Below are 55,890 nucleotides of genomic sequence, written 5' to 3'. Positions count from 1 at the left end.
AGCACCAGCATGACGTCGATCAGCGGGACCATGTTGATTTCGCTTTGCAGGGGACGGCTGTCCCCGTTGTTGAAGCCGCCGAATGCCATTTACGCTGCTCCGTTGGCCGGCGTGGCGCTCGCCGCCGGAGCCGTCGAGCGATCCTTGGCGGTATGGGCCACGCTCACCGGGGCGATGCGGGCGCCGGTCGAGAACCAGGCCTGCAGGTCGTGGGCGAAGGCATCGAGTTCGGACAGTTCGACGCGGTTGGCGCGGGTGACGGCGTTGTAGGCCAGCACTGCCGGGATTGCGACGAAGAGGCCGAAGGCGGTCATGATCAGCGCTTCGCCGACCGGACCGGCAACCTTGTCCAGCGTCGCCATGCCCGAGGCGCTGATGTTGACCAGCGCATGGTAGATGCCCCACACGGTGCCGAACAGGCCGACGAAAGGCGCGGTGGAGCCGATCGAGGCCAGCACGGTCATGCCCGACTCCAGGCCGGCGGTCGACAATGCGATCGATTTGCGCAGGGAACGGGTCAGGACTTCGTCGGCATCGAGCTTGCTGCCCAGCGTGTCGTTGCCGGCATGGCGGCGGATGTGCTGTGCTGCGGCCGCGCCCTGCTGGGCGAGGGCTTCGAAGGACGAATCGGGGGCCAGTTCGCTGAGCCGCTTCAGGCCGGCGTCGAGGTTCGGGGCAGCCCAGAAGGCTTCGATTGCGCCCACCTGGCGGCGGGCGCGCAACTGGCGCAGGCCGCGCACCAGAATCAGATACCAACTCGCGATCGACATCAGCATCAGGATCACAGCGATGCCACGGATTACGAGGTCGGACTGCTCCCACAGATGAGCGATGCCGAAGGCTTGCGTTGCTTCCATTGTTTCAGTTTCCAGTAAGTTTGAAGACGATCGGTACCAGCACCCAGGCCTCGACCGGTGTGTCGCCGCGTTTGGCGGGCACGAAGCGCCAGCGGCTCACGGCCTGCTCGGCGGCGCGATCGAGGCGTTCGGAGCCCGAGCTGGTGCGCACTTCGATGCGGCTCGGCATGCCGTCGACCGAGACCAGCACGCGCAGCATGACCTGGCCTTCCTCGCGCAGCCGGCGCGACAGCGGCGGGTAAGACGGTTTCGGGTTGTTGAGGTAGTCGGCGTCGAAACGCGCGCCGGTGACCGGCCCGCCGGTGGGAGGGCCAGGCGGCGCCGGACTCACCGGCACGGCCGCGACTGGTGCGCTCGGTGCAGCGTCGGGGACTGCGGTGGTTTCGGGCGGACTGGGTTCGGGCGGTGCTTCTTCCTGGGTCACCGCAGTGGGCGATTCCGTCACCTTGGGCACCGGTTTGGGCTTGGGCTTGGGCTTGGGTTTCGGCTTGGGTTTGGGAATTTCCTTCGGCGGCGGAGGCGGCTTGACCTCCGGTTTCACCGGCTCGGGCGGAGGCGGCGTCTCGACCGGCGCCGGGGCGGTCTGTTCGATGGCCGGCTCGGCGGGGATCAGCGCGACGGCGATGCTGGTGAGTTCGGGTACGTCGACGGGACGGTTCGCCAGGTGCGCGATGCCCGCCATGCCGGCCAGGTGGGCGATGACGACCAGGCTCGCCAGACCGATGCGCTGGACGCTGCTGCCGTATGAGACGTGGGGTGTGGCCAATGAGGATCCCGCCGGCGTATCAGCGGCTTCTTGTCGAAGCGTGAGCGGATCGGGAGGCGGGTAGAGTGGCAACGTGAGAGCTGGGGCAGCGGAAGTCATCAGTAGGAAAAAATGCGCCCCGCAGGGCGCATGCCGTCAGGCGAATTCAGTCTTGGGGCTCAGGATGCCTGCGGCTCCATCTGCGATTGCAGGTAGTTCTGCAGACCCACGCTGTCGACCAGGCCGAGTTGGGTTTCCAGGTAGTCGATGTGTTCTTCTGTGTCGTCGAGGATGTGTTCGAACAGCTCGCGCGACACGTAGTCCTTACAGGACTCGCAGTACTGGATGGCTTCGATGAGGTTGGCACGGCCGCCGAGCTCGAGAGTGAGGTCGCCCTGCAGGCATTCGGGCACGTTCTCGCCGATCAGCAACTTGTCGAGGTTCTGCAGGTTGGGCAGGCCTTCGAGGAAAAGCACGCGCTCGATGAGCATGTCGGCGTGCTTCATTTCTTCGATGGATTCGTCGTACTCGTGCTTTCCGAGCCGGCCGAAGCCCCAATTCTTGTACATGCGGGCATGCAGGAAGTACTGGTTGATCGCGGTCAGTTCGATGGTGAGTTGACGGTTGAGGTACTGAATGACTTTCTTGTCGCCTTTCATACGGCCTCCAGGGCAAGCGGGAACATGGGCCGGGCGAACATGGGGGTGCTCGCTTCGGACGTACTGTTGTGTTCCGCCAGCGCCGAACGCAGACAATCGTGCGCGCAGCGTGCACAGCGTCCGCATTCGGCCGTCACGCCCAGATCCCGGCGCAGATGGCGCAGGGTCGTTGCACCCTCGCGCACGGCGGCGACGATGTGGCGTTCGGTGACGGCGTTACACACACAGACGTACATATTCTAGCCTCGCTGCTCGATTCCGCCTGAAGGTCGGCGATTCATTTGGTGAGGATCAGCTTCCCGGAACGTGTTGCGCGCAGCACGTAATGCACGCCCAGATGCACGATGGTCACCGCGTTCCGTCCGGCAAGCAGTACATCGGACGGCAGGGGCGTGCCGGCGGATTGCGGCCAGGCTGACACGCGCGCTGGATCGCCGGGCTGGAACCGATCGGCTGGCGCCGGACCCTCATCCTGTCGGGAATGCATTTTGTGCTTGCATCAATAATAACGATTCGCATTACATCACGCATTGCTGGGGAGAGTCAATCCTGTCGATGAAGGCGGTGCCGAAGGGCAGCGGAAAAGCGGTTTGCGGCGCTGCGCGAAGCTGCAGAAAAGGGGCTTCGAGAGGTGGGAGATCGCGCGAATCGATGCCGCGCAGAGGGGTGGAACTGGCCGGCTGCGAAGGCAGGGAAGCCGTTCTGCGCGGCGGCGATCGCCGCGCAGCGGGGCTATGCGCCGGTGCTGCTGACCGTGTTGGCGACGACGGCCTCGGTCAGTTCAGGCGAGCACAGCTCGATGAAGCGATAGGCGAAGCCGCGCAGGTAGTGGCCGCGGCGGACCGCGATGCGGGTGATGTTCTCGGCGAACAGCCCGTCGCTGTCGAGCTTGCGCAGGCCGGGGTCGCGTTCCGGGCTGAAGGCCATCGAGGCCAGGATGCCCACGCCCAGCCCGAGTTCGACGTAGGTCTTGATCACGTCGGCGTCGAGCGCGGACATCACCACTTCGGGTTTCAGCCCGGCACCGGTGAAAGTCTTGTCGATGCGGGTGCGGCCGGTGAAGCCTTCGTGGTAGGTGATGACCGGGTATCCGGCGATCGCCTCCAGCGTCAGCGGCCGGACGGCTTCGAGGGGATGGCCCGCCGGCACCACCACCGCGTGCTGCCAGCCGTAATACGGGAAGGTGGCGAGTTCCGGCACCTCGGCGAGTGCTTCGGTGGCGACGCCGACGTCGGCTTCGCCGTCGAGCAGCATCTGTACGATCTCGTCCGGACTGCCCTGGTGCAGCCGCAAATGGACCTTGGGAAAAGCCTGCTTGAAGGCGGCGACGATCTTCGGCAGCGCATAGCGTGCCTGGGTGTGGGTGGTGGCGACCGTCAACTGGCCTTCATCGACGTTGCTGTACTGCTCGGCCAGGCGCTTGATGTTGGCGGCGTCGAGCAGCATGCGCTCGACCACCACCACCAGCTCCTTGCCCGGCGCGGTGAGGCCGAGCAGGCGCTTGCCCTTGCGGGTGAACAGCTCGACACCGAGCTCGTCCTCCAGGTCCTTGATGTGTTTCGACACGCCCGACTGCGAGGTGAACAGCGCGTTCGCCACCTCGGTCAGGTTGAAACCGCGCCTCACCGTCTCGCGGATGATGCGCAACTGCTGGAAGTTCATTTCCGGGCTCCCGCCGCCGCGGCATTCGCCGCATGCCCTTGTTCGAAGATGCTGAGGCGGGAGGGTAGCAGGCGGACGGCCTGTCCTTCTTCCAGCGCGAGCTCGGCGGCGCGCTCGCGGGTGAGCTCGACCTCGAAATGCTGGCCGGTGGCGCCGTTCAGGCCGTCGAGCTCGACGCGCGCGGTGACGCCGAAGGACAGCACGCGGCTGACCCGGGCGGGGATGCCCTGGTTCGCGTCGGCGCCGACGGCGATGTCCAGCTCGTGTGGTCGGGCGAAGGCGATCACTTCCGCGCCCTGGCCGAAATCGTCCGCGGCATGGAGCAGGTGATCGTCGCCGACGCGCAGGCCCTCGCCTTCAACGCGGCCGTGGAAGAAGTTGACCGCACCGAGGAAGCCATAGACGAAGGGCGTGGCCGGGTGGCGGTAGACCTCCTCCGGGGTGCCGATCTGTTCGACGTGGCCGTGGTTCATCAGCACCACGCGGTCGGCGACTTCCAGCGCCTCTTCCTGGTCGTGGGTGACGAAGATCGAGGTGATGTGCAGGTCGTCGTGCAGCTTGCGCAGCCAGCGCCGCAGTTCCTTGCGCACCTTGGCGTCGAGCGCGCCGAAAGGCTCGTCGAGCAGCAGCACCCGCGGCTCGACCGCCAGCGCGCGGGCCAGCGCGATGCGCTGGCGCTGGCCGCCGGACAGCTGCGACGGGAAGCGGTCGGCCAGCCAGTCGAGCTGCACCAGGTTCAGCAGCTCGTGCACCTTGTCGGCGATCTGCTTCTCGGACGGCCGCTCGCGGCGCGGCTTCATGCGGATGCCGAAGGCGACGTTGTCGAACACCGTCATGTGGCGGAACAGCGCGTAGTGCTGGAACACGAAGCCGACCTGGCGGTCGCGCACGTGGGTGTCCGAGGCGTCCTCGCCATCGAGCAGCACCTGGCCGCCGTCGGCCTGTTCGAGGCCGGCGATGATGCGCAGCAGCGTGGTCTTGCCGCAGCCCGAGGGGCCGAGCAGGGCGACCAGTTCGCCGGTCGGGAAGTCGAGCGAGATGTCGTCCAGCGCGGTGAAGGCGCCGAACTGCTTGCGGATGTTGCGTACCTGGATGCTCATGATGCGTCGTCCTGTGAATTGCGCCAGGCTGCGGCGGCGCGGTGTTCGACCCAGGTCTTGATGCCCAGGGTCACCAGCGCCAGCAGGGCCAGCAGCGAGGCCACCGCGAAGGCGGCGGCGAACTGGTATTCGTTGTAGAGAATCTCGACGTGCAGCGGCAGGGTGTTGGTCTCGCCGCGGATGTGGCCGGACACCACCGACACCGCGCCGAACTCGCCCATCGCCCGCGCGTTGGTCAGGATCACGCCGTACAGCAAGCCCCACTTGATGTTGGGCAGGGTCACGTGCCAGAAGGTCTGCAGGCCGTTGGCGCCGAGCACGATCGCCGCTTCCTCCTCTTCCTTGCCCTGCGCCTGCATCAGCGGAATCAGCTCGCGGGCGATGAAGGGGAAGGTGACGAACACGGTGGCGAGCACGATGCCCGGCACGGCGAAGATGATCTTGATGTCGTGCTCCGACAGCCACGGCCCGAACCAGCCCTGGGCGCCGAACACCAGCACGTAGATCAGGCCGGCGATGACCGGCGACACCGAGAACGGCAGGTCGATCAGCGTGATCAGGAAGTGCTTGCCGCGGAACTCGAACTTGGCGATCGCCCAGGCCGCGCTGACGCCGAACACCAGGTTCAGCGGCAGCGCGATGGCGGCCGCGAGCAGGGTCAGGCGCAGGGCCGACAGCGCGTCCGGATCGACCAGCGCGGTGGCGTAGGTTTCCCAGCCCTTGCGCAGCGCCTCGACGAACACCGCGATCAGCGGCATCAGCAGGAACACGGCGAAGAAGCTCAGCGCGGTGCCCAGGATCAGCCATTTCACCAGCGGCGTCTCGCGCGTGGCGGCGCGGCTCTCGAAGCGGGCGGCCTGGTCGCCGCCCAGGTGCATCGTGGTGGCGGCGGCCATCAGCGGTCCCTCCCGGTACGTTTCGCCGTCCATGCCTGCAGGCCGTTGATGACGAGCAGCAGGATGAAGGACAGGATCAGCATCACGGTGGCGATGGCCGTGGCGCCGGTGTAGTCGTATTGCTCCAGCTTGGTGATGATCATCAGCGGAGTGATCTCGGACACCATCGGGATGTTGCCGGCGATGAAGATCACCGAGCCGTATTCACCCACCGCGCGGGCGAAGGCGAGGGCGAAGCCGGTCATCAGCGCCGGCAGCAGGATCGGCAGGATGACGTGGCGGAAGGTCTGCCAGCGCCGGGCGCCGAGGCTGGTGGCGGCTTCTTCCAGTTCGGTGTCGAGGTCTTCGAGGATCGGCTGCACGGTGCGCACGACGAAGGGCAGGCCGATGAACACCAGCGCCACCAGTACGCCCAGCGGTTTGAAGGCCACCTGGATGCCGAGCACGTCGAGGTACTGGCCGAGCCAGCCGTTCTTGGCATACAGCGCGGTCAGTGAGATGCCGGCCACCGCGGTGGGCAGGGCGAAAGGCAGGTCCACCAGGGCGTCGATCAGCTTCTTGCCGGGGAAGGTGTAGCGCACCAGCGCCCAGGCCAGCATCAGCCCGAACACCGCGTTGATCGCGGCGGCGAGCAGCGACATGCCGAAGGACAGCTTGTACGAAGCGACGACGCGCGGCGCGGTGACGACGTTCCAGAATTCGCCGAAGCTCAGCTCGGCGGTCTTCAGGAACACTGCGGCGAGCGGAATCAGCACGATCAGCGACAGGTAGCCGAGGGTGTAGCCGAGCGTCAGGTTGAAGCCCGGCAGCACGCGAAAGGTCTTGGCGGCGGACATCAGCGTGCCGCCACGAGCGTGTGGGGACTTCGGCCGGCGCTGGAGGCGGAGCGGCCGGTGGATTCACCGGGCAATCCGGTAGCCGGGCCGACGGTGGGCGGGGAAGAAGGGGGAAGGCCCGTGGCGGCCCTGCCGGAAAGGCTCGGCAGGGGCCGGGAAAAAGCCGGGAACGGCATGATGATGACTCCAGCAAGTAATGGCTGGGGAGTCTACAAGTGCCGTAATCGGGCAAAAAATAATAAAAACCGAATTCGATATGAAGATTTGTGCTTTACGAAAGCACGGCCCCCTTGGCCGAGGGCCGTGCCATCGCAAGGATCAGAAGGCCGGCACGACCGCGCCCTGGTACTTGTCGGCGATGAACTGCCTGACTTCGGGCGAGGTCAGCGCCGCCGCCAGCTTCTTCATCGCCGGGCTGCCGGCATTGTCCTCGCGGCCCACCAGCAGGTTGGCGTAGGGCGAGCTGGCGTCCTCGATGAACAGCGAATCGGTGATCGGGTTCAGCTTGGCCTGCATCGCGTAGTTGGTGTTGATCAGCGCCAGGTCGACCTGATTGAGGATGCGCGGCAGCGTGGCGGCTTCCAGTTCGCGGAACTTGAGCTTCTTCGGATTGCTGGTGATGTCGCGGGTGGTGGCGACGACGTTGCTCGGGTCCTTCAGCGTGATCAGGCCCTGCCTGGCCAGCAGCAGCAGGGCACGGCCGGAGTTGGAAGGGTCGTTCGGCAGCGCGACGGTGCCGCCTTCGGGCAGGTCGGCGATGGTCTTGTGCTTGGACGAGTAGCCGGCGAAGGGTTCGACGTGCACCTTCGTGACGACGACCTGGATGTCGTTCTTCTGCTTCTTCTTGAACTCGTCGAGGTAGGGGCCGTGCAGGAAGAAGTTGCCGTCCACCCGCTTCTCGTTGGTTTGCATCGACGGCTGCACGTAGTCGGTGAAGACTTTCACTTCGAGGTCCACGCCTTCCCTGGCCAGCATCGGCTTGACGAACTCGAGCAGTTCGGCGTGCGGCACCGGCGTGGCGGCGATGACCAGCTTGTCCGCAGCCTGCGCGGAGGCGGTGAAGGCGAGGGCGGCGGCGCACAGCAGTTTGCGAAGGGTGAAGGACATGTGGGGCTCCGGGGTTGAAAGGTCCAGTCTGTTATTTGCGGCTGAAATGCAGCACGAGGCGGTCGCCGGCGTACTGGATGAGCTGTACCAGCACCACCAGCAGGGCGACGGTGATCACCATCACTTCGGTCTGGAAGCGCTGGTAGCCGAAACGGATGGCGAGGTCGCCGAGGCCGCCGCCGCCGATCACGCCGGACATCGCCGCGTAGGATATCAGGGTGATGGCGGTCACCGTGGTCGCGGCGAGGAGGCCGGGCAGGGCTTCGGGCAGCAAGGCGCCGAAGATGATGCGGTGGGTGCGGATGCCCATCGCCTGACAGGCCTCGATGACGCCGCGGTCGATTTCGCGCAGCACGTTTTCCACCAGGCGGGCGAAGAAGGGGGCGGTGGCCACCACCAGCGGCGGGATCGCGCCTTCGACGCCGAGCGAAGTGCCGATCAGGATCACCGTCACCGGGATCATCACGATCAGCAGGATCAGGAAGGGTACCGAGCGCAGCACGTTGGCGATGAAGGACAGCACCCGGTACAGCGCGCGCTGTTCCAGCAACTGCCCCTGCGAGGTGACGAACAGCAGGATGCCGAGCGGCAGGCCGATCAGCACGGTGAAGAACAGCGACACGCCGGTCATCACCAGGGTTTCCCAGGTGGCGAACGCGATGTCGCCCCATTCGATGCTGCCCCACTCGATCATCGACAGGTCGATCATTGCAGTACCTCGTGATGGATGTGGTGCCGGTCCAGTTCGGCGAACACCCGGCGGACGTCCTCGTCGCTGCCTTCGAGTTCGAGCAGCAACTGGCCGAAAGGCAGCTCCTTGATGCTCGACACTTCGCCCTGCAGGATCGTGAAGCGCACTGTGCTGGCGGCCATGATGTCGCTCAGGACAGGCTGGTAGGTGATGTCGCCGACGTAGGTCAGGCGCACCAGGGTGCCGCGCAGCTTGTCCTGGGCGAAGGCGTGGGCGGGGTCGAGCATCGCCGCGGTCAGCGGATCGTCTTGTGCCACCATGCTGCGGGTGACCGGATGCCGCGGGTGCAGGAAGACGTCCGCGACCTTGCCGCTTTCGACGATGCGGCCGCCGTCGATGACCGCGACGCGGTCGCACAATGTGCGGATGACCTGCATCTCGTGGGTGATCAGCACGATCGTGAGGCCGAGCCGGCGGTTGATGTCGAGCAGCAGGCGCAGGATGGACTGGGTGGTTTCGGGGTCGAGCGCCGAGGTCGCTTCGTCGCACAGCAGCAGTTGCGGCCGGCTGGCCAGCGCCCGCGCGATGCCGACGCGTTGCTTCTGGCCGCCGGACAGCTGCGCGGGGTACTTGCCGGCGTGCTCGCTGAGCCCGACCAGGGCCAGCAGTTCGGCCACGCGTTCGGCGCGCTGGGCGGCGGTCAGGCTGCTGGTGCAGCGCAGCGGCCAGTCGATGTTGGCCGCCACGGTCTTGGCGTTGAGCAGGTTGAAATGCTGGAAGATCATGCCGATGCGCTGGCGCAGCGCATGCAGGCGCTGGCGGTCGAAGCCGGTGATGTCCTCGCCGTCGATCAGCACGCGGCCGGAACTCGGCCGTTCGAGCAGGTTCAGGCTGCGCAGCAGCGTGCTCTTGCCGGCGCCTGAGCGGCCGATGATGCCGAAGATTTCGCCCTTGGCTATTTCGAGGTCGATGCCGTCCAGCGCGCTGACCTCCCGCCCTTCGACGCGATAGGTCTTGCCGAGTCCTTCGATTCTGATCACGGAAATGGCTGCCGCGGCGGAGCCGGGCGCAAAAACGCGGAGTGTATCAACCTCGCCGCGGTGGCACCATTGTGCCGTGGCGGCTGACCGCGTTCCCCGGGTGCATGGCGGCTCAGGCCTATTCCAGGCGAAGCAGGATGCGGAGCTCCGGGTCGTCGGCGTAGCGCCCGGGCAGATAGCCGATGGCGCTGGGGTTCTCGAGCAGGAGGCGGCGCGCATCGCCGGCGTCGGCGGCTTCCTTTGGCGGCAGCGCGCGTCCGGTGAACACCATGCGCGACCAGTAGGCGCGGATCTGGCTGGGATTCTTGTCCGTGAGCGTGCGGTAGAAATGGTCTCGCGTCCTGCCGGGCGGCAGGTCCAGCAGCATGGAGATGCGGGTGGCCAGGGTGGCGCGGCGCCCCAGGTAGAGCTGTTCGGCTTCGTCGCGGCTCAGGGTCTCGACCGTGCCCGTGCGTGCGGTGACGATCAGCACTTCCTCCGCGTGTGCCGGGTGCGCGCCCAGGGCGAGCAGGACCACCAGCAGGGCGATCCAGCACGATGGGGAGCCGAAGCGATCAGAAGACCACATCGATCGACAGACTCAAGGTGTTGACCGTGCGGCCGCTGACGCGGGTGGAAAGGATGTCTCCCCGTGGGTAGAACGCTCCCCATCCGTCGTTCTCGATGCGGCTGCGTGCCAGCTCGACCTTCATGGCGGCGTTCGGATGCAGATCCCAGCGCAGGCCGGCGCCGATGCTGCGCTGGCCGTTGTTGCGCGACGCGTTGAAGGCATCGATCTCCGGCAGGCCCATGCTCAGGTTCCGGCTGACGATCGGGCTGCTCTGCCGGTTGCGGGCGAACCTGAGATAGGGCGTGGTGGCGCCGACGTGCCGGCCGATCGTCAGATGCCAGCCGGAAGCGCTGTTCACGAAGGCCGAAGTGCGGCGCACCGCGTATTCGCCGATCAGCTGCCAGCGGTTGTCGTCCCAGTGGAAGCCGGCGGAGGTGAAGGAGGCGGAGGCGCCGTTGCCCTGCATTTCGGCCAGCATCAGCCTGCCCTGCGGGAAAGCGCCCAGGGCGTGCTGCAGGCGATCGAATTCGGGGTCGCCCCAGCGCAGGTCCAGGCGTGCGCGCGAATAGCCGAGATGGAGCGTGAGCGGCCCTTTGGAGAGCCCGATGTTCAGGCCCCGCAGCCGCGACAGCGAGGCATGGCCGTAGTGGGCGATGTCGACGCGGCTGCGCCCGAAGTAGGGGTGCAGCTCGAGGTCCACATCCGCGATCCGGGTGCGGTAAAGGAGGTCGATGCCGTCTAGGTCGGCAAAGGGATTGAGCGCGTACACCTCCACCGGCGGGCGTACCCAGGAATGCGCGTAATTGACGTCGAGCGAATCCGACAGCATGAAGGCCGGCACACGCAGCCGCCCGGCACGCAGGGTGAACTCCGGCGAGGGCGCGAAGCTGATGAAAGCCAGCGCGGCGCGGGGGATATAGTCGTGCTTCGGCGTGTGCCGGGCCAGCACCTGGACGACGGCTTCGGTGCCGTTGCCGAAGCCGAAGTTGCCCTGCACGCCGAGAACCGAGTCGGAGCCGAAGTTGAGCCTGCCGGAGCCCGGTGCTTCGGTGCCCACGCGGACGAACTGGAGGTCGGCGGCATCCGATCTGACGACGCCCAGGGTGCCGAAGCCCGAGAAGGTGACGCTCTCGATGTCCGCGGCGGCCGGGCCGGCATGCAGGACGAGGGCGGCGGCGAAGGCCGTGAGCCCGGCTGCGAGTCTGTTCTTCATCAGGTGCTGGCCTTCGCTGATTCCTGTTCCAGCCATTGCAGGGTCTGGTCCCGGTTCAGCGGATGGGAGAAGTAATAACCTTGCCCGTAGTCGCAACCCAGTTCCCGCAGGACTTCGAACTGGCGCGCGTCCTCGATGCATTCGGCGACGACGGTCATGCCGAGGTCGTGGGCGAGTTCGATGCTGCGCCGGACGATGGCCTGCAGGCGATGATCCTCGGTGATCGAACTGACGAAGGAACCGTCGAGCTTGACCTGGTTGCAGGGCATCGTGTGCAGATAGCTCAGGGTGGAATAACCGGTACCGAAGTCGTCGATCAGGATCTCGATGCCGGCGTTGCGCAATTCCCGCAGGCTGCGGGTGGCGGGACTGTCGGGGCGGGCAAGCAGGCTTTCGGTGACTTCGAAGCGGACCTGGTCGTGCGGCAGGCCGTTGCGGTCGACGATCGCCAGCAGTTCGGTGGCGAGCGCCGGGCGGGCCAGCTGGCGGGCGGAAAGGTTGACGCTGACGCGTGCGCGAAGGCTTTCGGGGCGGTTCTTCCAGTTGCGCATGTCCGCGCAGGCGATGCGCAGGACTTCCATGCCCAGATCGTGGATCAGGTCCAGGGTTTCGGCGAGCGGGATGAATTCGGATGGTGCCAGCAGGCCATGCGTCGCATGGGGCCAGCGCACCAGCGCTTCGAAGCTCGCGGTCCGGCGGTCGGAAAGGGCGACGATCGGCTGGTAATGAACGGCCAGGCCGCCATGGGCGAGCGCCCAGCGCAGATCGGATTCGAGCTGCAGGGCGCGGACGGCCTGGGTGTGCATCGAGGCGTGGAAGAACTCGATCGGCGAGGTATCGCTCTGGCGTGCCTTGTGCAGGGCGTTGTCGGCGTCGCGCAGCAAGGCCTGGGCATCCTCGCCCTCGGCTTCGCTCAGGGCGATGCCGATCCGGCAGCGGGGGTGCAGGATGCGGTCGGCCGTCGGTACCGCGAACGACGGCAGCGCAATGAGCGTCTCGCTGATGCGCAACGCGTCGGCCGAGCTCGCCAGGTCCTTCAGCAGCACGGCGAACTGGTCGCCGCCGACGCGCGCCGCCACATCCCCTTCCCGCAGCGAAGCCTTGATGTGGGCGGCGGCGCGGCGCAGCAGTTCGTCGCCGACGGCATGGCCGTAGCTGTCGTTCACCAGGCTGAAGCGTTCGAGGTTGATGGCGACGACCGCGATCATGTCGTCGCTGTCGCGCCGGCGCTGGGCGAGCGCGTGGTTGACGTGCTCGATGAACAGTGCCCGGTTCGGCAGCCCCGTCAGGCCGTCGTGCAGGGCGTCGTGGATGAGCTGCTCTTCCGCCCGCTTGCGCATGTCGATGTCGCTGATCGAGCCGGCCATGCGCGAGATGCGGGGCGTGTTGCTGCGGCGGGCGACGCCGCGGGTCAGCACCCAGCGGTAGTTGCCGTCGGGCAGGCGGACGCGGTGTTCCATCATGAACTGCGCGCTGTCGCCTTTCAGATGCTCGATCATGCGCTCGCGGTATTCAGTCAGTTCGTCGGGGTGGATGTAGTCGAGAAAGGCTTCCGGGGAACTGGCGAGGCCGCCGGACGGCAGGCCGAGGATTTCGCAGAAACGGTCGGAGTAGTAGGCCGTGCCGGCGGGAATGTCCCAGTCCCACAGGCCGTCGTTGGCGCCGCGCATCGCCAGGGCATGGCGTTCCTCGCTGATCCTGAGCCGGGTCGCGGTGTCCTGCAGTTCGGCCACGCGGCGCTGCAGCGTGGCCGCCATGATGTTGAAGTGGCGCGAGATGACGGACAGTTCGTCATGGCCTTTGGACGGCACCCGGTGCTCGAGATGGCCGTCGGCGATCGCCTTGCTGCCGGCGAGCAGCTGCCCGAGGTTGCGGGTGAGCAGGTAGCCGATGGTCGACAGCAGCAGGAAGGTCAGCACGATCTCGGACAAGGCGATCGCCAGGCCTTGCTCGGTGATCGCGCGGCGGGCCGCCGCCAGGCCGGACACCGATACGCCGAACTGCAGCAGGCCGACTTCGTTGCGCGGCAGCAGCAGGGGGTGGCGCACATGCACGATCTCGTTGCCGAGCACGCCTTCGAAGAAGCCGGTGCGGATCACCGTGGGCTCGGGCAGGGCGTCGATGTCGGGGCGGCCTGCGCTGACCAGCGGTGTCTGGTCGGGGGCGACGATGCGGACATAGACCAGGCCCTCGTTCGCGCCGAGCAGCAGTTCGCCCAGGATGTCCTGCAACTCGCCGTAGCGCTGCTGTTCGCCGTAGGTCGTGGCCATCGCGTGCAGCATGCTGGAGTTCTGGCTGATGGTGGTGTCCAGGCTGGCCGACGCTGCGTTGTTCATCAGGCGCACGCTGTTGGCCAGCAGCAGGCTCAGCAGCACCATCTGTACCGTGGTGCTTGCCAGCAGCAGGCGGAAACGGATCGAAGCGTGTCGGAAACGAAGGAACATCAGGATCGTCCAGTGCTGCCGTGTGATGCAGGAGTCACGAGGTGGCGTGCCGCGGCCATGGTTCAGCGCTTCGCCTGGCGCTTGACCGTGGCCGAAGCGTCGACACGGCCTTCGCTGGCGAAGGCTTCGAGGTTGGTTTCGATGCGGTCGGGATCGTACAGATAGTTGACCATCAGGCCCCAGGATTGCGCGAGCCCCTTCGGCGAGGTGTCGGCCAGCCAGTTCAGGCGTTCGACGCGGGCACCGTTGCCGAGGTGGAAGCGTGCCACGGCATCGACCGGCTTGCCGTCGCGCTTGGCGTTCAGCAGGTAGCGGGCGGCGATGCGCAGCAGCGGCTCGCGCAGCGCCTGGGCGAGCCGGGGTTCGGACGACCAGTCGCTGCGGCCTTCGAGCAGTTCGGCGAACAGCGGCGAATCCGGGCTTTCGACGCCGACGGCGGCGAGGCGTTTCCAGTCTGCCGCAGTGAAGGCTTCCGCCAGTTCCTGTGGATTGCGCTGGATCCAGCGCAACAGGCCGGGGATGGGCGACAGCGTGGCGAAGGTATCCAGGCGCGGAAAGTCACGCTGCAGATCCTCGACCACGCGCTTGAGCAGGAAGTTGCCGAAGGACACGCCGCGCAGGCCGGTCTGGGTGGCGCTGATCGAATAGAAGATCGCGGTGGTGGCCTTGCTGGCGTCGGCCAATGGCGCCTCGATGTCGAGCAGGCGCTGGACGTCGTCGGCGAGTTCTTCCAGCAGCGCGACCTGGACGAAGATCAGCGGCTCGAGCGGCATCCGCGGATGGAAGAAGGCATAGCAGCGGCGGTCGGAGTCCAGGCGGTTCTTGAGGTCTTGCCACGAGCGGATCTCGTGCACCGCTTCGTACTGCACCAGCTTTTCGAGCAGTGCGGCGGGCGAGGTCCAGGTGATGCGCTGCAGTTCGAGGAAGCCGACGTCGAACCAGGCCGACAGCCGGGCTTCGAGTTCGCGGTCGAGCGGCTTGAGCAGCGGATCGTCGGCGACGAAGCGAAGCAGGTCGGCGCGCAGGTCGACGAGGAACTTGACGCCCTGCGGAATGGCGTTGAACTGGGTCAGGATGCGCAGCCGGCTCGAGCGCATCGCGGCGCGCAGCTGGGCCTCGGCATCCCATTGCGCGGGCGTGCCGACCGCGGCCTGGTAGGCGCGGTGGGCGGCTTCGATGCGCGCCGGGTCCGGCCCGAACTCCAGCGCGATCATGCGCAGGATCGCCCGGCGTCCGCCGTCGTCCAGGCGAAGATAGGCTTCGGCCAGGCGCGCGGCGCGCTGGCGCGTCGAGATTTCACCGCCGCGGCCTTCCGCACATTCATGGAGCTGGCTGCGAATCCTTTCGAGATCGCGCTCGGTGGGTTCCACCTGCCGTGTGCTGCGGCCGCTCATCAGTTGCCGCATGCGCGACAAGCTGCGTGACACGAGTCCGTTCCCCGCCATGCTGTCCCCGAATCGTTATGCACGAACCGACAATCATAGCCGTCTGACGTCATGCGAGCAGGGCAGTCGGTCCTGTTGGTAAGGAATTATGTCACGGTGTTGGGGAGTTCCTGCTATCGGTCTCGTGGACGATGTGACCGAGGTTCAGGTGGGGCGGCGACTCCGTGCTGCCAGCACGATGCCGAATACGATCATGGGCAGGCAGAGCCATTGTGCGGTCGATAGCCCGAGCGACAGCGTGCCGAAGATGCCCGGGTCCGGCGTGCGGAAGAATTCCGCAGCGAAACGCAGGCTGCCGTAGCCGATCAGGAAGACGGCCGATACCGCGCGCAGCGGGCGCGGGCTGGCCGAATACCACCACAGGACGGCGAACAGCAGCGCGCCTTCGCCGAGCGCCTGGTAGAGCTGGGAAGGATGGCGCGGCAGCGCATCGACCCAGGGAAAGACCATTGCCCACGGCAGTTCGCCGTCCACCGGGCGGCCCCACAGTTCGCCGTTGATGAAGTTGCCGATGCGCCCGGCGGCGAGGCCGGCCGGCACCAGCGGGGCGATGAAGTCGGTCACCTGCCAGAAGGACTTGCCGTGGCGGCGGGCATAGAGCCACATTGCCGCCAGCACGCCGAGGAAGCCGCCGTGGAAGCTCATGCCGCCTTTCCAGATCGCGAGGATTTCGGCCGGGTGCTGCAGGTAGTAACCGGGCTGGAAGAACAGCACTTCGCCGAGGCGGCCGCCGAGGATGACGCCGAGCACGCCGTACATCAGCAGGTCGTCCAGCATCTGCGCGTTCCAGCCCAGTTCCGGGCGGCGGCGCGCATGCAGGCGGCCGAGCACGATGAAGAGCGTGAACGCGATCAGGTACATCAGCCCGTACCAGCGCACCGAGAGCGGGCCGAGGGAAAAGGCGATCGGATCGAACTGCGGGTGGGTCAGCATGGGCGTGATCGAGGTTGGGGCTGGCGGGGACGGTGCCGGTTGCCGGAATCAGTCGAACTGCTGGCGGAAGATGTCGAACTCGCGCCGCAACTGGTCGAAGTCCTCTCGCAGACGGCGGATCTCGTCTTCGAGTTCCGCGATGCGCCCGCGTCCGCCTGTACTGCCGCCGTGCTGGCTTTCGGCCATTTCGGCAACGGCCGCCTGGCCGCCGAGCAGATGGGCATGGCGGACTTCCTTGGTGCCGGGCGCGCGCGGCAGCGAAGTCACCAGCGGAGGATATTTTTCCGCCAGGTGTTCCAGCACCGCGTCCACTGCCGCGATGTCGTCGAAGCGATGCAGGCGTTCGCAGCGCTGGCGCAGTTCGCCCGCGGTCTGGGCGCCGCGCAGCATCAGCGTCGCCAGTACCGCCTGTTCGGCCGGCGGCAGCGAATGGCGCAGGCGGACCAGGTGTTCGTATTTGGCGACGCGGGCGCTGGGCTGGTCGCGGCGGGCGACCAGGCGGCGGCCGATCAGGCTGTCGATGGCGGCCTGGGCTTCCGCTTCGGACAGGCTCATCACCGGCTCGCGAGCGGTCAATTGGTTGCAGCCGGTGACGATGGCGTTGATCGACATCGGATAGGCGTCGGGCGTGACGAAGGCCTTCTCGATCAGCACGCCGAGGACGCGGATTTCAGCGGCGTCGAGGTCGAAGCCGGCATCGGCGTCGGCATCGGTTCGGGGGGCGTTGGCGGCGTTGGAGGGCTCCGTCATGACGACTCCTGGCAAAAGGCGAGAGCGGGGATGATACGCATGCTTCGCTGCGCGCGTTAGAATCACGTGCTCTACTGCAGAATTTCCGGAGCGCCCCCATGCCCCAATACCGTTCCCGCACATCCACCGCCGGCCGCAACATGGCGGGAGCCCGCGCCCTGTGGCGCGCGACCGGCATGAAGGATGGCGATTTCGACAAGCCGATCATCGCCATCGCCAACAGCTTCACCCAGTTCGTGCCCGGCCACGTGCACCTGAAGGACCTGGGCCAACTGGTCGCGCGCGAGATCGAGGCCGCCGGCGGCGTCGCCAAGGAATTCAACACCATCGCGGTCGATGACGGCATCGCCATGGGCCACGGCGGCATGCTGTATTCGCTGCCGTCGCGCGAGCTGATCGCCGACAGCGTCGAATACATGTGCAACGCCCACACCGCCGACGCGCTGGTGTGCATCTCGAACTGCGACAAGATCACCCCGGGCATGCTGATGGCCGCGCTGCGGCTGAACATCCCGGCGATCTTCGTCTCCGGCGGGCCGATGGAGGCAGGCAAGGTCAAGTGGGAAGCCAAGGTCATCTCGCTCGACCTGGTCGATGCGATGGTCAAGGCCGCGGACAAGAGCTGTTCGGACGAGGAAGTGGATGCGATCGAGCGTTCGGCCTGTCCGACCTGCGGCTCGTGCTCGGGTATGTTCACCGCCAACTCGATGAACTGCCTGACCGAGGCGCTCGGCCTGTCGCTGCCGGGCAACGGCACCACGCTGGCCACCCACGCCGACCGCGAACGCCTGTTCAAGGAGGCCGGCCGACGCATCGTCGAGCTCGCGCGCCGCTACTATGAGCGGGACGACGCTTCGGTGCTGCCGCGCTCGATCGCCAGCTTCGAGGCTTTCGAGAACGCGATGAGCCTGGACGTGGCGATGGGCGGCTCGACCAATACCGTGCTGCACCTGCTGGCGGCCGCGCGCGAGGCCGGGGTCGACTTCACGATGAAGGACATCGACCGCGTCAGCCGCCGCGTGCCCTGCCTGTCCAAGGTCGCGCCGGCCGTGGCCGACGTGCATATCGAGGACGTGCACCGCGCCGGCGGCATCATGTCCATCCTCGGCCAGCTCGACCGCGCCGGCCTGCTGCACACGAAGGTGCCGACGGTGCACAGCGCGACGATGGCCGAAGCGCTGGACAAGTGGGACATCACGCGCACCACCGACGAAGCCGTGCATACCTTCTTCCGCGCCGCGCCGGGCGGCGTGCCGACCCAGGTCGCCTTCAGCCAGAACCGGCGCTGGAACGAGCTCGACAGCGACCGCGAACACGGTGTGATCCGCAGCAAGGAGCACGCCTTCACCGCCGACGGCGGCCTCGCGGTGCTGTACGGCAACATCGCCGAGAAGGGCTGCATCGTCAAGACCGCGGGCGTGGACGAGTCGATCTGGAAGTTCACCGGCAAGGCGCGGGTGTATGAGAGTCAGGACGACGCGGTCGAAGGCATCCTCGGCGAGCAGGTGCAGGCCGGCGACGTCGTCATCATCCGCTACGAAGGCCCCAAGGGCGGCCCCGGCATGCAGGAGATGCTGTACCCGACCTCCTACCTGAAGAGCCGCGGCCTCGGCAAGGAGTGCGCGCTGCTCACCGACGGCCGCTTCTCCGGCGGCACCTCCGGGCTGTCGATCGGCCATGCCTCGCCCGAAGCCGCCTGCGGCGGCGCGATCGCGCTGGTCGAGGACGGCGACACGATCGAGATCGACATCCCGAACCGCCGCATCCACCTGGCGATCAGCGATGCCGAACTGGCGGCCCGCCGCGCGGCGATGGAGGCGAAGGGCGCCGCGGCCTGGAAGCCGGCAAACCGTCAGCGCGTGGTGTCGGCGGCACTGCAGGCCTACGCCGCGCTGACGACTTCGGCTGACACCGGCGCCGTGCGCGACGTCAGCCAGGTCCAGCGCTGATTGACCGCTTTGAGGCCACTGTCTACGATCGGCACCATGGATAGCGAACTTGCTCAACTCGAAGCGCAGATCGAGGAACTGATCGGTCTGCACAACCGGCTCAAGGCCGACAACGTCGGTCTGCATGGCCGCGTCGCCCAGCTCGACGCCGAGAACCGCCAGCTCGAAGCCAAGCTCAGGCTGGCGGTCGATCGTCTCGAAGCGCTGCTCGACAAACTCCCGGAGGCCTGAAAACGTGTCGATGGATCATCTGGACGTGATGCTGCTCGGAAAGGAGTACCGGGTTTCCTGCACGCCCGAGACGCGGGACGACCTGCTCGCCACCGTCGCCTACCTGGACGACAAGCTGCGCGAGCTGGGCGGCAGGACCAATGCGTCGGGCGAGAAGCTGGCAGTCATGACCGCGCTCAACATCGCCCATGAATTCCTGCAGCACCAGCGTGGAAACGGGTTTGACATGCCGGGTGCGAAGCGTAGAATCGGACTCATGAAAGCACGCCTCGACGGGGTGCTGGCCCAGCAGGAAAAACTGTTCTGAGGACATGCTTGGCGCAATACCGATCAATCCCCTGCAGTGTTCGTCGAAGTCGTAGATTCCTTGAACCAATAGTCGAGAGACTCGGTTGCTGACCATCAAGGCCGCTGGTGTGAACGCCCCTTGCGGGTGATCCTGAAGCGGAAGGGATGCGACCTCCCTGAACCCATGGTTCAGGATGCCCGGCGGAGACGGCACAGGCGGGGGGCCAGACAAAAAGGCGCAGCCATCGAGGTTGCGCCTTTTTCGCTTTTGCGCTCTTTGTCTTTGCGCTCTTTGTCCATTTTCGTCCATGCGGGGCGGCCACCGGCGGTGGCGACGCACAACACATGATGGATCGTTCAGCATGACTTTCGATATCTGGTGGCTCACTTATCCCGTGCTCGGCGCCGTTGTCGGCTTCTTCGCCGGCCTGCTCGGCGTCGGCGGCGGCGGCATCATGGTGCCGATGCTGACCACGCTGTTCCTCGCCCAGGGTTTTCCGCACGAGCAGGTGGTGCATATGGCGCTGGGCACCTCGATGGCCAGCATCGTGCTGACTTCGGTGTCCAGCCTGCGCGCCCACCAGGCGCACGGCGCGGTGCGCTGGGACGTGGTGCGCACGATCACGCCCGGCATCCTGGTCGGCACCTTCTGCGCCACCTTCATCGCTTCGCGGGTGAATACGGCGGCGCTGGCGATCTTCTTCGCCGTGTTCATGGCCTACGTGTCGATCCAGATGCTGCTCAACATCAAGCCCAAGCCCAGCCGCAACCTGCCCGGTCCGCTCGGCATGACGGGCGTCGGGCTGGGGATCGGCGGTGTGTCGGCATTGGTCGCGATCGGTGGCGGTTCGCTGTCGGTGCCCTTCATGACCTGGTGCAACGTCAAGGTGCAGAACGCGATCGGCACTTCGGCTGCGATCGGCCTGCCGATCGCGCTGGCCGGCACGATCGGCTATCTCGTCAACGGCTGGAACGTGCCCGGCACGCCGCCGCTGAGCTTCGGCTACGTCTATCTGCCGGCATTCGTCATGGTGTCGCTGGTCAGCATGTGGGTGGCGCCGGTCGGCGCCCGCCTGGCGCACCGGCTGCCGGTGGCGATGCTGAAGAAAATCTTCGCCGGCGTGCTGATGGCGCTGTGCGCCAAGATGCTGCACAGCATCTTCGGCTGAGGCTGCGTCTGCAGCTTGATCAAACGGGCAATCCGCTTTTCGTGGAAGCTGCGTCAGCTGCGGCCAGGGTCTGGTGTAGCGAGGGTAGGATGGGTAGAGCCGCAGGCGAAACCCATCGTTTGCGGGAAGCAGGGGTGATGGGTTTCGCTACGCTCTACCCATCCTACTCGTGCTGCGTCAGCCGTGATGGGGTGTGATGACGCCCCAACGGAGCAGGTCTGCGGCCTGCTTTCGCGGCTGCTCCTACGGCGGGCCTGCAAGCATCTTCGATTTACGGCGCCGACAGTGCCTCGTGCAGCACCTTGAAGTTGCTGCGCATCATCGACAGGTAGTCCGGCGCCGGGCCGTCGGCGGCCGACAGTGCGTCCGAGTACAGCGTGCCGCCGATGCGCGTGCCGCTTTCGGCGCGGATGCGCTCGATCAGGCGCGCATCGGCGATATTTTCGATGAATACCGCGGGAATCTTCTCGGCCTTCAATTGAGTGATCAGGCGGGCGACGCCCCTGGCCGTGGGTTCGGCATTGTTCGACACGCCCACCGGCGCCAGGAAGCGGATGCCGTAGGCCTTGCCGAAATAGGCGAAGGCATCGTGCGAAGTGACGACCTTGCGGCGTTCGGCCGGCAGTGCGGCGAAAGCGGCGCGGATCTCGGCGTCCAGCACTTTCAGTTCGCCCTGGTAGCGTTCCGCATTGGCGCGGTAGCTGTCGGCATGGGCCGGGTCGGCAGCAGCCAGCGCCGCGGCGATGTTCGCCACGTAGCGCTGGGCGTTGCCGAGATCCTGCCAGGCGTGCGGGTCGGCGCCGTGGCCATGGTCGTGGCCGTGGTGATCATGATCATGGTCGTGACCGTCGTCCGCCATCTCGATCGTGCTCACGCCTTCGCTGGCAACGACGATGGTGCCCTTGTAGCCCCCTGAACGCGCCAGCCGTGCCATCCAGTCGTCGAAGCCCAGGCCGTTGACCACCACCAGCGCCGAACTGCCGATCTGGCGTGCGTCCGACGGCCGCGGCTGGAAGGCGTGAGCGTCCTCGTTGGCGCCGACCAGCGTGCGCACACGGACCCTGTCGCCGCCGACCTCGCGCACCATGTCGCCCAGGATGCTGAAGCTGGCAGTGACTTCGAGCGGCTCGGCCTGTGCCAAGGCGCTGGACATGGGCAGCATGCAGAGCGCGAGCATGCCGGCGAGCCGGCGCAATGAGGGGCGGAAAGCGTTCATGGCGGTGCCTTTCGTACGGGGCGTTGGAGAAAATCAGGATTCGAGGTGGTGGCGCACCGGCAGGCGGGCGACCAGCAGGCCGCCGGGTGCGGCGAGCAGCGAAACGAAATAGACCAGGCCGCACACCAGCACGATCGCCGGTCCGGCCGGCACGTCGGCATGGAAGGACAGCAGCAGGCCGGCCACGCCGCTGCCGAAGGCGAACAGCACCGCCAGCAGCAGCAGCGCCGGCAGTCCGCGCGCCCACAAGCGTGCAGCGGCCGAAGGCAGGATCATGATGCCGACCGCCATCAGCGTGCCGAGGGCATGGAAGCCGCTGACCAGGTTCAGCACCACCAGCATCAGGAAGCCGTAGTGCGCCACCGGCGACCAGCGGCTGACGCCGCGCAGGAAGGCGGGATCGAAGCACTCCATGACCAGCGGCCGGAACAGCACGGCGAGGCAGAACAGCGTGACGCTGGCGATCGAGGCGATCAGCAGCAGCGAACCGTCATCGAGCGCCAGCACCGAGCCGAACAGCACGTGCAGCAGGTCGAGGTTGCGGCCGCGCAGCGACACGATCATGACCCCGGCCGCCAGCGACAGCAGGTAGAAGGCGGCGAGGCTGGCATCCTCCTTCAGCACCGAGGCGCGCGTCACCAGGCCGGCGGCCAGCACCACGACGATGCCGGCGACGATGCCGCCGATCGTCATCGCGCCGAGCGACAGGCCGAAGGCCAGGTAGCCGAGCGCCGCGCCGGGCAGGATGGCGTGGCTCATCGCGTCGCCCATCAGGCTCATGCGGCGCAGCAGCAGGAACACGCCGACCGGCGTGGCGCCGAGCGCCAGCGCCAGGCAGCCGGCGAGCGCGCGGCGCATGAAGGCGAAGTCGGTGAAGGGGGCGAGCAGGAATTCGGTCACGATGAGAGGAGGAGCGTTGGCAGCGCAGCGGCTGCGGATCAATGCCGGTGCGAGCCGTGTTCGTGGCGATGGGCATGCCCGTGGGCATGTGGGCCGGCATCCGGAGGCAGGGCCTGGGCCGGCTGTTCGATCTGGCACTCCGGCGCATCCTCGTCGAAGGCCTCGGACAGGCGGCGCGCGCGCGCCAGCATCTCCGGCGTCAGCACCTGGGCGGTGGGGCCGAAGGCGACGGGTTCGCGCGACAGCAGCAAGCAGGTGGGGAAGTGGCGGCGGACCTGTTCGAAGTCGTGCACCACGGTCAGTACCGTGCGGCCTTCGCGGTGCCAGCCGAGGATGAGCTGGACCAGGTCGTCCACGGTGCGGCTGTCGATGGCGGCGAAAGGCTCGTCGAGCAGGATCAGCGGCGCATCCTGCAGCATCAGCCGGGCGAAGCGCGCGCGCTGCAACTGGCCGCCCGACAGCGAGCCGATCGGACGCGCCTCGAAGCCGGACATGCCGACCGCGGCCAGCGCCTCGCGCACCCGCTGGCGCTGCTGTCGCGACAGTCCGCCGAAAGCGCCGATCTCGCGCCACAGGCCCATCGCGACGACGTCGAACACCGAAACCGGAAAGCTGTGGTCGATCTCGCCGCGCTGCGGCAGGTAGGCCAGCGCGCCCGGCGGCAGGCCGGGCATCAGGATGCGGCCGCCGATCGGGCGCAGCTCGCCGGCGATGCCTTTCAGCAGGGTCGATTTGCCTGCGCCATTGGGGCCGATGACGGCGACCAGGGCGCCGGCGGGGATGTCGCCGCTCAGGTGGTGCACCGCCGGATGGCGGTCGTAGCCGAGCGTCAGGTTCTCGATGCGGATCAGCGGGGGCGGGGCGGGGTGCATGTCCTCAGTCCAGCGCCCACAGCACGGCCAGCCACAGCAGGCCGGTGGCGAGCGCAGCGGCGCCCAGGCGGGCGACGACGCCGACGCCGAGCAGGCTGCGAGGCGGGTACGGGGGGTAGGCGTGTGAATCCTGCGAGGCGCGCGCCTGGGCGGAGCGTGCGGGCGTGGCAGCGGCTGGACTGCCTTGGTCGTGGGCGCTCATCGCTTGGCCGCCTTGGCACCTTCGCGCCCGCAGTCGGCACAGGCGCCGTGGAACACCAGTTCGCTGCGGGCGAGCTCGAAGCCGGCCGGCAAGGCCGGGTCGGGGCCGGCGGGCACGTCTTCCAGGCACAGGATCTGGCCGCAGCGGTCGCAATGGAAGTGCGCGTGGCGGTGTTCGCCGTCGCTGCGGATCTCGAAGCGCCAGGCCCGTTCGCCGCCGGCGATGCGCTGCGCGATGCCTTGTTCGACCAGCCAGTCGAGCGCGCGGTAAAGCGTGACGCGGTCGTGCGCGATGCCGGCCGCCGCCAGCGTGGCGCCGATCTCGTCGTGCGACAGCGGATGCGGGCTGGCCTGCAGTGCTTCGATGACGGCCACGCGTGTGCGCGTGACCCGGCCGCCATGAGCGGCGATCAGCTCACGGGCGGGAACGAAGGCGGGAGGCGGATGGTCTGGCATTGCGGTCACGGGTGGGCCAGCGAGGCGGGCAAGAGTGGCGAAATCGAATGGATGAAATCTGGGGGCGGAAATGGAAAGGAACTTGTCCGTGTTTGATGCAACATTGTAGCATTAAAAGCGCCTCGATCGAGCCTGATCCGTTCCCGGAGGAATGATGAAACCTGCACGCCTTGTCATGACCACCCTTTGCGCGCTGTTCGGCGCGATGCCCTTCCACGCCCTGCACGCCCATGAAGGGCATGATCACCAGACCCATGCTGCACACGAACATGGCGTGGCCACGCTGCGGGTGGCGAGCGCCGACAAGGCGCTGGTGATCGAATTCCTCAGCCCGCTCGACAACCTGGTGGGCTTCGAGCACGAACCGCGCAGCGACGAGCAGCGCAAGGCCATCGCCGATGCCGAAGCGCTGCTGCGCGACGGCGCCGCGCTGTTCCGCCTGCCGGCTGCGGCTGGCTGCCAGCTGCTGGGGGCGAAGCTCGATTCGCCGTGGCTGCAGAGCGAACAGCCCGACCATGACCACGGCCATGGACACAGCGACGCGCATGGCGCGACGGAGCATGAGGGCCACGCCGATCTGGCGGCGAGCTATCGCTTCGAATGCACCGCGCCCGACAGGCTCGACAGCCTGCATGTCCGCTTGTTCGACAGCTTTCCGCGGTTGCGTGAAGTGCGCGTCGAGCGGGCGACGGCATCCGGCCAGGGCGCTGCGGTGCTGACTCCCGCCAAGGCCGAACTGCCGCTGTGATGCCGGAGGCGTCGCCCGGCGCCGACTGCGCTGCGGTCGCGGTCGGCGGCTTGCGCTATCGCTGGCCGAAGGCGGACGTCGACTGCCTGGCGATCGACGATCTGACGCTGGCGGCCGGCGAGCGAGTATTTCTGCGCGGCCCCAGCGGCAGCGGCAAGACCACGCTGCTGTCGCTGGTCGGCGGCGTGATCCAGCCGCAGGCGGGCGGGATCTGCGTTGCTGGCCAGCCGCTCTCGCGCCTGTCGGCGGGCGCGCGCGACCGTTTTCGCGCCGACAACATCGGTTTCGTCTTTCAGCTTTTCAACCTGCTGCCCTACCTGTCCGCGCGCGACAACATCCTGCTCGCCTGCCGCTTTTCCGCGGCGCGGCGGGCGCGGCTGCGCGCCGCGGGCGTCACGGCCCAGGCCGAGGCCGGGCGCCTCGCCGCCCGCCTCGATCTCGACGCCGAGGCGCTCGAACGTCCCGCCGCCGAACTGTCGGTCGGCCAGCAGCAGCGTGTCGCGGCGGCGCGGGCGCTGATCGGCCGGCCCGGCCTGATCATCGCCGACGAGCCGACTTCGGCGCTCGATGCCGACCGCCAGCAGGCCTTCGTCGACCTGCTGCTGGGCGAGTGTGCGGCCTCGGGCGCGGCACTGCTGTTCGTCAGCCACGACTTGCGGCTCGCGGCGCATTTCGACCGCGTGCTCGATCTGGCGCAGATCAACCATGCCACGGCGGTGGAGGCCGGAGCATGACGCCGATGCTGGCGCTCAGCCTGCGCAGCATCGGCAACCGCCGCCTGTCGGTGGCGCTGACGGTGATCGCGGTCGCGCTGTCGGTGGCCTTGCTGCTGGGCGTGGAGCGCTTGCGCAACGATGCGCGCGAGGGCTTTGCGCAGACGATCTCGGGTACCGATCTGGTGGTCGGCGCGCGCGGCGGTGCGGTGCAGTTGCTGCTGTACTCGGTGTTCCACATCGGCAATGCCAGCAACAACGTGTCGTGGCAGAGCATGCAGCGCATCGCCGCGCTGCCGCAGGTGAAGTGGCTGGTGCCGATCTCGCTGGGCGATTCGCATCGCGGCATGCGGGTGGTCGGCACCACGGCGGATTTCTTCGCCCACTATCGCCACGGTGCCGGCCGCGCATTGGCCTTCGCGCAGGGGCGCGCCTTCGCTGCGGTGCCGGACGGCATCTTCGAGGCCGTCGTCGGCGCCGAAGTGGCGGCGCGCTTCGGCTATCGCCCCGGCCAGCGGATCGTGCTCAGCCATGGCAGCCTGGGCGGGGAGGGCGGGCCGCGCTTCGCCGACCATGCCGACAAGCCGTTCACCATCGTCGGCGCGCTGGCGCGCACCGGCACGCCGGTCGACCGCAGCGTGCTGGTGGGCTTGGAGGGCATCGAGGCGATCCATATCGACTGGCACGGCGGCGCGCCGATCCCGGGGCTGTCGATCGCGCCCGAGCAGGTGCGCAAGTTCGATCTCAGCCCGAAGTCGGTTACCGCAGCGCTGGTCGGACTCGACAGCCGCATCGCGGTGTTCCGCGTCCAGCGCCAGATCAACACCATGGCCGGCGAGCCGCTGACGGCGATCCTGCCCGGCGCCACGCTGCAGGAGCTGTGGTCGCTGGTGGGCATGGCCGAGCGTGCGCTGCTGGCGGTGTCGGCGCTGGTCGTGGCCGTGGGGCTGGCCGGCCTGGTGGCGGTGGTCGTCGCCAGCCTGGGCGAGCGCCGCCGCGAACTGGCGATCCTGCGTGCGCTCGGCGCCAGTCCGCTGCAGATTTTCGCCTTGCTCGCCTTCGAAAGCCTGCTGTTGTCGCTGGCGGGCATCGTGCTCGGGCTCGGTCTGCTGTATGGTGCGGTCGCCGTGGCGGCGCCGTGGCTGGCCGCCCAGTACGGCCTGAATCTCGTGCCGGGCTGGCCGTCGGCGGGCGAATGGCGTCTGCTGGGCGTGGTGCTCGGCGCCAGCCTGGCGGCCAGCCTGGTGCCGGCATGGCGTGCCTACCGTTACTCCCTGGCCGATGGCCTGACGATCAGGATATGAAGATGCCTGTATTGCCCCGGTTTTCCCTGCCTTCCCTCCGTGTCGGCATCCTGGCCGGCGCGCTCGCCCTGGCAGGTGGTTTCGGCCCGGCTCCGGCCGTGTTCGCGCAATCCGGCGGCGACTATCAGGTCGGCGACCGGCTCGAACCGGCGAAGGAGAAAGCGGGAAAGAACACCGGCAAGGGCGCGGCAACGCCTTTCCGCGAGATAAGCTGGGACGATCTCATCCCTGCCGACTGGGATCCGCAGAAGTTCTTCGCCGACCTGCAGATCGACGATCTGCAGGACAACGATCCGCGCGCGATGGAGATCATGACGCGGATGCGCGAGGAGTGGGGCCGCGCGCCGGTGGTCGAGCGCCTGTCGGGCCAGTCGGTGCGCATTCCCGGCTTCGTCGTGCCGCTCGAAGGCGACGGCGCCACGATCCGCGAATTCCTGCTCGTACCCTACTTCGGCGCCTGCGTCCATGTGCCGCCGCCGCCGGCCAACCAGCTCATCCACGTGATTCCCGACAAGCCGGTGCCGGCCGGCATGAACATGTCGCCGGTGTGGGTGGATGGGGTGCTGACCGTCGGGCGCATCGATTCCGAAATGGGTAGCGCCGGCTACCAGATGCGTGGCATCAGGGTCGAGGAGTACAAGGAACCGCTGCCGGAATGAGGAAGTGAGCAGGCAGGGGTCCGGCATGCGAGCAGGCCGCCCACGCCGGCGTCTGTCGTCCAGGGTGAAAGGATGGTTTCGGGTTTGAGCTGCATCCTGAGCGGGGGGGGGGGGCGGTGTTCTTTAGGTGCCCTGTTATTCGTATTTCATGAATTCCGCAACTTCTCGAATCGTCGGAAATATTTACAGCTGCCTCGAAAAATCATCGATAAAATTCGCAAACTCTTCCATTTGGAGTTTTTTGCTGGTTTTCGTGAAATAAATCACGATTAATGGGAAAAATATAAAAATCAATCGGTTAGGAGATTTGTTTTCAATAGAATAAAAGCGTTGCAGGACATTCGGCAGAGTTTTCAGATTTTTTCGATTTGGCGTAAGAATGGTGGCACGGCTGTTGCTAATAGTTGGACAACTCAGTAGCTCTGCTTTGAATGAACAGTTATCAGGAGGTTGTCCATGTCTTATAAGAACTGTTTCGTGACGAAATCAACGGTACTTTCGAGTCTGGTCGCGGGCGCAGCGTTGTGCTTTTCCGTGATGGCTTCCGCAGCGCCCATGTCGTTGACGGATGGGGTGGGTGGTTATGGCGTGTCGGGCGTAGATGGTGTGGTCGGCGCCCCGCCGGGCGGCGGCGATTATGGCTGGGTGTCGACGAGCGGCGGCGCCGGTGGCGTCTATCTGGACGGCCTTGGCGGCACCAACGGCTCTTATGTGCGGACTGCCGCTTTTTCAGCCACTGCGGGCCAGAGCCTGTCCTTCGATTTCAACTACATCTCCTCCGATGGCGGGCGTTATGCCGATTATGGCTGGGTGCGCCTGTGGTCTGCCGACCTGAGCCAATCCTTCTTGCTGTTTACCGTCCATACGACGGACGACGGCACGGACATTTTCGGCACCCAGGGGGCTGCGCAGATCAATCTGCCGAACGCCTCGATCACCGGTGGCGCTCCAAACTGGTCGGCTTTGGATAAGTATTCCGAGAAATGCTATCGCAGTGGTGGTGGATGCGGCTCTACTGGCTGGCTCAAGGCGAGCTTCGACATCATCGATGCTGGTGATTACATCCTCGAGTTCGGTGTATCGAACAGGTTCGACAAGGGTTATGACTCCGGCCTGGCCTTCGCTGGCATTCCTGGCGGCGGCTCGCAGGTGCCGGAGCCGGCTTCGCTGGCGTTGCTTGGCCTGGGAATCGCCGGCTTGGCCTGGAGGGGCTGTCGCAAGGAGATCTGACCGCATCCCAGGTATCGGGTGGCGTCTCAATGGCGCCGCCCCAAAACAAAGCCAGACGGTTGGACTTCCCGTCTGGCTTTGTTTTGGGCTATGGCTCTCCCGCTGGGGTTGCACCGAGCAAGCCAGTCATGCCGCGAAGGCGGGCACCCAGGGAATCAAGACCTTGAAGTCGAAGGCGCTGGGCTCCCGTCTTCGTGGGCGTGACGAACAAAGGCCGGCTTGTTCAGGCCTGCCCTAAAGCAATCCGCCATCGTCATCGAGCAGATTCGCATTGCTGTTGAGCGAATTGCGCAACGAGCGTCTTTGCAGGAGGCGGTTCTGGGCTGGGAGGGGAAGGTCGGTGAAGCGGATCACATCCTTGGCGAGCAGGGTGTCGATGAGGTCTTCAAGTACGCGGATGAGACCTTGATCCGTATACTCGAGAGCGGCGCGTGGGTCCTCCAGGATGGGGGTGTCGGTCAGGGCGGTGAGTTCGGCCGCGTCGGCGTCGATCCACTCTGAGGCGCTTTCCGACGGGGTCAGCCGGGCTGCAATGATTTTTCCGCTGGAATCCCGCTCGACGAATGGCATGTCGTGGCCTCCGTGGTTGTACTTGTTCAGAAGACGCCGAGCTTGCGGCGCTGGATCACGGTGTCGAAGATCGACAGGTAGCGTGGAGCGACCTTGCTGATGTGGAAGCGCTGATGGGCATCGGCCAGCGCGTTTTCGCCCAGATGGATGAAGTCCTGCGGTGCATCGATGATCTCGGCGGCATAGCGTACCCAGCTTGCGATGTCGTCGTATTTGCACAGCAGGCCGTTATGGCCGTGGCGGATGACCTCGGGCACGAAGCAGTGGTCGCTGGCGATGATCGTCTTGCCGCGAAACAGCAGTTCGAACAGTCCCCAGTTGGCCGAGCCGAATTGCAGCGGGTAAAGGAACATGTCCATTGCTTCGACATAGCTCGCGAAGTCGTCGTAGCCGGCGAAACTGACGTGTTGGAAATTCGATCCTTCGCCCAGCGTGATGCCTTCGCGCTGCAATACGTATTGCATGAAGGATTCGGGCCGCGATTCGGCGGGGAAGTTGTGCTGCAGGAAAACTTCCTCGTAGCTGTACAACACCTTCGGCGAGCCGCAGAAAACGAAGCGCACTTGCGGGCGCTGCTTGAGGACTTCCTTGGCGATCAGGATGAACTGCTCGAAGCCTTTGGCTGAGGACAGGTCGCGGGCGGAGAAGCCAATGTGGAACACGCCTTCTTCCTTGGCGAAGGTCGAGGGCTTGCGCTTGATGTCGAAACCTTCCATTTGCGGCACGATACGGTCATGCAGGCAGGCCGGGAACATCTCTCTGGCATAGACGCTGGGTACAATCACCAGATCGCTTTTGAGCGCCTGGTGATAGCTCGTCATTTCGAACACCTTGTCGCGGTAGGTAGCGTAGTCCGGCTGCGGGTATTTCGGGTCGTGGCCATGATGGCCAAAGGACGGGAATTCGATGTAGCTGATGATGGGGACGTCGAATTCGTCGAATAGCTGCAAGGGAAAGCCGCCCGAGCCGTGGGCGACGATGAGGTCGATGCCGGTTCGCTCGAGCAGTTCGCCGATTGCTTGCTTGATGAGGAATGAACGCTGAATCCGGGCTTCGAGATTCTTGGTGTAGAAATAGCCGTTGGGGTTTTCGCTGGCTACGGCGAAAGGAACCAGGTTGGGGATTCGATCCTTGTTGGCGTTATGGACACCGGCGCTGCACAGGAACCAGGAGTGTGCCAGTCCTTCGCTGTTCAGGTATTCGTGCAAGGTCTGGAACTGGCCCAGGCCTTCGTGGATGAACAGTATCCTCATCGATATTCCGCCTATTCAGAAAAGCATGCGGCGACGGGCCTGATTCCGTCGCCATTCTTGTACGTTCGCGCCTTATTCGACGGTTGGTGTGTTCTGCAGCAACTGGCTTGCCGGATCCGGCTGGAAGGCCGCAAAGGCATTGGCCCCCGTATCGCCACCGCTGCTGGATGCCCCGCTACCGCCGGCCAGGCTGTCGTCCTGAAGCAGTACGTCGTTTGCAGACAGCGCCTGGGCAGTGACAGTCTGGCTCTGCACCGTGTCGGTTGCCGTGTCGGTCACGGTCGCGGTGTCGGTGATCGTGTCCGTAACGGTTGGGAAGGTCACCGTCTCTGTCCATTGGCTGACCGTGATGGTTTCGGTGAACTCGGTCACAGTCTCGGTGCTGACGGGGCCGTTGGCGGTCTGCGTGAAGGTTTCGGTGCTGCTTTCGGTGACGGTGACCGTGTCGGTTTCAGTGGTGCTGATGGTGACGGTTTCGGTCACGGTGGGGCCGTTGTCCGTCAGGGTGACGGTGACCGTGTCGGTTTCGGTGATCGTCGGCGTATGGGTTTCGGTGACGGTGAGCGTTTCGGTGACCGTCGGCGTCACGGTTTCGGTGATCGTCTGCGTGCTGGTTTCGGTGATCGTTGGCGTACTGGTTTCGGTGACGGTGAGCGTTTCGGTGATCGTCGGTGTGATGGTGTTGGTCACCGTCACGGTGTCGGTAACCGTTGGCGTATGGGTTTCGGTAATGGAGTGGGTTTCGGTGACCGTCGGCGTGTAGGTTTCGGTGACCGTCGGCGTGTGGGTTGCAGTGACGGTATGGGTGTCGGTGACTGTCGAGGTGACGGTTTCAGTCTCCTTGGGGCCGTTGACAGTCTGGGTCACGGTGACGGTGTCGGAGTTCGTATCGGTGTCGGTCACCGTGATGGTATTGGTGTCGGTGACGGTGACGGTGGTGGTTTCGGTGACGGTGATGGTGTCGGTGACCGTAGGCGTGACGGTGTTGGTGACCGTCTGCGTGCTGGTTTCGGTCAGCGTCGGGGTGCTGGTTTCTGTTACGGTGACAGTTTCAGTCAGTGTCTGCGTGACGGTGTCGGTCACGGTCACAGTTTCGGTTTCCGTAATTTCCCGCTCGCCGCCTGCCTGGAGGCCGCCGATGGCGAACCTGCCCAGATAATGCTCGATAGAGTACTCACTGAAGGGTGTGCTGGACTCGATGGTGATTTCTTTCAGGCCCGGGCCGTCATCAAACTTATGATAGGTAGAGACGCCATTGACTATTACGTAGAATTCAGCGTCGTCGCTCTCTACATAGATTGTCAGCTTTAGCGAATAGACTTGGGCCAGCGTTCCATCTTTGTTCTTGATGATTGCATTGACCTTATCGCCATCGCTGATGCGCTCGTCTCCAGCGCCTTCGGAGATGCCCAGCAGGCCGCCATCGTCGACGGTGATGGTGCCGCCGCTTACCGGTGAATATTCGATCTCGAGATCGCCGGTATCGATCTTCCCGTCCTTGCCGATCCCATGAGTCTGGGTGGCCAGCGATTCCGTCGCCGTGGAATAGGTTTCACTGGTCACGGTTTCGGTGGCCGTAGGGCCAGCGCTGGTCAGGGTATAGGTCGCAGTATCGGTGGCGGTCACGGTGCTGGTGCTACTTTCCGTGACGGTGGCGGTTTCGGTGATGCTGGAGCCGGTGTTGGTCTGGGTGTAGGTCGCAGTATCGGTTTCGGTCTCCGTGCTGGTGACGGTTTCCGTGGCCGTGACGGTTTCGGTGATTGCCGGGCCGTTGCTGGTCTGGGTGTGGGTCGTCGTACCGGTTTCGGTCACGGTGTCGGTGGCGGTCTCCGTGATCGTGACGGTGCCGGTGGATTCGGGGCCGGCAGCGGTTTCGGTGAAGGTGACGGTGTCGGTTACCGTCGAGGTGTTGGTTTCCGTTGCAGTGACGGTTTCGGTGACGGTGAGGCCGATATTGGTCTGGGTGAAGGTTGTCGTACCCGTTTCGGTCACGGTTGCGGTGTTGGTTTCCGTGGCCGTGACGGTTTCGGTGATCGTGGGGCCGTTGCTGGTCTGGGTGATGGTTGCAGTGCTGGTTTCGGTCGCGGTTGCGGTGCCCGTTTCCGTGGCAGTAGCCGTGGCGGTGGGGCCAGCGGCGGTCTGGGTGACGGTTGCCGTACCGGCTGCCGTTGCGGTTGCGGTGTTCGTGTCGGTGAGTGTGACGGTTTCGGTCACGGTGGAAGGCACCGTCTGGGTGACGATGCCGGTGATCGTATCGGTGATGATGCCGCTGACGGTGCCGGTGGCCGTCCCGGTCACGGTTTCGGTCACCGTGATGGTGTCGGTGAGCGTGACGGTGACCGTCTCGGGGACGTTCTCGGACGGTGACGGCGGCACCACGATGCTGGGGGTGTAGGTGGTTTCCGCTTCGTCGTCGAGCGGGCCGCCGAAGAAGATCGGCGGTTCGTCCGGCGGCAGGATGCCGAACTCGAACTCGAGCGGGGTCACGCCTTCGGCGATGCGGAGCAGGCGAACAAAGTTGTTGCCTTCGCCGCCGCCGCCGCCGGCCAGGCCGGCTGCAGGGTCTTCGAGTGCGTCACCGAGATCGCCGCCCCGTTCCAGCGCCTGGATCACGTTTTCGATGTCTGCGCTGGCAAGCTGGGCGTCGGCCGCTGCCGGGCGGGTGCTCTCGTCCATCTCGGCGCCGATGGCGATGGTCTGGTTTTCGGGGATTGCCAGTTGGCTGCCGTCGGCCATGGCCAGTTCGACGCGGCCGCCGGCGGAGGTGACGAGGGTTTCGCCTTCGCGCAGCGCATCGCCGGCCTTGAGTGAGCGGGTGTTGCCGTCGGCGTCGCGCGCAAATGCAGCGCCGTGGATCGTGACGACGGTTGCGACGGGAGGAAGGCTGGTAGCCATTGCACGCCTCTTCTGGGATTGGGAGTCGACCGGACGCCAGTGCGTCCGGACAGGATTTCAACGTGACCCGATCCTATGTCGCGCCGCCGGCCGGGACCATTGGACCAAAGGACAGGGGCGCGGAAATCTCTTCGGCAGCCTTTGCCGGTGAGCCGCCGGCAGGCATCCCGGCGGCGCCGACGCGTAGTGCCAGCTGCAGCCGGTCGCGCACGCCCAGCTTCTCGAAGATGGCGCCCAGATGGGCTTTGACCGTGCGCTCGGTGATGCCGAGCATGCGCGCCACCTCCTTGTTGCTCATGCCGGAAGCCACCGCCTGTGCCACTTCGCGTTCGCGCTGCGACAGCGCGGCGAGCGCGTCGTCCTTCGCGGCAGGCAGATGGGACTGCAGTGCGCCCAGCAGCCGGCCGATCAGTTCCTCGCCCACCCACAAGCCGCCGTGCCGCACCACCGTCGCGACTTCGCGCAGCAGGGATGGCGCAGCGAGCGCATGCGCATAGCCGCGGGCGCCCAGTTCGAGCGCGGCGATTGCCTCGCGCTGGTCGGGCTGCAGCGAGAGCACGACGACGCTGCAGCCGTTCTGCTTGACCAGATCGGCGATCCGGCTGCGCCAGTCGGGCAGTTCGGCGCTCAGCCAGACCAGGTCGTTCGGGCCGATGCCGAAGCCGCGGCCGGATTCGGCGAGCAGCGCGTGCGGAATGGCTTGTTGCCAGCGGGCGGCCGCGATCGAATGGCCGCTGATGAAAATGTCTCGGTTCATCGTTCTGTCAGCGCATTGGCTTTTGCCCGCAGCACGGGCTTGAGCAGATAGGAAAGGATGGTTTTCTTGCCGGTGAGGATATCCACGTCGGCCATCATGCCCGGGATGATGGGAAGGCCCTCGCCCAGCGTCGATTCGTGGGTCCGCACGCGGACGACATAGGCGGCGTTGCCTTTTTCATCGACCACGGTGTCCGCCGAAATATGCTCGACCTCGGCCTGGAGTCCGCCGTAGATGGCGAAGTCGTAGGCGGAGAACTTGACCAGCGCCTGCTGGCCGGGGCGAAGGAAGGCGATGTCGCTCGGCTTGATCCTGGCTTCGAGGATCAGCGCATCGTCGAGCGGCACGATCTCCACCACTTCCTTGCCCGGCTGGACCACGCCGCCGACGGTGTTCACCCGCAGGCGCTGCACGGTGCCGCGCACCGGCGAGCGGATGTCGGCATGCTTGACGCGGTCGGCCAGCATACGGCTGCCTTGCGACAGGCTGCTCAGCCGCGACATGGTCTCGGAGAGCTCGCCGCGCAACTGGTTGCGGACGTTCAGCTCGATCTCCTGGATCTTGCGCGTCGATTCCGTGATTGCCGACTGCACCCGCGATATCTGTGCCGCGGCCTGGTCGCGCTCGCCGCGCAGGCGGGCGACGTCGCGTTCCAGGCGCAGCAGTTCGACTTCGGAAACCGCGCCCGACGAGGCCAGCGGCTTGGTCACCTTCAGTTCCTGCTGGGCGAGGCCGAGGGCGCTGCCGGCTTGCGAATGGCGCGCCCGGACTTCGTTCAGTTCCTGTTCGCGCTGGCGCCGCTGGTCGCGGGCGATCGAAAGCTGTGCCTCCATCTCGGCCTGCGACGACTCGTAGAGCCGGCGTTCGTGGGCGACGATGTCTGCCGCTTCCTGCTCGACTTCCGCCGGCGGGGAGAACGGCGTGCCCTGGGTCAGCGCCTCGAGCCGCGCGCGCTTGGCTTCGAGCGACAGGTATTCGGCACGGTTTTCGAGCAGCGAGGACATGAAGCGGGTGGGGTCGACCTTCAGCAGCAGTTCGCCGGCTTCGACGACCTGGCCTTCGCGCACTTCGATGCTGTCGACCACGCCGCCGTCGACCGATTGCACGATCTGCAGTTGGCGCGACGGAATCACCCTGGCCTCGCCACGGGTGACTTCATCCACCTTGGCGAAGGCTGCCCAGACCAGCAACAGCACCACCGCCACCGCGGCGATGCGCAGCAGGGCGCGGGCGCGCAGCGGTTCCTGCTGCAGGCGGGCCCAGTCGGCATCGCTCGACCAGTCGAGGCTGTCGTCGCGCTCGATCGAGCTCAGCCGCGACAGCATTCCGCCGAACATCCGGCTGCCGGCATTCGCAGGGCGGCCGGAGAGCTCGCCGATGTTCTTGAAGGCGCGTTCTTCGATGGCGCCCATCACGCACCCCTTCCGATACGGCCCTGGCGCAAGGCTTCGACCACCTGCGCCTTGGGTCCGTCGGCGACGATGCGGCCGCCGTCGAGGACGATGATGCGGTCGACCAGATCGAGCAGCGAAGTGCGGTGCGTGACGATCAGCAGCGTCTTGTCGCGGGCGAATTCGGCCAGGCGGCGCTTGATCGTTTCCTCGCTCGAGTGGTCCATCGACGCGGTCGGTTCGTCGAGCAGCAGCATGGGCGGGTCGTTGATGACTGCGCGGGCGATGGCGACGCCCTGGCGCTGGCCGCCGGAGAGGGATTCGCCGCGCTCGCCGATCAGCATGTCGAAGCCGCGCGGATGCGAATTGACGAAATCGAGGATGCCGGCCGTCTCGGCGGCGCGGATGACTGCCGCATCGTCGGCCTGCGGCGCGGCGATGGTGATGTTCTCGCGCAGGGTGCCGTAGAACAGCGTGCTGTCCTGCTGCACGTAGCCGATGTGGCGGCGGAGCTCGGCGGGGTCGAGCTGGCGCTGGTCGATGCCGTCGATCAGCACTGCGCCGGCGCTGGGCCGGTACAGGCCGAGGATCAGCTTTTCCAGCGTCGTCTTGCCCGAGCCGATGCGGCCGAGGATGCCGACCCGTTCGCCCGGGCGGATGCGCAGCGACACCGTGCGCAAGGACTCGGTTTCCTGGCCGGGGTAGGTGAAGCTGACGTCGCGGAATTCGATTTCGCCGCGGAAGCTGCCGCGGCTGATGAAGCTGCTGCCTTCGGGGCGTTCGACTTCACGCTTCATCATCTGGTCGAGCGATTCGAGCGCGGTGGAGGCATTGTGGTACTGGACCAGCAGGCCGGCGACCTGGCCGATCGGTGCCATCGCACGGGATGACAGCAGATAGCAGGCGATCAGGCCGCCCATCGACAGCTCGCCGCGGCCGATCAGATACACGCCGAGCACGATCATCGACACGCTGACCAGTTGCTGCACGGTCGAGGTGCCGTTGCTGACGGTGGCCGACAGCAGCCGCAGCTGCGCCGCAACCCGGGCGAGAAGCGCGGCGCTCTTTTCCCACTTGAGTTGCAGCGGCGCCTCGGCGCCGAGCGACTTGACGGTTTCGAGTCCGACCAGGCCTTCGATGAGCGTGGCGTTGCGCTGGGCGCCGGCGCGGTAGGTCAGCTCGGACAGCTCGTGCATGCGGCGCTGCACGCTCAGGGCGTAGAGCAGCACGATGGCGACGCCGGCGGCGAAGGGCAGCAGCATCGGCCACGCGATCCAGCCGATCACCGCCAGGAAGACCACGGCGAAGGGCACGTCGATGAAGGCCACCACCGTTGCCGAGCCGATGAAGTCGCGCACCGATTCGAATGCGCGCAGGTTGGCGGCGAAGGAGCCGGCCGAGGCGGGGCGCGCTTCCATGCGCATGCCGAGCACGCGCTCCATGATCAGCGCCGAGATCCTCAGGTCGGCACGGTTGCCGGCCAGGTCGACGAAATAGCCGCGCAGCGTGCGCAGCACGAGGTCGCCGACCAGTACGACGATGACGCCCGCGGCAAGCACCCACAGGGTTTCGACCGCGTTGTTGGGTACCACGCGGTCGTACACGTTCATGGTGAACAGCGGCACGCCGAGTGCGAAGACGTTGATCATGAAGGCGGCCAGCAGCACGTCCCGGTACAGCGAGCGGTTCTCGATGATCGCACCCCAGAACCAGTGTTCGCCGCGGTGGGTGCGCACGGCCGGGGTTCGCGCATCGAAATGCGCTTTCGGCCGCATGTGGATCGCGCGGCCGCTCCAGCGCGCCTGCAATTCCGGCAAGGGGAGGTCGACCACCGCTTCGCCGAGTTCGGGAAAGATCACGCGGGCATGGCTGCGATCCTCGCTCCAGCCCGTCAGCACGCAGGCGGTGTTGCCGTGCAGCAGCAGGATGGTCGGCAGCAGTGCGTCGTTGAGCCCCGCGAGCGGCTTGCACACGATGCGGCTGGTGAAGCCGGCCCGCTTGGCTGCACGCTCGAACTGCGAGGGCTTCAGGCCTTCGGCGCCGACGGGGAGGCCGGCGAGGATTGCGTCGCGCGTCGTCGTGCGGCCGTGGGCGCGTGCCACCAGCAGCAGGCAGTCGAGCAGGTCGTCGGCGGTGCCGGATGGCGTATTTGCAGCCGCTTCGATGGGTTCCGGCGGCGTCATCTCGAGTGGGAAGTCCGCTACAGATCCTTCAGCCACGAGTCAGGCAACCTTTCAGAAAGAAATGGTGAATCAGGCACGTCCGGGTACGGCTCGATGCGATGTCGGTGGCATCGGCCGGGTGTCGCCGGGAAGTGCCGGCCACACCCGGAATTCTGGCATGCAGCTGCCGTCGTGAAGCGTGACCGTGTTCCTCGATCACGCAAAGAAAGGCGCTGCCGTCACCGCGAGCCGGGCATGGTTCGATCGGGCGCGGCCGGCAGGCCGGGTCCGGTCATGCCGTCCAGTCCGAGCCCGGCCAGGGTCGAGGCTTCGCCGGGATTGCCGACGCCTTCGGCAATCACCGTCAGCCCGATGGAGTGGGCGAGCGTGCATAAGCTGTGTACCAGGGTCTGATTGCCCGGTGTGTGGTCGATGTCGCGGATGAAGGCTGCGCTGATCTTGATGTAATCGAGCCCCAGTTCGTGCAGCCCGGGGATGTGGGCAAAATCCTGTCCGGCATGCTTCAGCCCGACTTTGCAGCCGAGCGCGCTCAATGCGGTGCAGAGCATGCGGAACTCGGTCGGGTGGCGCAGCGCGGAGCTTTCCTGCACGTCCACCCACAGCCGGCGCGCGATCTGGCGATGGGCCTGCAGCGTGGCGATGAAGCTCTCGCGCATGCTGGTGTGGCCGAGCGCCTCGGTGGACAGATTGATTGACAGCCCCGGGCAGGCAGGATCCCTGGCGAGTGTTTCGCAGGCCGTGGCGAGCACCTGCGCATCGATCCGCTCGGCCTGGCCGCAGCGGGCGGCCCAGGGCAGAAATTGTCCGGCATTGAGCCAGTCGCCTGCCAGGCAGAGCCGGACCGGAGATTCGTAATGGATCACCTGCCCCGCCATGTCGAGCACCGGAAAGCGATGCAGGGCCAGGCCGCCGTGCTCCAGCGCTTTCACGATGGCCGTCCGCCAGGCATCGGCGCTGGTGTATAGCGGCGGCCGTGCGTCGGCGATCACGGTGTGGCGGGCGCCGCTCTGTTCAGCCCTGGCGAGGGCGCCATCGAGAGATGCCAGCAAGGGGCCGCGCGCTTCGCCAGCGGTGTAGTGGGCGCTCGCGGCGAAGAGCTCCGCTTCCGGCAATTGTTCGCGCACGAGCGCATGCAATTGCGCGGTCAGTGTGTCGAGCATGCCGAGGCTGTCTTCGCCTTCGCCCTGGGCCAGGAGTGCGAACTCGGATGCGTTCAGGCGGCCATGGTCGAGCCGGGCGGCGGGGAGAGGGAAGGCGCGCAGCGCGGCAGCGAGCCGAACGAGCGTTTCGTCCACCCTGGCGCGCCCGGCGTGCCGGTTCAGTTCGGCCAGGCTGGTGATCCGCAGCGCGTAGATGAAGCCGCTGGCATCGGCGTCGTGGCGCGACAGGGCGGCATCGAGCTGATTCAGGAACTGCGAGCGGTTGAACAGGCCGGTCAGCTCGTCGTGCTGGGTCTGGCGGCGCAACTGCTCCAGTCTTTGCGATTCCTGGGTCAGCATCGTGCGGATGCGTTCGGACAAGGCGTTCAGGGCGCGCACGACGCTGCGGAACTCCAGCGTGCGCGGCTCGGGAATGGTGATGAAGCGGCGGTTGCCGATGGCTTCCGCCTGCTCGACCATGCTTTCGAGCGGACGGGTGAGCCGTTTCAGCGCGAAGGTGCCGATCAGTCCGGCCAGCAGTCCGCTGCCCAGGAACCACCACAGCAACTGCTGGGTGGACGTCCACAGCGAATCGTAGGCGTAGCGGTCGTGCGTCTCGACCTGAAGCGTACCGAACTGGTGCCAGCCGTCCTGTACCTGGGCGATGCCGGCACGGGTTTCGATCGGTACCAGCGCCATGAACCAGTGTGGCGCTTTTGCCGCCTCGCCGCCGTATTCGCGTTCGACGAGCACGTCGCCGCCCGGGCCCGTCAGACGGATCAGGCGATAGTGCCCGGTGTCGAACTGGGCGGCGATCTGCAGTTCGACGGTGACGCCATCCTTGGGCATCTGCGACAGGGACAGGGCCAGCGAGGTGGCGTTGTCCATGTTCTTGAGCGCCAGTTCCTGTTGCAGGTAGTGGCGGGCCGACAAGGTGCTGACGATGAAACTGCCACCGAGCGATAGCGCGGTGACCAGGGCGATCGCGAGCCAGAGTTGCTTGATCAGGGACATGGTGCGGTGGCTCCGGAAGAAAGGGCGTTCATGGCTGTTTGCCGGGAAGGACGAGGCCTTCGGCGCGGGCGCGGTCGAGCACGTCGCGCCAGCGCGACAGCCGGGCGCCAGGGGCGGCCGACGGCTGCAGGGCGCCGGCGACCCACAGGCCATCGGCATTGAAGCTGAATACCGGGAAGAGATCGGGGCGCCGTGCGGCCGGCCGGATGTCGCGGATCAGGTTGTCGAGGATCAGCGGTTCCGCGCTTGGTTCGGGGTAGTAGCCCAGAACCATGTGGGCCTGCGATACCTGGCTGTCCGGTCCGCCGATGCGGGCGCGCACGTAGATCAGGCGGAGGCGGCTGTCGTCGATGCCGAGCAGGCGCAGCGTCATGTACTTGGCGATGGCGAAGTCCTCGCAGTCGCCGGCGGCGCGGGCCAGCGCTTCGAGCGGTGTCGCCCAGTAGTCGGCCACGCGCCATACCGCGATGTCGTCGTCGAAGCGGAGGCGCGCATTGAAGAAGGCATTCACCCGGCTGAGCTTGTCTTCGACGGAATGCCCTTCCTGCTGCAGATCGTCGAGCAGTTGCCGCCAGGCGAGGACAGCTTTCACCGCCGACTGGCCGTAGCGCTGCGCCGCGATCTGCTGCATGCGGTCGAAGCCCGGAAAGGCGGGGACTGCGCCGACAAGGGCGCTGAAGCACAGCATGCACAGCCACGCCGCGAACGCTGGCGGAGCGAGTCCTGAGCGGCGGCGGGCGGTGGCTGTGGCGGGCATGGACGGGGGAGGAGGACTGTGGGGGGCGATTATGGTGGATCGCCGCGGCAGCGGAGCCGTGGCGATGCCCTTAGTTGACCGGCGACGTTAATTAATTGGCAGATGCTTCGGGATCGGGCCATTACCATCGTTGCCGATGCTTGCTGCGGGTTCATGCGCGTGGCGTATGCGCGATGTGCGCCGGACGAGTACATGGGGAAACAAAAAGAATGCAAAGACTATATACGTTGATTTCTGCCGCGGTGCTGGCGGCGCTGCCTTCGTTGTCCGTGGCTCAGGTGCCGGAGCAGTTGCGCGATGCGGCGCGCCAGGCGGTGGTGTCGAACCCCGAAGTGCAGGCGCGCTGGAACGCCTTCAAGGCCTCGGAGGCCGAGCAGGACGCCGTCCGTGGCGCTTATCTGCCGGAAGTCGATCTGGCCGCCGGCATCGGGCGCGAAAGGCTGAAGCGGCCGGGCGAGGATGCCGAAACCTACAGCCGTCGCGGTGCGGTGCTGTCGCTCAGGCAGATGGTCTATGACGGCTTCTTCACCCGCAATCAGGTCAGGCACTTCGGCCACGCCCGGCTGGTGCGCTACCACGAACTGGTCGATGCGTCCGAAAGCGCCGCACTGGAATCCGTGCGCGCCTATGCCGACGTGCTCCGTTACCGCGAACTGGTGGCGCTGGCCAAGCAGAACTATGTCGAGCACAAGCGGGTGCACGAGCAGATTGCCGAACGCGCCAATGCGGGCGTGGGGCGGCGGGTCGACCTGGAGCAGGCAAGCGGGCGCCTGGCGCTGGCCGAGTCGAACCTGTTGACCGAAGTGTCCAACCTGCACGATGTCGGCACCCGCTACCTGCGCATCGTCGGCGCGGTGCCCGACGAGACCCTGGCCGCGCTGCCCGAGGTGCTCGGGCGCGACAAGCTGCCGGCTTCGGTGCATGAGGCGCTGCGTACCGCGTTCACCATCAACCCGGCGCTCTACGCCGCGGTGGAGAACGTGCGTGCCGGCCAGGCGATGGTCGATGCGCGCCGCGCCGCCAACCATCCGCGTCTGGACCTGCGGGCCCACCAGGCGCTGGACCGGAATCTCGACGGCGTGTCGGGCAACACCCGCGAAGGCGTGGTGGAACTCGTGTTCACCTACAACCTGTACCGGGGCGGCGCCGATCAGGCACGAATCCGCCAGGCGGCCGAAGAGCTGAACATCAGCAAGGATCTGCGCGAAAAGGCCTGCCGCGATCTGCGCCAGACGCTGTCCATCGCCTACAACGACAGCCAGCGCCTGCAGGAGCAATTGACGTATCTGGACCAGCATCAGCTGTCGATCGAGAAGGCGCGTGAAGCCTATCGGGCCCAGTTCGACATCGGCCAGCGCACGCTGCTCGACCTGCTCGACAGCGAGAACGAATACTTCCAGGCCCGGCGGGCCTACGTGAATGCCCGCTACGACCTGTCCGTGGCCCAGGCGCGCACGCTCAACGGCATGGGCAGCCTGATGAGCACGCTCGACATCGCGCGCGACGACATGCCGACACCGGCCGAACTGGGCGCCGAGGACGAGACGATCGACCCGGCTTCGATCTGCCCGCCGGATGCGCCGCTGCCGCTCGAGATCGACAAGGAAGCCTTGTTCCAGGCAGCGCTGAGGGAAGCCGGCGAGCGTTGAAGGCCTGCCGTTTCCCCTGGTCTCGCAGCCGGATTCAACGCCCCGTGAACCGGGGCGTTCTCTTGTTCAGGAAGGCGTCCAGCCCTTCGCGGTAATCGTCCGTCGCCAGGAAGTCGAACGCCTGGCGTTTCTCCGCCTCGGACAGCGGCGTGCCGCCCATCAGCCGTTTCACCCACTGCTTGTGCCAGCGCGCGACCAGCGGGGCGCCGGCGCGGATGCGCGCGGCGCAGGCTGCCGCTTCGCCGAACACCTTCCCGTCATCGACGACGCGTGACAGCAGGCCTTTCTGCAGCGCCTCGCGCGCGTCCAGGATGCGGCCCTCGAGCAGGATCTCCAGCACCACCGCCGGGCCGACCAGCGCCAGCAGGCCGGCCATCTCGCCCGGATACATCGAGAATCCCAGCCTGTTGATCGGCGCGCCGAAGCGCGACGACTCGCCGGCGATGCGGATGTCGCAGCAGCCGGCGATCTCCAGCCCTCCGCCGATGCAGGCGCCGCGGATCGCAGCCACCGTCGGCACCGCGCAATTGCGGACGGCCTCCAGCGCGCCGGCGACCAGTTCCTCGTGATAGTGCAGGGCGTCGTCCACCGTGGCGCGCACGGTCAGGAATTCCTCGATGTCGCCGCCGGCGGCGAAAGCCTCGTCGCCGACACCGCGCAGGATGACGCAGCGTATCGACGGGTCGTTCGCCACACGTTGCATGGCCGCGGACAGGCCGCGCCACATCGCCGCATTCACCGCGTTGAGCTTGGCCGGGTTGTTCAGCGCGATGGTGGCGATGCCGTCCGCGCAGTCGAGCGAGATGTTCGAGTCCATGGTATGTGCGTGCAAACAAATAAAAAATTTCCATACGGACGTGTATGGAATCTTATGAATGATATATCATCCGCCGGATCGGGACGCCGCGTCAGACGGCCGCTCGCTGAAAGGAGGGGTGGAGGAGGCGGCGTTTCACAACGTTGCTTTTCCTTGAGGAGGGAGAAAGTGTCTAGCTCAGTCTATGCGCACATCCGGCGCAATCCGCGGTTTACGGAACTGGTGACCAAGCGGACCCGCTTCGCGGCGGTTCTTGCGGCCATCGTTCTGGTGGTGTTTTACGGTTTCATCCTGCTGGTGGCGTTCGCGCCCGAGCTGATCGGCAAGCGTCTGTTCGAAGGCAGCAACTGGACTTTCGGCATCGTCGCCGGTCTGGTGCAGTTCATCGTTTTCTGGGCCCTGACCCTGGTTTATGTCCGTCGCGCCAACGGCGAATTCGACGACATCAACAAGGAAATCGTCCAGGCTGCATGGAAGGCGGAAAAATGATGAACAAGCGATTCGTATCCCGTATCGGCGCGGCCCTGCTCGCGCTGTCCGTGCCGGCGCTCGCGCTGGCCAAGCCGGCCATCGGCGAAGTGGAGAAGCAGCCGCTGAACCTGCACGCCATCGTGATGTTCTTCGTGTTCGTGCTGCTGACGCTCGGCATCACCTACTGGGCGGCCAGCCGCACCAAGTCGGCGTCCGACTTCTATACCGCGGGCGGCGGCATCACCGGCTTCCAGAACGGCCTCGCGATCGCCGGCGACTACATGTCCGCCGCCACGCTGCTCGGCCTGACGGCGATGATGTACATGCAGGGCGTCGACGCCTACATCTACATGCTGGCCTTCTTCGTCGGCTGGCCCATCATCCTGTTCCTGATGGCCGAGCGCCTGCGCAACCTGGGCAAGTTCACCTTCGCCGACATCACCGCCTACCGCCTCAACCAGGGCAAGGTGCGGACGATGGCGGCGATCAGCTCGCTGACCGTGGTGTGCTTCTACCTGGTGGCGCAGATGGTCGGTGCCGGCCAGCTCATCAAGCTGCTGTTCGGCCTGGACTACAACATCGCGCTGTTCGTGGTCGGTATCCTGATGATGGTGTACGTCACCTTCGGCGGCATGGTGGCGACGACCTGGGTGCAGATCATCAAGGCCTGCATGCTGCTGATCGGCGGTACTGCAGTGGGTGTGCTGGCCTTCAGCCAGTTCGGCTTCTCGTTCGACGAACTGACCACCCGCGCGATGGAAGTGCATAAGCTGGGCCAGAAGCTGCTCAACCCCGGCAGCCTGCTGGCCGATCCGGTCACCTCGATCTCGCTCGGCCTGGGCCTGATGTTCGGTACCGCCGGCCTGCCGCACATCCTGATGCGCTTCTTCACCGTGACCGACGCCAAGGAGGCGCGCAAGTCGGTGCTGTACGCATCGGGCATCGTCGCCTACTTCTTCAACGTCATCGCCATCATGGGCGTGTGCGCGATCATCATCGTCGGCCAGAATCCGCAGTTCTTCGAAGGCGGCGAGATCGGCGGCAAGGTCATCGGCGGCGGCAACATGATCGCCATGCACCTGGCGCAGGCCGTCGGCGGCAACCTGCTGCTGGGCTTCCTGTCGGCCGTGGCCTTCGCCACCATCCTGGCGGTGGTGGCCGGCCTGGCGCTGGCCGGGGCGTCGGCGATCTCGCACGACATCTACGCTCGCGTCATCATGAAGGGCAAGGCCAACGAAGCGACCGAGATCAAGGTCTCCAAGTTCGCCACCATCGGCCTGGGCATCGTCGCGGTGCTGCTGGGCATGGCCTTCGAGAAGATGAACATCGCCTTCATGGTCGCGCTGGCCTTCGGCGTCGCCGCGTCGGCCAACTTCCCGGTGCTGATCCTGTCGATGTACTGGAAGGGGCTGACGACCAAGGGTGCGCTGGCCGGCGGCTATCTGGGCCTGTTCAGCGCGGTGACCTTCGTCGTGCTGTCGAAGTCGGTGTGGGTCGACGTGCTGGGCTTCGCCTCGCCGATCTTCCCCTACACCCAGCCGGCGCTGTTCTCGATGCCGCTTGCCTTCCTCGCTGCCATCCTGGTGTCGAAGATGGACGGCAGCACGGAGGCCAGGGCCGAGATCGAAGCTTTCGAAGACCAGTATGTGCGCGCCCAGACGGGCGTCGGCGCGGCCACGGCTTCGGCGCACTGATGCAGCATTCGGCGCGGGCGCTTCGCCGCTCCGCGCCGCCGATCGGAAAACCCGCCGCACAGCGATGTGCGGCGGGTTTTTGCCATCATGGCGCCGTGCGGCCGGGCTTCCGGCAGGGGCAGGATGGCGGAGTGATAAACTCCCGGGCGATCCATCCTGGTTTTGCCTTCCGGCGGGACCCCATCCCGAAGGAGCCATCGTGCTGCTCGATCAGTTGCTGCTCATCCTGCTGCTCATCGCAGTCAGTGCCTTCCTGTCCATGTCCGAGATATCGCTGGCGGCCTCGCGCAAGGTCAAGCTGCGCCTCCTGGCCGAAGGGGGCGACGCCAAGGCCCGGCAGGTGCTTGCGCTGCAGGACAGTCCGGGCAATTTCTTCACCGTGGTGCAGATCGGGCTCAACGCGGTCAGCATTCTCGGCGGCATCGTCGGCGAACAGGCGCTGTCGCCGCATGTGGAGGCGCTGCTGCGGCCGCTGTACGACGGCCCGATGCTGGGGACGCTGAGCTTCGCCGTGTCCTTCGTGTTCGTGACTTCCCTGTTCGTGCTGTTCGCCGACCTGATGCCCAAGCGGCTGGCGATGGTCAGGCCCGAGCGCATCGCCATGATCGTGGTGCGGCCGATGCTGCTGTGCGTGTGGCTGTTCGCGCCGCTGGTGTGGGTGTTCAACGGCCTGGCGGACATCTTGTTCCGCTGGCTGAAGGTGCCGGGTGCGCGCGCCGAGGACATCACTGCCGACGACATCGTCGCGATGGCCGACGCCGGTGCGCAGACCGGCGCGCTGCTGCGCCAGGAGCAGCACCTGATCAGCAACGTGTTCGAGCTCGATTCGCGCATCGTGCCCTCGGCCATGACTGCGCGCGAGAGCATCGTCTTCCTGACCCTGTCCGAATCGGAGGAGAGTATCCGGCGCAAGATCGCCGAGCACCCGCACGGCAAGTTCCCGGTGTGCGAGGCCGGCATCGACAGCGTGATCGGCTACGTCGACTCCAAGGACATCCTGCCGCGCATCGTCCAGGGCCAGGATCTGTCGCTGCGCACCCAGCCGATCGTGCGCAAGATCCTGATGCTGCCGGACACCCTGAGCCTGTTCGAGGCCCTGGAGCGCTTCCGCGACGCCAAGGAGGATTTCGCCCTGGTCATCAACGAATATGCGCTGGTGGTCGGCCTGCTGTCGCTGCAGGACGTCATGAACACCGTGATGGGCGATCTGGTCAGCCCCTTCCAGGAAGAGCTGATCGTGCGCCGCGACGATCACTCCTGGCTGATCGACGGCGTCACGCCGATCGAGGACGTCATGCAGGCGCTCGATATCGAGGTCTTCGAGGGTTTCGAGAACTACGAGACGGTGGCCGGCTTCCTGATGTACCGCCTGCGCAAGGTACCGCGCCGGACCGATTCGGTACTCTATGCGGGCTACAAATTCGAAGTCGTCGATATCGATAACTACCGCATCGACCAGGTGCTGGTGACGCGGGAGGCGGGGCCGGTCGAATGATGCCGGCGTGAGCCGTAGACGAAAAAACCGCCCCGAGAGGGCGGCTTTTGCTGCGCTGTCGCGGCCGGCTTGTCAGGCCTTCTTGCGACGCAGGGCGCCGAGGCCGATCAGACCGAGGCCCAGCAGAGCCAGCGAACCGGGTTCCGGAACGTTATTGGTCGGCGGGGTATCGTCGTAAGTGTAGGTCACCTTGGCGCCGCAACCGGCAACGGTTTCTTGCGTCACGGTAATGTTGCCGCCGCCGCCGACTTGGGTGTTGCTCACCAGGCTTTCGCACCGCAGATCAAGGGCGCCGCTGCCAATGAATGCAGCAAAGTTTGCGGCGTCAACGTTCAGGATGACCGAGTCGCTGACATCGGTTGTACCCAAGTCGTAGGTTTGACCGGCAGCGATGCTGATCTGGCCGAGCGCGTTCGAGCCCGGGATGGTGCCGGTGTTGAACAACTCGAGCGAAATGATGTCGCCGATGGAGCTGCCCGAGAAAGTCAGGAACAGTGTGCTGGTGAAGCCGAAGTTCTGGGCCTGGGCTGCGCTGTTGAGAATCGAAGCCGACGAAATGGCTTGGCCGAACAGTTCAATCGAAACCGAGTTGAGTGTGCCAAGGCTGGAGTCGAACTGGCTAAGGCCGAGATTCTGATTGATTTCAGTGGTCTGCAGCGACAGCGGAACGTCGTACGAGATCACGGCAGCGTTGGCGCCGGCAGCCAGGGTGGCGAGAGCGATGGCAAAAGCGGTTTTTTTCATGACTTTTTGGTACCTGTTCAAGTGGCTCAGGAGCGTTGATGGAAATGCCAGCTCATTCAAGCATGTACCGTGCCATGCTTTCCAAAGCATTGGAAATAAATGATTTATTTTTTGGCATGAGATTCGGATGCTCTCGGTGTAAAGAAAGCCGACATCGATTTCCGACCATGCCGGATGCGCCCGTCACGGGTGACGCTGTCTTGCCGCCTGATGCAATCCGGTTGAAGGCGGTATTTCGGCCATGCCAATGATGAGGGCTGGCGGTGCCCCGCCTAACCGCCCAGCGTTGCGATGCGCTCGGGCTGCTTCGTCCTCGCGGCCGCGATGCGTGCCACGGCCTCGCGGCCGTTGCGGATGTGGGCGCGCATCAGGGACTCGGCCGCGTCGGCGTCGCGGGCCATCAGTGCACCGAGGATGGCGCGGTGCTCGGCCAGCGATTGCTCGAGCCGCCCTTCCGAAAACAGCGAGTGATGGCGCGAGAGCTTGATGACCTTGCGCAGGTCCTCGATCACGTGCAGCAGCCAGTGATTGTCGGCGAACTCCTGGATGGCGCGGTGAAAGCACTGGTTGGCTTCGAAGAAGCCTTCGATGTCCTGGGCTGCGGCGGCGCGCTCGAGTTCCGCATGTATCGTCTCGAGCTCTTCCAGCTGCTTGTCGCTCGCGCGGGCTACGACCGTGCGCGCGCATTCCCCTTCGAGCAGGGCCATGACGGAGAACACTTCGTCCAGGTCGCGTTCGGAGATCTCGGTCACGTAGCAGCCGCGGCGCGGCTTGAGGGTCACCAGCCCCTCGGACGCGAGCACTTTCAGCGCCTCGCGCAACGGCGTGCGCGAGATGCCGTAATGCTCGGCCAGCGCCTGTTCATCCACCCAGGTGCCGGGAGGGAGTTCATGCGAGAAGATCCGTTCGCGCAGGCGTTCGGCGACTTCCTGGTAGAGGGCGAGTGGAGCGATACGGGATGCTTTCATGGGTGGAATGTGGACGGAGTGTGTTTTTACCGTGTCTTGGCCGGTTTTGGAGATGGCCATTATCGCCCTGTTGCATCGTGTTTGCGTTCATAATTATGGATAAAGTATTATTCAAGGTTTGCAACCAGTCACTCCCTCACGCTGCACGGCATGGGAGGCGCCGGACCATGAGCTGGCGACAGGAGAGGGGCCGTGCAGTGCGACGGGGCGTCGACGGCCGCTCGTGGCATCGCGCCGCGAGCGGCTCCGTCGCCGCAAGCGCCGACCGGGCTGCGCCGCCACCCTGATATTGAACTGCCGCAATTGCGGCGCCTGAGTCCAAGAGGTTTCCATGTCGAACGCCAATGAGCCTATCTACCCCCAGCCCGATCCGGAGGCCTGGAAAAAGGCCGCCGCCAAGCATGCCCCCGGCGGCGACATCGAAAAGCTCAACTGGATCACGCCCGAAGGCCTGACGGTCAAGCCGCTGTATACGAAGGCCGACACCGAGAACCTGCCGCACGCCGACACGCTGCCCGGCTTCGAACCTTTCCTGCGCGGCCCGCAGCCGACCATGTACGCGGTCAAGCCGTGGACGATCCGCCAGTACGCCGGCTTTTCCACCGCCGAGGCGTCCAACGCCTTCTACCGCAAGGCGCTCGCCGCCGGCGGCCAGGGCGTGTCGGTGGCTTTCGACCTCGCCACCCATCGCGGCTACGACTCCGACCATCCGCGCGTGACCGGCGACGTCGGCAAGGCCGGCGTGGCGATCGATTCGGTCGAGGACATGAAGATCCTGTTCGACGGCATTCCACTCGACAAGATCTCGGTATCGATGACGATGAACGGCGCGGTGCTGCCGATCCTGGCCGGCTACATCGTCGCAGCCGAAGAGCAGGGCGTGCCGCAGGAGAAGCTGTCGGGGACCATCCAGAACGACATCCTCAAGGAGTTCATGGTCCGCAACACCTACATCTATCCGCCCGAGCCGTCGATGCGGATCATCGCCGACATCTTCAAGTACACGTCGGCCAACATGCCCAAGTTCAACAGCATCTCGATCTCGGGCTACCACATCCAGGAAGCGGGCGCGAACCAGGCCATCGAGCTGGCCTTCACGCTGGCCGACGGCCTGGAATACGTGCGCACCGGCATCAAGTCGGGCATGGACGTCGACACCTTCGCCGGCCGCTTGTCCTTCTTCTGGGCGGTGGGCATGAACTTCTACCTCGAGATCGCCAAGATGCGCGCCGCGCGCCTGCTGTGGTGGCGGATCATGAAGCAGTTCGAGCCGAAGAGCGCCAAGTCGATGATGCTGCGCACCCACTCGCAGACTTCCGGCTGGTCGCTCACCGAGCAGGACCCGTACAACAACGTGGTGCGCACCACCATCGAGGCGATGGCCGCGGTGTTCGGCGGCACCCAGTCGCTGCACACCAACGCGCTCGACGAAGCGATCGCGCTGCCGACCGAGTTCTCGGCCCGCATCGCGCGCAACACCCAGATCATCATCCAGGAAGAAACCCACATCTGTAACGTCGTCGATCCCTGGGCCGGCTCCTACATGATGGAAAAGCTCACCCAGGACATGGCCGACAAGGCCTGGGCGCTGATCGAGGAAATCGAGGCCATGGGCGGCATGACCAAGGCCGTCGAGTCCGGCTGGGCCAAGATGAAGGTCGAGGAGTGCGCCGCCGACAAGCAGGCGCGCATCGATTCGGGCAAGGATGTCATCGTCGGCGTCAACAAGTACAAGCTGGCCAAGGAAGACCCGATCGAGATCCTCGACATCGACAACCATGCGGTGCGCGAAGCGCAGATCGCCCGCCTCAACAGGATGCGCGTGACGCGCGACGCCGCCGCGGTGCAGGCCGCGCTGGATGCGCTGACCCGGTGCGCCGAGGGCGGCGAGGGCAACCTGCTCGACCTGACGGTGAAGGCGATCCGCCTGCGCGCCTCGGTGGGCGAAGTCTCGGATGCGCTGGAAAAGGTCTTCGGCCGTTTCCGCGCCAACCCCCAGGCCGTGTCCGGTGTCTATGGAGCCGTCGTGGAAGAACAGGAAGACTGGAAGGCGCTGAAGGCCGACATCGACGCCTTCATCGCCGAAGAGGGCCGCCGTCCGCGCGTGATGATCGCCAAGCTCGGCCAGGACGGCCACGACCGCGGCGCCAAGGTGGTGGCCTCGGCCTTCGCCGACCTCGGCTTCGACATCGACATCGGCCCGCTCTTCCAGACTCCGGAAGAAGCGGCCCGCCACGCGGTAGAGAACGACGTGCATGCGGTGGGTTGCTCCAGCCTGGCCGCCGGCCACAAGACCCTGGTGCCGCAGATCGTCAACGAACTGAAGAAGCTGGGCGCCGAGGACATCATCACCTTCGTCGGCGGCGTGATTCCGGCGCAGGACTACGATGCGCTGTATGCTGCTGGCGCCAAGGGCATCTTCGGCCCGGGCACGCCGATTCCGACCGCCGCCCGCGAGGTGCTGAAGCAGATCCGCGCCGCCCGCAAGAGCGCCTGAGCCGGCGCATGCCGATGGCCGCGTGCGGTTCAACCGCCGCACGCGGCACGCGCCGACCGATGCACCCGCAGTCCCGATGCCGATGAACATGCCTGAATTGCCACCCCCGACGAATGCCGCGAACACCGGTCTCGATGCCGCCGATCGCAGCCTCGTCGATGGCGTGACCGCGGGCCAGCTGCGTCCGCTGGCCAAGACCATCACGCTGATCGAATCGCAGCGCGAAGACCACAAGCTGCGCGCCCAGCGCGTGCTCGAAGCCCTGCTGCCGCATACCGGCAGGGCGATGCGGGTCGGCATCTCCGGCGTGCCGGGAGTGGGCAAGTCGACCTTCATCGAAGCGCTGGGGCTGTATCTGATCGAACAGGGGCTGCGCGTCGCCGTGCTGGCGGTGGACCCTTCGTCCTCGGTCACCGGCGGCTCGATCCTCGGCGACAAGACGCGGATGGAACTGCTCAGCCAGAACCCCGCCGCCTTCATCCGCCCCAGCCCGTCGGCCTGCAGCCTGGGCGGCGTGGCCGAGAAGACGCGTGAATCGATGCTGGTGTGCGAGGCGGCCGGCTTCGACGTGATCATCGTCGAGACCGTCGGTGTCGGCCAGAGCGAAACCGCGGTGGCCGGCATGACCGACATCTTCTGCCTGCTGCAGCTGCCCAATGCCGGCGACGACCTGCAGGCGATCAAGAAGGGGATCATGGAGATCGCCGACCTGATCGTCATCAACAAGGCCGACATCGACCCTGCCGCGGCGATGCGCGCCCGCTCGCAGATCAAGACCGCGCTGCACATGCTGCGCCCGGCCAGTTCCAACTGGGCGGTGCCGGTGCTGACGCTGTCGGCGCTGCACAAGCAGGGCATTGCCGATTTCTGGACCGCGGTGACGGATTACCGCAAGGCGCTGACGGCCTCGGGCGAGTTCGCCGCCAAGCGCCAGCAGCAGGCCATGGCGTGGATGTGGGAACTGATCGACGCAGGCTTGCGCAGCCGCTTCCGCAACCACCCGCTGGTGAAGCAGGAGTTGCCCGAACTTGCGCGCGCGGTGCAGGAGGGCGGCACCACGCCCTCGATCGCCGCGCAGCGCCTGCTCGGCCATCTTTGAATCGAAGCAAACGGGGGCCGTGGGTACCCGATCCATACGATCTGACAGGAGATCATCAATGCAAGACATCATTCGCCAGTTGGAGGAGAAGCGCGAGAAGGCCCGCCTCGGTGGCGGCCAGAAGCGCATCGACGCCCAGCACGCCAAGGGCAAGCTGACCGCCCGCGAACGTATCCAGCTGCTGCTCGACGACGACAGTTTCGAAGAATGGGACATGTTCAAGGAGCACCGCTGCAACGATTTCGGCATGAGCGCAGACCACACGCCGGGCGATGGTGTCGTGACCGGCTACGGCACGGTCAACGGCCGCCTGGTGTTCGTGTTCTCGCAGGACTTCACCGTGTTCGGCGGCTCGCTGTCCGAAACCCACGCCGAGAAGATCTGCAAGGTCATGGACCACGCGATGAAGGTCGGCGCGCCGGTGATCGGCCTCAACGACTCGGGCGGCGCGCGCATCCAGGAAGGCGTCGATTCGCTCGGCGGCTATGCCGACGTGTTCCAGCGCAACGTGCTCGCGTCCGGCGTCGTGCCGCAGATCTCGCTGATCATGGGGCCGTGCGCCGGCGGCGCGGTGTACAGCCCGTCGATGACCGACTTCATCTTCATGGTGAAGGATTCGAGTTACATGTTCGTGACCGGCCCCGAAGTGGTGAAGACGGTGACGCACGAGGAAGTGACCGCCGAGGAACTGGGCGGTGCCGTGACCCACACCACCAAGTCGGGCGTGGCCGACCTCGCCTTCGAGAACGACGTCGAAGCGCTGATGATGACCCGCCGCCTGGTCGGCTTCATCCCCGCCAGCAATCGCGAGAAGCCGCCCGCGGTGCCCGCCATCGACCCGGCCGACCGCCTGGACCATTCGCTCGACACGCTGGTGCCGGCCAACCCCAACCAGCCGTACGACATGAAGGAACTGATCGTCAAGATGGTCGACGACGGCGACTTCTTCGAGCTGCAGCCCGACTACGCCAAGAACATCATCATCGGCTTCGCCCGCATGGAAGGCTCGCCGGTGGGCATCGTCGCCAACCAGCCGCTGGTGCTGGCCGGCTGCCTGGACATCAAGAGCTCGATCAAGGCCGCGCGCTTCGTGCGCTTCTGCGACGCCTTCAACATTCCGGTGGTGACGCTGGTCGACGTGCCCGGCTTCATGCCCGGCACCGCGCAGGAATACGGCGGCATCATCAAGCACGGCGCCAAGCTGCTGTATGCCTACGCCGAATGCACGGTGCCCAAGGTCACCATCATCACCCGCAAGGCCTACGGCGGCGCCTACGACGTGATGAGCTCCAAGCACCTGCGCGGCGACGTGAACTTCGCCTGGCCCTCGGCCGAGATCGCGGTGATGGGGCCCAAGGGCGCGGTGGAGATCATCTTCCGCGAGGAAAAGAACGACCCGGCCAAGATCGCCGAGCGCGAGGCCGAGTACAAGACCCGCTTCGCCAACCCCTTCGTGGCCGGCGCGCGCGGCTTCATCGACGACGTCATCATGCCGCACGAGACGCGCAAGCGCGTGTGCCGCTCGCTGGCGATGCTCAAGGACAAGGAACTGGAAAACCCGTGGCGCAAGCACGGCAACATCCCGCTCTGATCCGCGCACGAGGAAAACATCAATGTTCAAGAAGATACTGATCGCCAACCGCGGTGAAATCGCCTGCCGCGTCATCAAGACCGCCCGCAAGATGGGCATCGCCACCGTCGCCGTGCATTCGGAAGCGGACAAGGACGCGCTGTTCGTCGAACTGGCGGACGAGGCCGTGTGCATCGGCCCGGCACCGTCCAAGGAATCCTACCTGGTGATGGACAAGATCATCGCCGCGTGCAAGCAGACCGGTGCCGAAGCGGTGCACCCCGGCTACGGCTTCCTGTCGGAGAACGCCGAATTCTCGCGCCGCCTGGAAGAGGAGGGCATCAAGTTCATCGGCCCGAAGCATTACTCGGTCGCCAAGATGGGCGACAAGATCGAGTCCAAGAAGCTGGCGATCGAAGCGGGCGTGAACACCATTCCAGGCTACAACGATGCGATCGCGGGCCCCGACGAGGCCGTCGAGATCGCGAAGAAGATCGGCTATCCGGTGATGATCAAGGCCTCCGCCGGCGGTGGCGGCAAGGGCCTGCGCGTGGCCTTCAACGACAAGGAAGCGCATGAAGGCTTCGCCTCCTGCGTCAACGAAGCACGCAACGCCTTCGGCGACGACCGCGTCTTCATCGAGAAGTACGTGCTCGAACCGCGCCACATCGAGATCCAGGTGCTGGGCGATGCGCACGGCAACTACGTCTATCTGAACGAGCGCGATTGCTCGATCCAGCGCCGTCACCAGAAGGTCATCGAGGAGGCGCCGAGCCCCTTCGTCGACGCCGAGATGCGCCGTGCGATGGGCGAGCAGGCGGTGGCGCTGGCGCGTGCGGTGAACTACGAGTCGGCCGGTACGGTCGAGTTCGTCGTGAGCGGTGCGACCAAGGAGTTCTACTTCCTGGAGATGAACACCCGGCTGCAGGTCGAGCACCCGGTCACCGAGCTGATCACCGGGCTGGACCTCGTCGAGCAGATGATTCGCGTGGCCTACGGCGAGAAGCTGCCGCTCACCCAGGCCGACGTGAAGATCGACGGCTGGTCGATGGAATGCCGCATCAACGCCGAAGACCCGTTCCGCGGCTTCCTGCCGTCCACCGGTCGCCTGGTGAGGTTCCAGGCGCCGCAGGAGGTGCCCGGCCAGGTGCGCGTCGACACCGGCGTGTATGAAGGCGGCGAGATCTCGATGTACTACGACTCGATGATCGCCAAGCTCATCGTGCACGGCAAGGACCGCCAGCAGGCGATCGAGCGCATGCGCGACGCCCTCAACGGCTTCGTGATCCGCGGCATCAGCTCCAACATCCCCTTCCAGGCCGCGCTGCTGCAGCACCCGCGCTTCTGCTCGGGCAACTTCAACACCGGCTTCATCGCCGAGGAATACCCGCAGGGCTTCGATGCCTCGATGGTGCCGCACGACGATCCGGTGCTGCTCGCGGCGGTCGCCACCTTCGCCCGCCTGCGCTACATCGAGCGCGCGGTGCAGATCGAAGGCCAGCTCGCCGGCCACGGCCGCAAGGTCGCCAGCAACTGGGTGGTGGTGATGGGCGGCAGGCAGTACCCGGTCAGCTCGCAGCCGATCGAAGGCGGCTTCGCCATCACCCACGAAGGCAAGACCTACGACATCGTGTCGGACTGGACCTTCGGCAGCCTGCTGTTCGCCGGCACCGTGAACGGCGAGCCGATCGGCCTGCAGATCGAGCGCCGCGGCCTGCGCTACCGCATCTCGCACTTCGGCCTGCAGGTCGAGCCGATGGTGATGACGGTGCGCGCCGCCCACCTGCTTTCGCTGATGCCGGAAAAGCTGCCGCCCGACCTGTCGAAGTTCCTGCTGTCGCCCATGCCCGGCCTGCTGCGCGAAGTCTCGGTCGCCGAAGGCCAGGAAGTGAAGGCGGGCGAGAAGCTGGCCGTGATCGAGGCGATGAAGATGGAGAACGTCCTCAAGGCCGAGCAGGACGGCAAGGTGAAGAAGATCGTCGCCCGACCGGGCGCCAGCCTGTCGGTGGACGAAGTCATCGTCGAGTTCGAATGAGCGGACGCGATCGACGTTTTTGATCGAT

52 protein-coding genes and 1 other RNA gene (1 of these 53 only partly in view) are annotated in these 55,890 nt (G+C 65.9%); 18 read left to right on the top strand and 35 right to left on the bottom strand.

Annotated features, from left to right (window positions below):
- The 19 genes from TBU01S_RS06950 to TBU01S_RS06865 form a co-directional block, all read right to left on the bottom strand.
- A protein-coding gene (locus TBU01S_RS06950; protein ID WP_068635913.1) for an ExbD/TolR family protein crosses the window boundary here: on the bottom strand, positions 1 to 89 show its start. The gene continues 340 nt to the left of window position 1, outside the view; only the first 89 of its 429 coding nucleotides appear in the window; its start codon is at positions 87 to 89; its stop codon lies beyond the left edge, outside the window.
- Positions 90 to 857, bottom strand: coding sequence for a MotA/TolQ/ExbB proton channel family protein (locus tag TBU01S_RS06945; RefSeq protein ID WP_068635912.1), 768 nt, complete (start codon positions 855 to 857; stop codon positions 90 to 92).
- Between the two features lie 4 nt (positions 858 to 861).
- Positions 862 to 1,623, bottom strand: a complete 762-nt coding sequence (locus TBU01S_RS06940) for an energy transducer TonB (RefSeq protein ID WP_245650866.1) — start codon at positions 1,621 to 1,623, stop codon at positions 862 to 864.
- A gap of 158 nt (positions 1,624 to 1,781) precedes the next feature.
- Positions 1,782 to 2,261, bottom strand: a complete 480-nt coding sequence (gene bfr, locus TBU01S_RS06935; RefSeq protein WP_068635910.1) for a bacterioferritin — start codon at positions 2,259 to 2,261, stop codon at positions 1,782 to 1,784.
- Positions 2,258 to 2,497, bottom strand: coding sequence for a (2Fe-2S)-binding protein (locus TBU01S_RS06930; protein ID WP_068635909.1), 240 nt, complete (start codon positions 2,495 to 2,497; stop codon positions 2,258 to 2,260). The genes bfr and TBU01S_RS06930 overlap by 4 nt, the downstream gene beginning before the upstream one ends.
- 41 nt (positions 2,498 to 2,538) lie before the next feature.
- Positions 2,539 to 2,682, bottom strand: coding sequence for a hemin uptake protein HemP (locus TBU01S_RS22965; RefSeq protein ID WP_245650865.1), 144 nt, complete (start codon positions 2,680 to 2,682; stop codon positions 2,539 to 2,541).
- 311 nt (positions 2,683 to 2,993) lie between these two features.
- Positions 2,994 to 3,923 carry a CysB family HTH-type transcriptional regulator gene (locus TBU01S_RS06925; RefSeq protein ID WP_068635908.1) on the bottom strand — a complete coding sequence of 310 codons (930 nt, stop codon included), beginning with the start codon at positions 3,921 to 3,923 and terminating at the stop codon, positions 2,994 to 2,996.
- Positions 3,920 to 5,023, bottom strand: a complete 1,104-nt coding sequence (locus TBU01S_RS06920) for a sulfate/molybdate ABC transporter ATP-binding protein (RefSeq protein ID WP_068635907.1) — start codon at positions 5,021 to 5,023, stop codon at positions 3,920 to 3,922. Before TBU01S_RS06920 ends, TBU01S_RS06925 begins: the two co-directional genes overlap by 4 nt.
- Positions 5,020 to 5,919 (bottom strand): sulfate ABC transporter permease subunit CysW, encoded by a 900-nt coding sequence (cysW, locus tag TBU01S_RS06915; RefSeq protein ID WP_068635906.1) that lies wholly within the window; start codon positions 5,917 to 5,919, stop codon positions 5,020 to 5,022. Before cysW ends, TBU01S_RS06920 begins: the two co-directional genes overlap by 4 nt.
- Positions 5,919 to 6,755 carry a sulfate ABC transporter permease subunit CysT gene (cysT, locus tag TBU01S_RS06910; protein ID WP_068635905.1) on the bottom strand — a complete coding sequence of 279 codons (837 nt, stop codon included), beginning with the start codon at positions 6,753 to 6,755 and terminating at the stop codon, positions 5,919 to 5,921. The genes cysW and cysT overlap by 1 nt, the downstream gene beginning before the upstream one ends.
- Positions 6,756 to 7,073: 318 nt before the next feature.
- Positions 7,074 to 7,862: a MetQ/NlpA family ABC transporter substrate-binding protein gene (locus TBU01S_RS06905; protein WP_068635904.1), complete on the bottom strand. Its 789-nt coding sequence runs from the start codon at positions 7,860 to 7,862 to the stop codon at positions 7,074 to 7,076.
- 31 nt (positions 7,863 to 7,893) lie between these two features.
- Positions 7,894 to 8,571: a methionine ABC transporter permease gene (locus TBU01S_RS06900; protein WP_068635903.1), complete on the bottom strand. Its 678-nt coding sequence runs from the start codon at positions 8,569 to 8,571 to the stop codon at positions 7,894 to 7,896.
- Positions 8,568 to 9,593, bottom strand: a complete 1,026-nt coding sequence (locus tag TBU01S_RS06895; protein WP_068635902.1) for a methionine ABC transporter ATP-binding protein — start codon at positions 9,591 to 9,593, stop codon at positions 8,568 to 8,570. Before TBU01S_RS06895 ends, TBU01S_RS06900 begins: the two co-directional genes overlap by 4 nt.
- A 118-nt stretch (positions 9,594 to 9,711) precedes the next feature.
- Complete coding sequence (locus TBU01S_RS06890) at positions 9,712 to 10,161, bottom strand: hypothetical protein (protein ID WP_068635901.1); 450 nt, start codon at positions 10,159 to 10,161, stop codon at positions 9,712 to 9,714.
- Positions 10,148 to 11,356 (bottom strand): porin, encoded by a 1,209-nt coding sequence (locus TBU01S_RS06885; protein ID WP_068635900.1) that lies wholly within the window; start codon positions 11,354 to 11,356, stop codon positions 10,148 to 10,150. The genes TBU01S_RS06890 and TBU01S_RS06885 overlap by 14 nt, the downstream gene beginning before the upstream one ends.
- Positions 11,356 to 13,800 carry an EAL domain-containing protein gene (locus TBU01S_RS06880; protein WP_068635899.1) on the bottom strand — a complete coding sequence of 815 codons (2,445 nt, stop codon included), beginning with the start codon at positions 13,798 to 13,800 and terminating at the stop codon, positions 11,356 to 11,358. Before TBU01S_RS06880 ends, TBU01S_RS06885 begins: the two co-directional genes overlap by 1 nt.
- 62 nt (positions 13,801 to 13,862) lie before the next feature.
- A complete protein-coding gene (locus tag TBU01S_RS06875) occupies positions 13,863 to 15,245 on the bottom strand; it encodes a malonyl-CoA decarboxylase (protein WP_068635898.1) in 1,383 nt (460 codons plus the stop codon).
- 144 nt (positions 15,246 to 15,389) lie between these two features.
- Positions 15,390 to 16,178, bottom strand: a complete 789-nt coding sequence (gene lgt, locus TBU01S_RS06870; protein WP_068635897.1) for a prolipoprotein diacylglyceryl transferase — start codon at positions 16,176 to 16,178, stop codon at positions 15,390 to 15,392.
- A 48-nt stretch (positions 16,179 to 16,226) separates the two neighbouring features.
- The gene (locus tag TBU01S_RS06865) at positions 16,227 to 16,928 is read right to left on the bottom strand and encodes a YceH family protein (RefSeq protein ID WP_068635896.1); all 702 of its coding nucleotides are present in this window, start codon (positions 16,926 to 16,928) and stop codon (positions 16,227 to 16,229) included.
- Between the two features lie 98 nt (positions 16,929 to 17,026).
- Here TBU01S_RS06865 and ilvD point away from each other — a divergent pair, with 98 nt between their 5' ends.
- The 5 genes from ilvD (at position 17,027) to TBU01S_RS06840 (ending at position 20,565) form a co-directional block, all read left to right on the top strand.
- A complete protein-coding gene (ilvD, locus tag TBU01S_RS06860) occupies positions 17,027 to 18,877 on the top strand; it encodes a dihydroxy-acid dehydratase (protein WP_068635895.1) in 1,851 nt (616 codons plus the stop codon).
- Between the two features lie 36 nt (positions 18,878 to 18,913).
- Complete coding sequence (locus TBU01S_RS06855; protein ID WP_068635894.1) at positions 18,914 to 19,108, top strand: hypothetical protein; 195 nt, start codon at positions 18,914 to 18,916, stop codon at positions 19,106 to 19,108.
- A 10-nt stretch (positions 19,109 to 19,118) separates the two neighbouring features.
- Positions 19,119 to 19,415, top strand: a complete 297-nt coding sequence (locus tag TBU01S_RS06850) for a cell division protein ZapA (RefSeq protein WP_068635893.1) — start codon at positions 19,119 to 19,121, stop codon at positions 19,413 to 19,415.
- 25 nt (positions 19,416 to 19,440) lie between these two features.
- Positions 19,441 to 19,623, top strand: a non-coding RNA gene (ssrS, locus tag TBU01S_RS06845) — 6S RNA.
- Between the two features lie 135 nt (positions 19,624 to 19,758).
- Positions 19,759 to 20,565: a sulfite exporter TauE/SafE family protein gene (locus tag TBU01S_RS06840; protein WP_068635892.1), complete on the top strand. Its 807-nt coding sequence runs from the start codon at positions 19,759 to 19,761 to the stop codon at positions 20,563 to 20,565.
- A gap of 271 nt (positions 20,566 to 20,836) precedes the next feature.
- Here the strand turns inward: TBU01S_RS06840 and TBU01S_RS06835 are convergent, their stop codons facing one another.
- From TBU01S_RS06835 to TBU01S_RS06815, 5 genes are read right to left on the bottom strand one after another with little or no spacing between them, the layout of a single operon-like run.
- Positions 20,837 to 21,781 (bottom strand): metal ABC transporter solute-binding protein, Zn/Mn family, encoded by a 945-nt coding sequence (locus TBU01S_RS06835; RefSeq protein ID WP_068635891.1) that lies wholly within the window; start codon positions 21,779 to 21,781, stop codon positions 20,837 to 20,839.
- 33 nt (positions 21,782 to 21,814) lie between these two features.
- Positions 21,815 to 22,681, bottom strand: coding sequence for a metal ABC transporter permease (locus tag TBU01S_RS06830; protein WP_068635977.1), 867 nt, complete (start codon positions 22,679 to 22,681; stop codon positions 21,815 to 21,817).
- Positions 22,682 to 22,719: 38 nt separating this feature from the next.
- Complete coding sequence (locus TBU01S_RS06825; protein WP_068635890.1) at positions 22,720 to 23,553, bottom strand: metal ABC transporter ATP-binding protein; 834 nt, start codon at positions 23,551 to 23,553, stop codon at positions 22,720 to 22,722.
- Positions 23,554 to 23,557: 4 nt separating this feature from the next.
- Positions 23,558 to 23,755 carry a hypothetical protein gene (locus TBU01S_RS06820; RefSeq protein ID WP_068635889.1) on the bottom strand — a complete coding sequence of 66 codons (198 nt, stop codon included), beginning with the start codon at positions 23,753 to 23,755 and terminating at the stop codon, positions 23,558 to 23,560.
- Positions 23,752 to 24,210: a Fur family transcriptional regulator gene (locus tag TBU01S_RS06815; protein WP_068635888.1), complete on the bottom strand. Its 459-nt coding sequence runs from the start codon at positions 24,208 to 24,210 to the stop codon at positions 23,752 to 23,754. The genes TBU01S_RS06820 and TBU01S_RS06815 overlap by 4 nt, the downstream gene beginning before the upstream one ends.
- A 175-nt stretch (positions 24,211 to 24,385) precedes the next feature.
- Here TBU01S_RS06815 and TBU01S_RS06810 point away from each other — a divergent pair, with 175 nt between their 5' ends.
- The 5 genes from TBU01S_RS06810 (at position 24,386) to TBU01S_RS06790 (ending at position 28,864) form a co-directional block, all read left to right on the top strand.
- Positions 24,386 to 24,958 (top strand): DUF2796 domain-containing protein, encoded by a 573-nt coding sequence (locus TBU01S_RS06810; RefSeq protein WP_245650864.1) that lies wholly within the window; start codon positions 24,386 to 24,388, stop codon positions 24,956 to 24,958.
- Positions 24,958 to 25,692 carry an ABC transporter ATP-binding protein gene (locus TBU01S_RS06805; protein ID WP_068635886.1) on the top strand — a complete coding sequence of 245 codons (735 nt, stop codon included), beginning with the start codon at positions 24,958 to 24,960 and terminating at the stop codon, positions 25,690 to 25,692. Before TBU01S_RS06810 ends, TBU01S_RS06805 begins: the two co-directional genes overlap by 1 nt.
- Positions 25,689 to 26,975 carry an ABC transporter permease gene (locus tag TBU01S_RS06800; protein WP_068635885.1) on the top strand — a complete coding sequence of 429 codons (1,287 nt, stop codon included), beginning with the start codon at positions 25,689 to 25,691 and terminating at the stop codon, positions 26,973 to 26,975. The genes TBU01S_RS06805 and TBU01S_RS06800 overlap by 4 nt, the downstream gene beginning before the upstream one ends.
- A 2-nt stretch (positions 26,976 to 26,977) precedes the next feature.
- Positions 26,978 to 27,634 carry a DUF3299 domain-containing protein gene (locus TBU01S_RS06795; RefSeq protein WP_169802957.1) on the top strand — a complete coding sequence of 219 codons (657 nt, stop codon included), beginning with the start codon at positions 26,978 to 26,980 and terminating at the stop codon, positions 27,632 to 27,634.
- Positions 27,635 to 28,090: 456 nt separating this feature from the next.
- Positions 28,091 to 28,864, top strand: coding sequence for an NF038132 family protein (locus TBU01S_RS06790; RefSeq protein ID WP_068635883.1), 774 nt, complete (start codon positions 28,091 to 28,093; stop codon positions 28,862 to 28,864).
- Between the two features lie 234 nt (positions 28,865 to 29,098).
- Here the strand turns inward: TBU01S_RS06790 and TBU01S_RS06785 are convergent, their stop codons facing one another.
- The 8 genes from TBU01S_RS06785 to TBU01S_RS06750 all read right to left on the bottom strand — a co-directional run bounded on the left by TBU01S_RS06785 (position 29,099) and on the right by TBU01S_RS06750 (position 40,754).
- Positions 29,099 to 29,434, bottom strand: a complete 336-nt coding sequence (locus TBU01S_RS06785; protein WP_068635882.1) for a hypothetical protein — start codon at positions 29,432 to 29,434, stop codon at positions 29,099 to 29,101.
- Positions 29,435 to 29,460: 26 nt separating this feature from the next.
- Positions 29,461 to 30,687 (bottom strand): glycosyltransferase, encoded by a 1,227-nt coding sequence (locus TBU01S_RS06780; protein WP_068635881.1) that lies wholly within the window; start codon positions 30,685 to 30,687, stop codon positions 29,461 to 29,463.
- A 72-nt stretch (positions 30,688 to 30,759) separates the two neighbouring features.
- On the bottom strand, positions 30,760 to 33,582 hold the full coding sequence (locus tag TBU01S_RS23800) for a retention module-containing protein (protein ID WP_068635880.1): 2,823 nt from the start codon (positions 33,580 to 33,582) through the stop codon (positions 30,760 to 30,762).
- A 73-nt stretch (positions 33,583 to 33,655) separates the two neighbouring features.
- Complete coding sequence (locus TBU01S_RS06770) at positions 33,656 to 34,339, bottom strand: response regulator transcription factor (RefSeq protein ID WP_068635879.1); 684 nt, start codon at positions 34,337 to 34,339, stop codon at positions 33,656 to 33,658.
- Positions 34,336 to 35,751: an HlyD family type I secretion periplasmic adaptor subunit gene (locus tag TBU01S_RS06765; RefSeq protein ID WP_174524513.1), complete on the bottom strand. Its 1,416-nt coding sequence runs from the start codon at positions 35,749 to 35,751 to the stop codon at positions 34,336 to 34,338. Before TBU01S_RS06765 ends, TBU01S_RS06770 begins: the two co-directional genes overlap by 4 nt.
- Positions 35,751 to 37,913 (bottom strand): type I secretion system permease/ATPase, encoded by a 2,163-nt coding sequence (locus TBU01S_RS06760; RefSeq protein WP_068635877.1) that lies wholly within the window; start codon positions 37,911 to 37,913, stop codon positions 35,751 to 35,753. The genes TBU01S_RS06765 and TBU01S_RS06760 overlap by 1 nt, the downstream gene beginning before the upstream one ends.
- Positions 37,914 to 38,131: 218 nt before the next feature.
- Complete coding sequence (locus TBU01S_RS06755) at positions 38,132 to 40,066, bottom strand: bifunctional diguanylate cyclase/phosphodiesterase (protein ID WP_068635876.1); 1,935 nt, start codon at positions 40,064 to 40,066, stop codon at positions 38,132 to 38,134.
- A 28-nt stretch (positions 40,067 to 40,094) separates the two neighbouring features.
- Positions 40,095 to 40,754 (bottom strand): transglutaminase-like cysteine peptidase, encoded by a 660-nt coding sequence (locus TBU01S_RS06750; protein WP_169802956.1) that lies wholly within the window; start codon positions 40,752 to 40,754, stop codon positions 40,095 to 40,097.
- Positions 40,755 to 41,032: 278 nt separating this feature from the next.
- Between TBU01S_RS06750 and TBU01S_RS06745 the strand changes: the two genes are divergently transcribed.
- Positions 41,033 to 42,472, top strand: coding sequence for a TolC family outer membrane protein (locus TBU01S_RS06745; RefSeq protein WP_068635875.1), 1,440 nt, complete (start codon positions 41,033 to 41,035; stop codon positions 42,470 to 42,472).
- Between the two features lie 34 nt (positions 42,473 to 42,506).
- On the opposite strand, the gene TBU01S_RS06740 is transcribed toward TBU01S_RS06745, so the two are convergent.
- Positions 42,507 to 43,289 (bottom strand): enoyl-CoA hydratase/isomerase family protein, encoded by a 783-nt coding sequence (locus TBU01S_RS06740; protein WP_068635874.1) that lies wholly within the window; start codon positions 43,287 to 43,289, stop codon positions 42,507 to 42,509.
- Between the two features lie 168 nt (positions 43,290 to 43,457).
- Between TBU01S_RS06740 and TBU01S_RS06735 the strand changes: the two genes are divergently transcribed.
- The 3 genes from TBU01S_RS06735 to paeA all read left to right on the top strand — a co-directional run bounded on the left by TBU01S_RS06735 (position 43,458) and on the right by paeA (position 46,949).
- Positions 43,458 to 43,778, top strand: coding sequence for a DUF485 domain-containing protein (locus tag TBU01S_RS06735; protein ID WP_068635873.1), 321 nt, complete (start codon positions 43,458 to 43,460; stop codon positions 43,776 to 43,778).
- Positions 43,778 to 45,454 carry a cation acetate symporter gene (locus TBU01S_RS06730; RefSeq protein ID WP_068635975.1) on the top strand — a complete coding sequence of 559 codons (1,677 nt, stop codon included), beginning with the start codon at positions 43,778 to 43,780 and terminating at the stop codon, positions 45,452 to 45,454. The genes TBU01S_RS06735 and TBU01S_RS06730 overlap by 1 nt, the downstream gene beginning before the upstream one ends.
- A 202-nt stretch (positions 45,455 to 45,656) precedes the next feature.
- On the top strand, positions 45,657 to 46,949 hold the full coding sequence (paeA, locus tag TBU01S_RS06725; RefSeq protein ID WP_418648937.1) for a polyamine export protein PaeA: 1,293 nt from the start codon (positions 45,657 to 45,659) through the stop codon (positions 46,947 to 46,949).
- 72 nt (positions 46,950 to 47,021) lie between these two features.
- On the opposite strand, the gene TBU01S_RS24730 is transcribed toward paeA, so the two are convergent.
- Together TBU01S_RS24730 and TBU01S_RS06715 are read right to left on the bottom strand one after the other, a co-directional pair.
- Positions 47,022 to 47,693, bottom strand: a complete 672-nt coding sequence (locus TBU01S_RS24730) for a choice-of-anchor E domain-containing protein (RefSeq protein ID WP_068635871.1) — start codon at positions 47,691 to 47,693, stop codon at positions 47,022 to 47,024.
- A 272-nt stretch (positions 47,694 to 47,965) separates the two neighbouring features.
- The gene (locus TBU01S_RS06715) at positions 47,966 to 48,661 is read right to left on the bottom strand and encodes a GntR family transcriptional regulator (RefSeq protein WP_068635870.1); all 696 of its coding nucleotides are present in this window, start codon (positions 48,659 to 48,661) and stop codon (positions 47,966 to 47,968) included.
- Between the two features lie 331 nt (positions 48,662 to 48,992).
- Between TBU01S_RS06715 and scpA the strand changes: the two genes are divergently transcribed.
- From scpA to accC, 4 genes are all read left to right on the top strand, one after another.
- Positions 48,993 to 51,158, top strand: a complete 2,166-nt coding sequence (gene scpA / locus TBU01S_RS06710; protein ID WP_068635869.1) for a methylmalonyl-CoA mutase — start codon at positions 48,993 to 48,995, stop codon at positions 51,156 to 51,158.
- 76 nt (positions 51,159 to 51,234) lie between these two features.
- Positions 51,235 to 52,257 (top strand): methylmalonyl Co-A mutase-associated GTPase MeaB, encoded by a 1,023-nt coding sequence (meaB, locus tag TBU01S_RS06705; protein WP_068635974.1) that lies wholly within the window; start codon positions 51,235 to 51,237, stop codon positions 52,255 to 52,257.
- 58 nt (positions 52,258 to 52,315) lie between these two features.
- The gene (locus TBU01S_RS06700; RefSeq protein WP_068635868.1) at positions 52,316 to 53,848 is read left to right on the top strand and encodes an acyl-CoA carboxylase subunit beta; all 1,533 of its coding nucleotides are present in this window, start codon (positions 52,316 to 52,318) and stop codon (positions 53,846 to 53,848) included.
- A gap of 22 nt (positions 53,849 to 53,870) precedes the next feature.
- Complete coding sequence (gene accC / locus TBU01S_RS06695; protein WP_068635867.1) at positions 53,871 to 55,862, top strand: acetyl-CoA carboxylase biotin carboxylase subunit; 1,992 nt, start codon at positions 53,871 to 53,873, stop codon at positions 55,860 to 55,862.
- Positions 55,863 to 55,890 lie beyond the last annotated feature (28 nt).

Origin of the sequence: Thauera butanivorans NBRC 103042, assembly GCF_001591165.1 — a bacterium.
Taxonomy (GTDB): Bacteria; Pseudomonadota; Gammaproteobacteria; order Burkholderiales; family Rhodocyclaceae; genus Thauera; species Thauera butanivorans.
This window is presented reverse-complemented; position numbering and strand designations above follow the sequence as displayed.

Bases quoted from the DNA above. Each gene is read 5' to 3' on its own strand.
- TBU01S_RS06945 (WP_068635912.1), bottom strand. From the start codon at position 857: ATGGAAGCAACGCAAGCCTTCGGCATCGCTCATCTGTGGGAGCAGTCC.
- bfr (WP_068635910.1), bottom strand. From the start codon at position 2,261: ATGAAAGGCGACAAGAAAGTCATTCAGTACCTCAACCGTCAACTCACC.
- TBU01S_RS06930 (WP_068635909.1), bottom strand. From the start codon at position 2,497: ATGTACGTCTGTGTGTGTAACGCCGTCACCGAACGCCACATCGTCGCC.
- TBU01S_RS06925 (WP_068635908.1), bottom strand. From the start codon at position 3,923: ATGAACTTCCAGCAGTTGCGCATCATCCGCGAGACGGTGAGGCGCGGT.
- TBU01S_RS06920 (WP_068635907.1), bottom strand. From the start codon at position 5,023: ATGAGCATCCAGGTACGCAACATCCGCAAGCAGTTCGGCGCCTTCACC.
- cysW (WP_068635906.1), bottom strand. From the start codon at position 5,919: ATGGCCGCCGCCACCACGATGCACCTGGGCGGCGACCAGGCCGCCCGC.
- cysT (WP_068635905.1), bottom strand. From the start codon at position 6,755: ATGTCCGCCGCCAAGACCTTTCGCGTGCTGCCGGGCTTCAACCTGACG.
- TBU01S_RS06905 (WP_068635904.1), bottom strand. From the start codon at position 7,862: ATGTCCTTCACCCTTCGCAAACTGCTGTGCGCCGCCGCCCTCGCCTTC.
- TBU01S_RS06900 (WP_068635903.1), bottom strand. From the start codon at position 8,571: ATGATCGACCTGTCGATGATCGAGTGGGGCAGCATCGAATGGGGCGAC.
- TBU01S_RS06890 (WP_068635901.1), bottom strand. From the start codon at position 10,161: ATGTGGTCTTCTGATCGCTTCGGCTCCCCATCGTGCTGGATCGCCCTG.
- TBU01S_RS06885 (WP_068635900.1), bottom strand. From the start codon at position 11,356: ATGAAGAACAGACTCGCAGCCGGGCTCACGGCCTTCGCCGCCGCCCTC.
- TBU01S_RS06880 (WP_068635899.1), bottom strand. From the start codon at position 13,800: ATGTTCCTTCGTTTCCGACACGCTTCGATCCGTTTCCGCCTGCTGCTG.
- TBU01S_RS06875 (WP_068635898.1), bottom strand. From the start codon at position 15,245: ATGGCGGGGAACGGACTCGTGTCACGCAGCTTGTCGCGCATGCGGCAA.
- lgt (WP_068635897.1), bottom strand. From the start codon at position 16,178: ATGCTGACCCACCCGCAGTTCGATCCGATCGCCTTTTCCCTCGGCCCG.
- TBU01S_RS06865 (WP_068635896.1), bottom strand. From the start codon at position 16,928: ATGACGGAGCCCTCCAACGCCGCCAACGCCCCCCGAACCGATGCCGAC.
- ilvD (WP_068635895.1), top strand. From the start codon at position 17,027: ATGCCCCAATACCGTTCCCGCACATCCACCGCCGGCCGCAACATGGCG.
- TBU01S_RS06855 (WP_068635894.1), top strand. From the start codon at position 18,914: ATGGATAGCGAACTTGCTCAACTCGAAGCGCAGATCGAGGAACTGATC.
- TBU01S_RS06850 (WP_068635893.1), top strand. From the start codon at position 19,119: ATGGATCATCTGGACGTGATGCTGCTCGGAAAGGAGTACCGGGTTTCC.
- TBU01S_RS06840 (WP_068635892.1), top strand. From the start codon at position 19,759: ATGACTTTCGATATCTGGTGGCTCACTTATCCCGTGCTCGGCGCCGTT.
- TBU01S_RS06835 (WP_068635891.1), bottom strand. From the start codon at position 21,781: ATGAACGCTTTCCGCCCCTCATTGCGCCGGCTCGCCGGCATGCTCGCG.
- TBU01S_RS06825 (WP_068635890.1), bottom strand. From the start codon at position 23,553: ATGCACCCCGCCCCGCCCCCGCTGATCCGCATCGAGAACCTGACGCTC.
- TBU01S_RS06820 (WP_068635889.1), bottom strand. From the start codon at position 23,755: ATGAGCGCCCACGACCAAGGCAGTCCAGCCGCTGCCACGCCCGCACGC.
- TBU01S_RS06815 (WP_068635888.1), bottom strand. From the start codon at position 24,210: ATGCCAGACCATCCGCCTCCCGCCTTCGTTCCCGCCCGTGAGCTGATC.
- TBU01S_RS06810 (WP_245650864.1), top strand. From the start codon at position 24,386: ATGACCACCCTTTGCGCGCTGTTCGGCGCGATGCCCTTCCACGCCCTG.
- TBU01S_RS06805 (WP_068635886.1), top strand. From the start codon at position 24,958: ATGCCGGAGGCGTCGCCCGGCGCCGACTGCGCTGCGGTCGCGGTCGGC.
- TBU01S_RS06800 (WP_068635885.1), top strand. From the start codon at position 25,689: ATGACGCCGATGCTGGCGCTCAGCCTGCGCAGCATCGGCAACCGCCGC.
- TBU01S_RS06795 (WP_169802957.1), top strand. From the start codon at position 26,978: ATGCCTGTATTGCCCCGGTTTTCCCTGCCTTCCCTCCGTGTCGGCATC.
- TBU01S_RS06790 (WP_068635883.1), top strand. From the start codon at position 28,091: ATGTCTTATAAGAACTGTTTCGTGACGAAATCAACGGTACTTTCGAGT.
- TBU01S_RS06785 (WP_068635882.1), bottom strand. From the start codon at position 29,434: ATGCCATTCGTCGAGCGGGATTCCAGCGGAAAAATCATTGCAGCCCGG.
- TBU01S_RS06780 (WP_068635881.1), bottom strand. From the start codon at position 30,687: ATGAGGATACTGTTCATCCACGAAGGCCTGGGCCAGTTCCAGACCTTG.
- TBU01S_RS23800 (WP_068635880.1), bottom strand. From the start codon at position 33,582: ATGGCTACCAGCCTTCCTCCCGTCGCAACCGTCGTCACGATCCACGGC.
- TBU01S_RS06770 (WP_068635879.1), bottom strand. From the start codon at position 34,339: ATGAACCGAGACATTTTCATCAGCGGCCATTCGATCGCGGCCGCCCGC.
- TBU01S_RS06765 (WP_174524513.1), bottom strand. From the start codon at position 35,751: ATGGGCGCCATCGAAGAACGCGCCTTCAAGAACATCGGCGAGCTCTCC.
- TBU01S_RS06760 (WP_068635877.1), bottom strand. From the start codon at position 37,913: ATGACGCCGCCGGAACCCATCGAAGCGGCTGCAAATACGCCATCCGGC.
- TBU01S_RS06755 (WP_068635876.1), bottom strand. From the start codon at position 40,066: ATGTCCCTGATCAAGCAACTCTGGCTCGCGATCGCCCTGGTCACCGCG.
- TBU01S_RS06750 (WP_169802956.1), bottom strand. From the start codon at position 40,754: ATGCTGTGCTTCAGCGCCCTTGTCGGCGCAGTCCCCGCCTTTCCGGGC.
- TBU01S_RS06745 (WP_068635875.1), top strand. From the start codon at position 41,033: ATGCAAAGACTATATACGTTGATTTCTGCCGCGGTGCTGGCGGCGCTG.
- TBU01S_RS06740 (WP_068635874.1), bottom strand. From the start codon at position 43,289: ATGGACTCGAACATCTCGCTCGACTGCGCGGACGGCATCGCCACCATC.
- TBU01S_RS06730 (WP_068635975.1), top strand. From the start codon at position 43,778: ATGAACAAGCGATTCGTATCCCGTATCGGCGCGGCCCTGCTCGCGCTG.
- TBU01S_RS24730 (WP_068635871.1), bottom strand. From the start codon at position 47,693: ATGAAAAAAACCGCTTTTGCCATCGCTCTCGCCACCCTGGCTGCCGGC.
- TBU01S_RS06715 (WP_068635870.1), bottom strand. From the start codon at position 48,661: ATGAAAGCATCCCGTATCGCTCCACTCGCCCTCTACCAGGAAGTCGCC.
- scpA (WP_068635869.1), top strand. From the start codon at position 48,993: ATGTCGAACGCCAATGAGCCTATCTACCCCCAGCCCGATCCGGAGGCC.
- meaB (WP_068635974.1), top strand. From the start codon at position 51,235: ATGCCGATGAACATGCCTGAATTGCCACCCCCGACGAATGCCGCGAAC.
- TBU01S_RS06700 (WP_068635868.1), top strand. From the start codon at position 52,316: ATGCAAGACATCATTCGCCAGTTGGAGGAGAAGCGCGAGAAGGCCCGC.
- accC (WP_068635867.1), top strand. From the start codon at position 53,871: ATGTTCAAGAAGATACTGATCGCCAACCGCGGTGAAATCGCCTGCCGC.